Genomic DNA, 57671 nt, shown 5'->3' with positions numbered 1-57671 from the left:
CTGATGGGCGACGCCGGTTTTCGCCGTGCGTCGCCGCATCCGTGGCTGTGGCCCGAACACGTCGATGAAGCATGAAGGGAAGAGGATAGAAGCGTGAGTAATGTCACCGGCAACAACGACAGCGAATTGCGCGCGCTGATGGCACGAGTGCCATCGGTGGAGCGCGTGCTGGCATCGGCGGCATTCGCGCCGGTCTTGGCCGCGCACGGACGCACGCAGACGCTCGCCGTGCTGCGCGCGTCGCTCGACGCATGGCGCGCCGAAGCGCAGGCGGGCCGCGCATCCGTCGAGGCACTGGCCGATGCGAGCCTCGCGGCAAGCGTCGGCGCGACGCTCGACAAGCGCGCGGAAAGCAGCGTGAAAAGCGTCTTCAATCTCACGGGCACGGTGCTGCACACGAACCTCGGCCGCGCGCTGTTGCCGGATGAAGCGCTGCGCGCCGTCGCCGAAGTCCTGTCGCGGCCGGCCAATCTCGAATTCGATCTCGCGACCGGCGCGCGCGGCGACCGCGATGACCTCATCAACGAACTCATCTGTGAACTGACGGGCGCCGAAGCCGCGACGGTCGTCAACAACAACGCGGCCGCCGTGCTGCTGACGCTGTCCGCGCTGGCCGCGCGTCGCGAAGTGATCGTGTCGCGCGGCGAGCTGGTCGAGATTGGCGGCGCGTTTCGCATTCCCGACATCATGAGCCGCGCGGGCGCGAAGTTGCGCGAAGTCGGCACGACCAACCGCACGCATCTGAAGGATTACGACGAAGCGATCAACGCCAGGACCGCGCTCCTGATGAAAGTGCATTGCAGCAACTACGCGGTCACGGGCTTCACCAAGGAAGTCACGCTCGCGGAACTCGCGCCGCTCGCGAGGACGCGCGGCTTGCCGGTTGTCGTGGATCTCGGCAGCGGCACGCTCGTCGATTTGGCGCAATGGGGCTTGCCGCGCGAGGCCACGGTTCGCGAGACGGTCGAGGCTGGCGCGCAACTCGTCACCTTCAGCGGCGACAAGCTGCTCGGCGGCCCGCAGGCGGGCCTGATCGTCGGTACGAAGGAACTGATCGCGAAGATCAAGAAGCATCCGCTCAAGCGTGCGCTGCGGGTCGGCAAGCTCACGCTCGCGGCGCTCGAAGCGGTGTTGCGGCTTTATCGCACGCCGGAGACGCTCGCCGAACGTCTCACCACCTTGCGCCTGCTGACGCGTCCAGCGGACGCCATGCGCCTTGCCGCCGAACGCATCCGGCCCGTGCTGCAGGCAATGACCGGTGCGGATTTCGTCGTCGCCACCGAGCCGATGTTCAGCCAGATCGGCAGCGGCGCGTTGCCGGTCGATGTCCTGCCGAGCTACGGCCTCGTCGTGCGGCTCACGAGCGGCAAGAAGGCGGGCGGCCAGTTGAATCGCATCGAGCGCAGACTGCGCGATCTGCCGCGCCCGGTCATCGGGCGCATTGCGGATAACGCGCTGTGGCTCGATCTGCGCTGTCTCGAAGCACAGGACGAAGCCGCGTTCATCGCCCAGTTGGAGATGCGGGCAACGGGCCGCAACGCATGATCGTCGGCACGGCGGGCCATATCGATCACGGCAAGACCACACTCGTGCGCGTGTTGTCGGGGGTGGATACGGATCGTCTGAAGGAAGAGAAGGCGCGTGGCATTTCCATCGAACTGGGTTATGCATACGTGCCGCTTGGCGATGGCGGCGTGCTCGGCTTCATCGACGTGCCGGGGCACGAAAAGCTCGTGCATACGATGGCCGCGGGCGCATGCGGCATCGACTTCGCGCTCGTCGTGATCGCCGCCGACGATGGCGTTATGCCGCAAACGCGCGAACATCTTGCGATTCTTCAGTTGCTCGGCGTGAAAGATGGCGCAGTGGCGGTGACGAAGTCCGATCGTGTCGATGCCGCGCGCCTGAACGAAGTCCATGCCGAAATCGCCGCGCTGCTGGCCGGTACCGCTTTGCTAGACGCACCGCTCTTTAACACCAACGCCACGCGCGATGACGACTCCGGCGTGGCCGCGCTGAACGCGCATCTGCACGATGTCGCCAAGCACTGGCGCGCGCGCCGCGACGACGGCTTCTTTCGTTTGGCCGTGGACCGCGTGTTCACGCTCGCGGGCCAGGGCACGGTGGCGACCGGCACGGTGTTCACGGGGCAGACGAAGGTCGGCGACACGCTGGCGCTCGCGCCGCGCGAGGGCGAAGCGCCGGTTCGTGTGCGCAGCATTCACGCGCAGAATCGCGCTTCGGAGACGGGGCGCGCGGGCGAGCGCTGCGCGCTCAATCTCGCGGGCATCGAGAAGGACGCGCTGTCGCGCGGCGACTGGATTCTCGATGCGCGTCTCGCGCGCGCGTCCGAGCGAATCGACGTCGAACTCACGCTTCTCGCCGATACCTCGCCGGCGCTCACGCACTGGAGCCCGCTGCATGTACATCTGGGCACGATGCACCGCGTCGCGCACATCGCCTTGCTCGACGGCGAAACGCTCGCGGCCGGGCAGACGGCGCGCGTGCAACTCGTATTCGATAAGCCGGTTTGCGCGCTGCCGGGCGACCGCTTCATCGTTCGCAATGCGCAGGCGGATAAAACGGTAGGCGGCGGGCGTGTGCTCGACCCGTTTGCGCCCGCACGCAAGCGCCGCACGCCGCAGCGCCACGCGTGGCTCGATGCGCTCACCGCGATGCTCGACACCGGCGCCATCGGCGAACTCTTCGCGCAGTCGCCGTATGGCTTGCCGCGCTCGCTCGTCGAGCATCTTGCAGGTCGAACGCTTGGATCGATGACCCAGCCCGACGGTCTGCGCAGCATACCCATTCACGACGATGCGCTCTTGATCAGCGTCGCGCGATGGGACGCGCTGCACGCGTGTCTGACGGATGCACTCGCCGCCTTCCACGAACGCTTTGCGGACGAGCAAGGCCCGGATACCGCGCGCCTGCGCCGCATGGCCGCGCCGCTCGCGCCCGAAGCGCTGTGGCGCGCGCTCATCGACGACGCCGTGACGCAAGGCACGATTGCGCGAAGCGGTCCGTGGCTGCATTTGCCATCGCATACGGTTACGCTCGATGCCGCCGAGGACGCGCTGGCCCGCGTCGTGCTCCCATCGATCGAGAAAGGCCGCTTCGACCCGCCGTGGGTCAGGGATTTGGCCACCACGCATGGCGTGCCCGAAGACGCGGTGCGGCGTCTGTTGCGCAAGCTCTCGCGCCGTGGCGATGTCTTTCAGGTGGTGCGCGACTTGTTTTACGGACGCGCGTCCATTGCAGCACTTGCACGGCTGGCTGCCGAACATGCAAACGCGAACGGTGCGATAGGCGCGGCCGCATTTCGCGATGCCAGCGCGCTCGGCCGCAAACGCGCGATCCAGGTTTTGGAGTTCTTCGACAGGGTTGGGTACACTCGGTTTCACCGCGACCTTCATCTGTTGCGAACCGACAGCCGCTGGCACGAATCCGTCTGACTATCGAACGTCGAGTTACGACGTGGAGACCTTCGCGGCGCACGCTGTCGCGTGAAATCCGATGGAGCATTCCTACTACAAGCTCTTGCATCTTCTGTCGAGCCATCCCGAATGGACGCTCGTGGTAGTGCTGCTTGCGTCGTTTCTGGAGTCGCTCGCATTCATCGGCACCTTCATTCCGGGCAGCACGGCCATGTTCATCGCGGGCGCGCTCGTCGGAACCGGCGCGCTGAATCTCGGCTGGGTGATGGTCTGCGCGGTCGTTGGCGCCATTGCGGGCGACGCGGTCAGCTTCTGGTTCGGCAAGCGCTATGCAACGAGCATTGCGCAGATGTGGCCGTTTCGGGCGCATCCCGGCGCACTCGTCGCCGGCCGAAGATACTTCGACAAACACGGCGCGAAGAGCGTGGTGCTCGCGCGTTTCGTCGGACCGATGCGCGCGGTGGTGCCGGTCGTCGCTGGCGTCGCGGGCATGACGCCCGCGCGCTTTCTGGCGGTCAACATCATTTCCGCGCTGATCTGGGCGCCGCTGCACATCCTGCCGGGCGTGGTCTTCGGAGCTTCGATCGAACTGGCGGGCGCGGTATCGATCCGGCTCGTGGTGATCCTCGTTATCCTCGCGGCGCTTGCGTGGCTCGTGTTCAATCTCGCGCGCGTGGTGATTTCGCATGCGAAGGAATGGACGTTCGCCTCGCGCGACATGTTGCTTGCGACCTGCCAGCAACGCCGTGGTCTGGCCGCGCGGATGCTCGCACGCGCGCTCGATCCGGGCAATCCTGCGACCGGGCTCATCGTGATGATTTCCGCGCTGCTGCTCGTCTCGGCGGTCGCGTTCTTCTACGTGCTGTCGGGCGTGGCGCGCGGCAGTTCGCTCGTGCAGGTGGACACCTCCATCTTCCGGCTGTTGCAGTCGTTCCGTTCGACCTGGGCCGATTCCATCCTCGATGCCGCCGCCACGCTCGGCAGCACGCCGACGCTCGCCGCGCTCGCCGTGACGGTCGTCGTGTGGATGGTGTTCGAGCGGCGCTGGCGCACGGTCACGTACTGGCTCGTCGCCGTCGTGTTTTCGCAATTGCTGGTGCTCGCGATCCGCTTCACCGCGCGCGATCCGATGCTCGTCACGCTCGCGCCCGCCGACCATTCTTTTCTGAGCAGTCACGTCTCGGCCACGGTCGTGATCTACGGCTTTCTCGCGTTCTTGCTGCTGCGGCGCGTCGGCACCATTTCGGGTGTGTTGATCGCGACGGCGACATCGGCGATCGTCACGGCCGTCGCGCTCGCCGGGTTGTACTTCGGCCGCTTCACCATTTCCGCCGTGCTCGGCAGCGTCGCGCTCGCGGCCATCTGGGTGTTTCTGATCGCGCTCACGGCGGTGTGGCGCAATCCCGGCAAACCGAAGCCGCGTCCGTGGATGCCGTTCGCGGTGCTAGCCGTCATCTGCGCAAGCGTGGCGTTGCAGTTGAGCGATTCATCCGAGGCGCACAGCGCGCCGCCCGTCACGGTCGTCATCACGCCGATTCAATGGACCGATACCTTCTGGCGCACGTTCTCGTGCTACCGGTCGGCCATGGATGGCGACCGTCGTGAGCCGATCACCGTGCAATGGGCGGCCACGCCCGCGCAGATCCGCGCGCAACTGACGAGCCGCGGCTGGACCGAGGTGTCGGGTGTGTCGGTGAAGAGCGTGATGTCGGTGGTGTCGCCCAACGCACCGGCGGTCGCCTTGCCCGCGCTGCCGCGTCTGAACAACGGCGAGCCGTCGAAGCTCGTGTTCACGCGATCCCATCTCGGCCCGCAGGAGCGCGACGTCCTGCGTTTTTGGCCCACGAACTACGCGCTAGGCATGGGCGCCCGCGCGCGGCCCATGCCGATCTGGCTCGGGTCCGTGGTCCATGAGCGCATCAGGCGACCGACCTGGCCGTTCAACGTGCTGCGCCCGGACTTGCGTGGCGACCCGATGGCGTTCGACCGTGGCGCGAGTTCGCCGTGGGGCGGCATTGAAATTGCGAATAGCGCGGGGTGCGGCGGCATTCCCGTGATGCTCGTCGAATCGCGGGCCGATTGAGCGCGTCCGGCCGCGAGACCACAGACCACAACGAACCGAGGAAGACGCGTGATTCAGATACCGCCATCGGCGATTGCGCAGTGGGGCGGGGCGGCGGTGTTCGCCAATGTGCTGCTGACGCGGCTCGGTGTGCCGCTGCCTTCCGCGCCGTTGCTGCTGTTCGCGGGAACGGCCGTCGCGAACGGGCGGCTCTCGTTCGTCTCCGTGCTGGTGGCGGCGGTGGCGGGCGCGCTCATTGGCGACGGTGTGTGGTTTGCGGCGGGACGCATCCACGGGCGCAAGCTCATTGCCGCGCTTTCGCGTCGCTCCTACGCGATCGACAACGGCATGCGTACGACCGGCGCCCTTTTCGAGCGGCATGGCGCGCCTATCGTCGCGGTATCGAAGTTCATACCGGGACTCGGACTCGTCACGCCGCCCTTGATGGGTACGACGCAAATCGCCGTGCCCGCGTTCGTTCTTTGGGATACGGGTGGGATCGTCGCGTGGGCTGCGTTCTGGCTGCTGGGCGGCGCGCTCTTTCAGCGGCAACTGCAATGGACGCTGATGGAGTTGCATCTGCACGGCGCGACGGTGATCGACCTGCTGGTGGTGCTCGCGCTTATCTTCTTCGCGTACCGTCTGTTACGCCGCAAGCCGCCGCATCAGCCTAGCGACAAGAGCGGTTAATGGCCGGTGCGCCGGCACGTATGCGAATTACGCATCACCGCTATAATCGCGGCGCGCCTGGTCGAAGTGTTGTCAGCGTGCTGAGTTTCTCCGCAGGAAGGCATTCGTATCCGGTGGTACGGCCGGGCTTCAAACCCGGTTGGGGATGTCAGACATTCCCAGGTCGGTTCGACTCCGGCTGCCTTCCGCCAATGCCTTTCCTCGCGCCTCTTTGGGTGCCGTTAGCGACGCTCGTACGACAACGTCGCCGGATCGCTGTTTCTGAAAACCGCGAACCACGGATCGACGAGGCCTCCGCCAACCGGAACGACGACGTCGCATTTCTTCGTGCGCGTGTCGCATCGGCGCAATTCGCCTGTCGTCTCCGCTGCGCTCCCAGAGATCGGAATGTACAGCTTTCCTTCGGGACCGAAGATCAGTGCCTGCGCGGATGCTCGCGGTTTATCGAAGTCGGATAGCGGCAAGGAGTCGACGACTTTCCCGCTCCTCACGTCGAACTTCAGAATGCGGTCGACGTTGTTCTTATCCAGCGGATCGGCGCTGCTGGTGGTATCGCGAAAACTCGTGACCCAAAGGTAGCCCTTGTCGTCGAACACCAAGCCTTCTGGCCGATGGAATCCGAACTTCAAGCCCTGACTTTGCACCGATGCATTGGTCGCAATCACCTTGTCCAGTTTATGGGTGTAGGGATTGAAGCGAAGGATGTACGCGAGCAGCGATAAGGGGTCCGTCGGCGCTACCGCAGGACAGCCGCGCGCCGCGACATACAGCATGCCGTCCGGCCCGAATACGACGCCACGCGGATAAAAGCCCGCCGCGAATCCGACACGGTCCAGCGTGCGAACGAACGCGCCCGATTCGCTGTATTCCCGCACATCGCCTTCGTCCACCTTCGTGCAAGTTTGCCCGCTCTTGATGACGTTCGCGACGTAGTAATGGTCCGGCTGATAACCGTAATGCCAGTCGCGCGTGCCGCCGCCGAAAACGATGCCCTGCGGCGCATAAGGTACGTTTCGCGATTTTGGATTCACGAGGTACTGCTCGAACATGCCCGTGCGCCCATTCAGCTTGATGACGTCGCCACTCGCCGTAGGATCGATGCTGAAGTTTTGAATGCTGGCGATCAAGGAGGCGTCGTTGAAGATGATGCCCATGACGCCGTTCAACTCGCCACCGAAGGTAGAAGATGCGAAAACGCGCACGGCTCCGGTACGGAGGTCGACCTGCTTGATGGTGTCATCGTTCGTGTCATTCGGGTCGCCGATATCGCCGACGAAGATGCTCTCGCTTCTGTTGCCACCTCCTCGCGAGAACGAGTCATCGGCTTGCGCCCAATGCGTCGTGAATATGCCGCCCGCGACGGCCGCACCCAAAAATAATGAACGAAGAATCTTCGACGCGAATACCGCTCTTGCGTGCCGTGTCTCGCTTGAGACCGGGAAAGCTGGTTTCATTGCCGCCTCCATGGATGAGCTTGATGTGTTCCTCGTATGCGCCACGGTCCGATCGCGCATCCGTGTCGCGACATGTGTGTACGGCCGTGGCTTTCATCGACGTCGCGTGCGGCGTCTGGTCTTGCTGAATTGCGCGGACAAAAGGAGAGGCGTGCTCGTGTCCGTCGAGCAGCATGAATTCGTTTGGAGTCTGAAATATACCGAACGGTCGGATGCGCGGTGCTTTCTGGCGCGCGCTGGGACGCTGGCGATGACCTGACTTAGCATAGTCGGAACGAAGCGGAATGCAAGGCAATGACAAGACGCTCGTCGGATGCGTCCGGTGGGTTTCGGGCACAGCCGATTCAGCGTGAATCTTCGAGCCATGCGGAATTCACAATTCAGACTTGCTTTGACCTCTGTATAGATTTTGGCTAACATCCAATCACTTGGTGTGTTCGTTTCGGGTTTTTGCAGCTCTCGTCCGCGCTTAAAAGTGCATATGCACTTTAGCCGGCCAACCTGGAACGGACGTGCTTAACCACGAAACAGGAGAGGCATCATGGGACAGCAACGAATTTTGGTTACGGCAGCGGCGGGCAAGACGGGCGTGCATACCGTTCAAAACCTGCTCGACAGCGGACATGCAGTCCGCGCGCTCGTGCGAACAGTGGATGCGCGCAGCGAGGCGCTTCGGCAGGCCGGGGCGGAAGTCATCGTCGGAGACTTGCTCTCGCACGACGACGCCATTCGTGCGACGGATGGCGTCTCTGCCGCGTATCTCTGTTTTCCCGTGCGTCCGGGCTTCATCCAGGCGACCGCCTATTTCGCCGATGCAGCGCGTCGCAATGGACTCGATGTCGTCGTCAACATGTCGCAAATCTCCGCGCGAGAAGATTCGAAGAGCCACGCGGCGCGCGACCATTGGATTGCCGAGAGAGTGCTCGACTGGTCGGGCGTGCCGACGGTGCATATCCGTCCGACGTTTTTCTCCGAGTGGATGGTTTTTCCGTGGGTGCGCGATACGATCGTGCAGGACGGCAAGATTGCGCTGCCATTCGGCAACGGACGTCACGCGCCGATTGCCGCCGAAGATCAGGCGCGCTTCATCGCGACAGCGCTCGCGAAACCCGCAGGTCATATCGGCAAGACGTACGAGCTTTGCGGTCCCATCGAGCTGAGTCAGAAGGAAATTGCCGAGAAGATCGGCGCGGTGCTCGATCGCAAAGTCGTCTACGACCCGATGACGCTCGACGCTTATCGCGAGCATCTGAGCCAATACAAGTTGCCCGAATTCATGATCCAGCATTTCATCGAAGTGGCGGTGGACTATCAGAACGGCGTGTTCGAAGGGCGCGACGAGATCATCGGCCGGGTCACCGGGAAGGCGCCGCAGACCGTCGAGGAGTTTGTGGAAGCTAATCGTGCTGCGTTCGGGAAGCGCGACATTTAAGGTGCGTGCTTTATAGCGTTGCCGTGGCGCGTTTAGCGTAAGAACGCGTCACCGGCTCGATTCAGCATCACGGACGTGTGCCGTTTGCAGATGTTCTCTGCATTCACGCGTCGCATGCGTTCCGACCCGTAGCGGTCTTTGGGTACGCTGGCTTATTCGCTGCAGAGCGCGTACCGCGTCGTCCGCGCCATGTACGGCCGAATAGCTTGAGTTTTGCAACCGGTCTAAATCGTTACCGGCCGACTGGCAGCGCAACGTATATGCGTCTTGCCAAACGACAGACATATTTAGGACGTTTAATAAAGTATCTTTCGTGCAGCTTGGTTACGATTGGGGTTCCGCTTGCTTTCGAACGACCGAGCCTGGTGGCTCCGGTTGTCGACAGCTTAAGTATCTGGCGACAGCATGTTTGCTGAAAGCGGACTGTCGCCCCACATAACCAGAAAAGGTTTGAAATGATCAAGATCGATCGCATTGCACTGGCACAATCGAATATCGCTGGCGGCGCTGTGAAGCAGGGCACGGGCACCGGTCCGTACTCGCCGAACACGCCTGCCGCACCGACGCAAACGGGCACTGCCAGTTCCGTCATCATCGTCAACGGTCAGACGGTCATCAGTCAAAGCGTCACGTTCTAACGAACGCTGCGGCTGACAGTCGACAAAGGCGGATCGCACGATCCGCCTTTGATCGAGTGCGGTAACTGCCGTTTAACCCGCCTGCGCGGGTTGCACGCTGTCTTTCTGCCTGCGCTGCAGTTCCTGCGTCGTCTCGCCTTGACCGTTCGGCAACCAACCCGGCGGGCGAAGCACGAAGGAGACGGCATCCGAAACGCGCTTTGCACCGGCCATGTCTTTTGCAAGGCTCACCCAGTGCTCCGTCTCCACGACGACCGGGTTATGCGAAGTGGTCGGCGTTGTCAGGCCGTAGCGGCAGGGTTCATCGGCGCGTTCCTCCACGTAAGTGCCGAACAGCCGGTCGAAGATAATCAGCACACCGCCGAAGTTGGCATCCAGGTAAGTGGCATTCGAAGCATGATGAACTCGGTGTGAAGAGGGCGTGTTGAACACGTATTCGAGCCAGCCGAGCTTGGGTATCCACGTAGCGTGCAACCAGAACTGATCGAGCAGATTGATGGACACGACGGCTATCACCACTTCCGGTTTCACGCCGAGCCACGAGAGCGGCGTGAAGAAGATGGCCGAACCCGTGAGCTTGGTGGTCCAGCCGAGCCGATAAGCGGATGACAACGTCAACTGGTTCGGCGAGTGATGAACCGCGTGGCTCGCCCAGAAGAAGCGCACCGTATGCGCTATGCGGTGATACCAGTAGTAGCAGAACTCCTGGCCAATGAAGAGCAGGAAGATCGTCAGCATGTCGTTGGTCGCGACGGTATGGATACGGTGTTCCCACGCGAAATGAAACACAGGCGTTGCTAGCGAAAGCGGCAAGAACGCGAGCAGCTTTCGGCCGATCAGATCGGCGAGCGAAATCCAGAACTCGTGCCAGTCAAACGCGCGGTCGGTGCCTTTGTACTTGCCATGCAGCACGAACGCTTCGGTCATCGATGCAACAAGCACGATGGCCATCATGTACGTCGTGATTTTGCCGATCAATTCCATGATTTCACTCGGTTCCAGTAGGTTGCGAATGAAGTCACTTTAGCGATCGACTTCGTTGAAAACCATGCAGAAGTTATTTCGCGGGATGTCACGTCAACGACCTGCACCGGGCCTGCCGAAAAATCGAATTTAGATGCGCTTGCCTTTGGACAGCCGACTGAATGTTGCGTCGCTACAAATTTTCCATGCGGTTAATGATAACGAATCGCATTTACCCTATAATGCCGGCGACAACAGAACAGACCGAACGTGCGTGAGCCTTTCGGCGTTCGCCAAAAAATCCCGCCCGGATTCCCCTTGCCCTGGGACGGTAACCGACCATCACCGACGTTCTTCCGATTCATGCCCGTGTTCCGTTCGAATTCCGCGCAGGCCTTGCCTGCCAAGGCGCTTGTTCATCGCGCCGCTATCGTTGCCGCTATCGCCGTCGTGTTTTCCGTGTCGGCCCAAGCTCAAACTGCCGACGCTCCATCCAGCACCGATAACAGTGCTTCTCCCGCCAACACTTTGCCTGCGGTCAAGGTTCAGGCATCGAAAGAAGCGTTGCCCGGTTCGCTCGAACCGACTTATGCAGGCGGCCAAGTCGCGCGCGGCGCAAGTTTTGGCGTGCTCGGCCAGCAGAAGATGCTCGACGTGCCGTTCAGCATGACGACTTACACGTCCAAGCTGATCGAAGATCAACAAGCGCGCACTATCGGCGACGTGCTGATGAACGACCCGTCCGTGCGCACGTCTTACGGCTTCGGCAACTTCGCCGAGACCTACGTCATTCGCGGCTTCCAGTTGCAGGGCGACGATGTGTCGCTCAACGGTCTCTATGGCATCACGCCGCGCCAGCTCGTCGCGACCGACGCGCTCGAACGCGTCGATGTCTTCAAGGGCGCAAATGCGTTTCTGAATGGCGCATCGCCGGGCGGTTCGGCGGTGGGCGGCGGTTTAAATCTGCAATTGAAGCGCGCCGACGATAAGCCGCTTACGCGCGTGACGGTCGAAGAAACCGCTTCGGGCGATTTCGGCGCGCATGTCGACGTGGGTCGCCGTTTCGGCAGCGAAGGGCAGTTCGGTATTCGCGTGAACCAGGCGAATCACGACGGCGAGACGAGTATCGACGGCGAACATCGGCGCGACAATACGACGGCCGTGTCGCTCGACTGGCGCGGCGAAAAGCTGCGTCTCTACGGCGATTTTCTGTATCAGCGCCAGCGCGTGAACGGCGGCCGGCCGACGGTCAACGACTCGGCGAATTACATCCCCGAGCCGCCCTCGGCCACGTATAACTATGCGCAGACGTGGAGCTATTCATCGCTCGAAGATACCGTCGGCATCCTGCGCGCGGAATACGATTTTCTGCCTGGCTGGACGGCTTACGTGACGGGCGGCACGCGTCACACCAACGAGCACGGGGAGTATTCGTCGCCCACGGTGAGCGCGACGGGCGTGACGGCCACGCGTCTCGGCGTGCCGCACCAGGAGGACAACACGTCGGCGGAAGCGGGTGTGCACGGTCATTTCAACACGGGACCGGTGTCGCATTTCGTGGCGGCGGGCGCGTCGATCGTACGGACGGATTCGCAGTCGGCCTACACGCTTTCCGGTTCGTTCCCGACGAGTCTGTATGACACGCCGCAAGTCGGCTATCCGGCTAACGCGTTCACGGGCGGCAATCTGCAAGATCCGCAGACCACCGCGCTGAATCTGCTGCGCAGCATTTCCGTGTCGGATACGCTCGGCTTCCTGAACGATCGCGTGCTCTTCACCATCGGCGCGCGGCATCAGGAATTGCTGTCGAATTCTTACTCGTACACCGGAGCGCAGACGGCGAACTATAACCAGTCGATCACGACGCCGGTCTTCGGCCTGGTCGTGAAGCCATGGGAAAACGTGGCGCTGTTCGCGAATCGCAGCGAAGCACTGACCATCGGCGACACGGCGCCCAACACCGCGCTCAACTTCGGGCAGCAACTCGCGCCCGAGAAGTCGAAGCAATACGAAGTCGGCGCGAAGTACGACAACGGCAAGTACGGCGCATCGCTCGCGCTATTCCAGATCGAAAAGCCGATGACCTACACCAACACCGCGGGCTTCTTCGTCGCGGACGGTGACGAACGCCATCGCGGCGTGGAGGCATCGGTGTACGGCGAGCCGGTAAAGGGCGTGCGCCTGATCGCGGGCGCGACTTACATCAACGCGACGCAGCAGGACACGGGCACCGCCGTGACCAACGGCAACAAGCCGATCGGCGTGCCGACCATGATGTTCAACCTGAACGCGGAATACGATGTGCCGATGCTAAACGGCCTCACGCTAACGGCGCGCTGGATCCACACGGGCTCGCAGTATCTGAACGTGAACAACACGTTGTCGATCCCGGCGTGGGATACCTTCGACCTCGGCGCGCGCTACTCGACAGCGGTTTTCGGCCGTCCGACGACCTTCCGCGCAAGCGTGCTCAACGTGGCGAACAAATCTTACTGGTCGTCGACGAGCGGCGGGTATTTGCTGCAAGGCGCGCCGCGCACGGTGCTGTTGTCGGTGACGACGGACTTCTGATGCTCACGTAAAAACGCCGCCGGTTCGCAATGGAACTGGCGGCGTTTTCGTTTGCGCGATACACGTCAGGCGATCAGGCACTTATGCAGCGAAACCCAGCGTAGACGTACTGGTAACGCCCTTGAAACCAGTTGCGAAAACTTGGTCTCAACATGCATGCCGCGGTACGCGGTGAGCCGCCCTTCATGATGAAGTGCTTGCCGTCGAAGAAATTGGCCGAATAGCCGAGATAGAACGGGAAGGGCTCGAAGCCTTCGAGCGGCCCGAAGACCGTCGAGGTCCATTCCCAGCCATTGCCAAACTGGCCTTCGACGCCAAAGCCGCTGCGATTCTCTGGATAGGCCTGCACGGGTGAGGGGTCCCAGCGCCGGAAGTCGAAGTTGCCTTCCACTTCGTGCGGCGCGCCTTCCGCCGCGCGCTGCCATTGCGCCTCGCTCGGCAGCGCCTTGCCGGCCCAGCGCGCATAGGCGTTCGCCTCGGCATAACTCACGTACACCGGCCAGTCGAGCGGCAACTCGATTTCCTCGAACATCGTGCGCAGTCGCCAGCCATCGGAGCTGTCGCTTTCGGCGGGAATCCAGAAGGCCGGATGCGCCACGCGTTGCTCCTCCTTCCACGCCCAGTCGGCATCGGTCCAATAGGCACGATTCCAGTAGCCGCCGGCATCGATGAAGCGCAAATAGTCGCCGTTCGTCACCATGTGGCGGTCGATCACGAACGCAGGCACGTTCACACGAACCTGGCCGAACTCGTTGTCCCAACCGAACATGCCGCCTTCGCGCGTCAGCCCGAGTGTCGCCGTTCCGGCCGGCACGCTCACCGTCTCGTGGGAAAGTTCACTTTCGGAGTTTCGCTGCGAAATCGCATTCGCCGGCGCGATTTTTCTATCGACTGGCAATTGATGCAGCATGTAGGCAAGCGTTTCGGCGTGCATCAGCCGATGTTCGATTGCGACTTCCAGCAACTGCGCGGGCGATTCGTCGGCGGAAAGCGGCCGTGCGGCGATGGTCACCGGATCGAATTGCGCGTCGATATCCGCGCGCACGCGGTCGCGATACGCCCGCACTTCGGCGAGCGTGGGCCAGTCGGCGGGCTGATCGGTGGGCAAGCCGCCATCGACCGGATCGATGCCAAAAGCAAACAGTTGGTCGTAGGCAGGATTGAAGTCCGGCAGGTCGAAGAGCCGTTTGTCGAGCAGATTACGGTCGAAGGCTTCGAGATGCCCGATGTAGAAAACGATGCGATGCCGTTCGGCAATCGGCCGGTCGTAAAGATGCTCCGGCTTGACGATATCGAACAATTCGTCGGTCACGCGACGCGCCTCGGCGAGCCGGTCGAGCAACGGGTGACGCAGGGAAGGTTCGCGATTCATGTCGCCCAATCTCCGTGGCTTAGCCAATCAGAAAGATTAAAGCGTAGCGAACCGCGTGCCAACTGAAAAATCCACGCGGTTTATGCGCGTTTTGTCTAACAATCGCGGCGCAAGGCGCGCCGCGCAAGGCTTTGCGTCAGATGCTGCGCAGGCGTTCGAAATCGTTGATGCGAATGGATTTGCCCTTCGCTTCGATGAGGCCGAGCTTGTCGAAACGCGAGAGCGTGCGGCTCACGGTTTCAAGCGTCATGCCGAGATAGCTGCCGATATCGTCCCGCGTCATGCGCAACGTGAACTCCGCCGTGGCATACCCCCGCTTGGCGAGCCGCATGGATAGATCGAGCAGCAAGCGTGCAACGCGCTCTTCGGCGCGCAGCAGGCCGAGTTGCAAGACATGATCCGCCTCGCGATTGATAGCCTGTCCGAGCATGCGAAGCATCCGCTTTTGCAGGGTGTCGGTTTCGCGGCACATGCGCTCGAAAAGCGCATACGGAATGACACACACGGAACTGTCTTCGAGCGCGATCGCGTCGCAGGCATGCTCGCCTTCGCCGATACCGTCGAGCCCGAGCGCGTCGCCCGCCAGCAAGAGGCCCGTGACCTGTTCGCGTCCGCCTTCGCGGATCACCACGGTCTTGATCGACCCCGAGCGCAACGCGAACAGCGAATCGAACGGAGTGCCCGCACGGTAGAGCGCTTCGCCACGCCGCACCGAACGCGTAACCGAGATCACATGTTCGAGTTTGGCGATGTCACGAGCGTTCAGGCCTTCGGGCATGCAGAGATGGCGCATGGCGCAGGTCGAGCACTGAGCCAGATTGCGCCGTGAGGGAAAAATGTCGGACATGGCGGCCGCTTTTGTTGATGGATGACAAAAACCATTGTCCCATCGCGGGATTGTTAACCCTGGCGACAAAATGCCGCGCATCCGTTTGCGCTAGTCCGTGGTCAGGCGCTTTCGTCGCCTTCCGCGCTGGCTGCCGAGGGAATTAGCAAAACGGGCAGCGTGGCTTGCCGCAGGCATCGCTCCGCAACGCTGCCAAGAAGCAGGCGCTGAAAGCCTTTGCGTCCGTGCGTGCCCATGATCAGCACATCGGCGTTGAAGTCGACGGCGGCCTTGGTGATAAGCATCGCAATGTCGTCGCTCGCGGTGGCCTCGACGGTCACGACCTGCCCTTCGATGCCGCGTTGCCTGAGCGCGTCCGCCGCCTGTCGAGCAAGGTCGGAGCCTTCCTCCGCCAGCGTTTTCTGCAACTGGCTCGGATCGTAGCCGGGCACGTCGAAATACACGGCCCCGCTCTCGACGACGTAATACGGCTGCACGACGGCCTGATGCGTGACAGCGAGATCGAGCGCGATTTCGAAGGCGCGCTGTGAAGTCCGGCTTCCGTCGATGGCGACGACAATGCGTTTGAACATGACGTTTTCCTCTTTCCCGGTCGATGTTTCACCGTGGATTGCACGGCGAGAAGGCGCTTCCAGCATAGCGCGCGAGTAGTCCGAAGACCTGCGGTTAATTTTGCGCTGGGTCGATCTGCCGCAAGCTAACCCGTACAATTCGTCTTTCTGACATCAGCGCCCGCTTAAAAATTCCACGGGCGTTCGTCCGACTCGTTTTCCCCAGCCCGCCGCATGACCGAAACCCAGCCGCCAGCACTCGCCTTCAGAACCGCGCTTTACGCGATGCTCGGCATCGGACTCGTCAACATGCTCGTGGCGCTCGATCAGACCGTGGTGAGCACCGCGCTGCCGTCTATCGTCGCGGAACTGCACGGCTTCGAGTATTACGCGTGGATTGCGAGCGCGTATCTGCTGGCGTCGGTGGTGACGGTGCCCGTGTTCGGACGTCTCGGCGATTACTTCGGCCGCAAGCGTTTCGTGATCGCCGCGGTGATCACGTTCACCGTGGCGTCGGTGTTGTGCGGACTCGCGCCGGACATGCTGTTTCTCGCGCTTGCGCGCGGTTTGCAGGGCGTGGGCGGCGGCATGATGGTCGGCACCGCGTTCGCCGCGATCCCCGATCTCTTCCCCGATCCGCGTGCCCGCGTGCGCTGGCAGGTGGTGCTGGCGGCGGCATACGGCATAGGCACGGCGGCGGGGCCGTCGCTCGGCGGCTGGATGAGTCAGCACTGGGGCTGGCGCTCGACCTTCCTCGTGAACTTGCCGGTCGGCGCGCTGGCGCTGTACTTCATCTGGGCGCATTTGCCGAATCTGCATCGGCCGCGTGAAGGCGGCGTGAAGATCGACTGGCCCGGCGCCGTGCTCGTCGCGCTCGTGCTCGGCGGTTTTCAGGCGTTGATCGAGGCACTGCCGAAAGGCGGACTGTCGGCTGGCAATCTCGCGCTCGGCGGCGCGGTGATCGTGGGCGCGGCGGCGCTTCTGATTTGCGAGCGGCGCGCGACGCATCCGATCATCCCGCTCGATATTTTTCGTGAGCCACAACTCGTCACGTTGTTCACGCTGTCGTTCCTCGCCGGCTTCGTGATGTTCTCGCTGATCTTCTTCGCGCCGCTTTTGCTGCAGGGCGGCTTCGGCCTTTCGCCGCAGGAGGCGGGGTTGCTCGCCACGCCGATTGCCGCGTGCATTGCGCTTGGCAGCTTCATCAACACGCGTATCGTCATTCATTTGCGCAAGCCGACGATGATCCTCACCATCGGCTTCACGTTGCTGATGCTGGCGTCGGTGGCGCTTGCCTTCGCGCAGGAAACGACGTCCTATTTGTATATCGAGCTGCCGATGGGCGCGGTCGGCATTGGTTTGGGCTTCGTGCTCAACAACATGAATATCTTCGGGCAGGAGATCGCGGGGCGCGAGCGTTTCGGCATCACAACGGCGCTCTTGCAGTCCACACGCATGGTCGGCGGCATGCTCGGAACGAGTATCGTCGGGACGATCGTCGCGCATCATTACGCGAGCGTGGTTTCGCGCACGATCAGCGTTCTGGGTACGAGCGCGGCGTCGCAGTGGCGGCCGCGTTTTATCGACCCGCGCATTCTCGTCGATGAAGCGTTGCGCGACACACTGCTGTCCGAACTGCGCACGGCCGGGCTCGATGCTCCCGCGCTCTTCGATGCTGCCCGCGACGCGCTCGTGCAGTCCATTCACATCGGCGTGATGTTGACCGCAGTGGCCGCGTTGGTGGCGGCGTTGCTCGTGCGGCGGATTTCGCATATCACTTTTCGGCGGGCTGGGGCTTCGGCGAAAGACGCGGCGTAAGGCGCGGCGGTCAGGCTGAACGGCTGCCGCGCTTTAGTACGATCGGCTGCGCCTTCCACGGTTTGGTACCTTTCTGGCGCCAGTGTGCTAGCTTTTCGACGCGATCACCGCAGCTACGACACGCGTCGCTCATGCATTCGCGGAACGCTTCCCTCGCGTCGCCGGTCACTTAAATCAAGACGCGCAGCGCCGCACGCGGCACGCTTACTGCGCCCGTTCGTCGACACGTTCATTGCCGCGCGCCCTCGGATTTAGTGAACGAAGGCGCATCCGGCCTCATCGATACAAGGAGCTGACATGAAGATCACCGGCGAAATGTTGATCGGCGCATCGGCCGTACGAGGCACCGACGCCACGCTGCGCGCCTTCGATCCCGCACGCGACATCGAACTCGAACCCGTCTTCGGCGGTGGCGGCGACGCCGAAGTCGCGCGTGCCTGCGAACTCGCGGATGCCGCATTCGACGCGTATCGTCTCGCGCCACTGGAAACCCGCGCGCAGTTTCTCGAAGCGATCGCGGACAACATCATCGCGCTCGGCGATACGCTGATCGACCGTGCGCACGCGGAATCCGCGTTGCCGAAGGCGCGAATCGAAGGCGAACGCGCGCGCACGGTCGGACAACTGCGGCTCTTCGCGTCGCTCGTGCGTGAAGGCCGATGGCTTGCCGCGACGCTCGATTCCGCCCAACCCGACAGAAAGCCGTTGCCGCGCTCCGATCTGCGTTTGCAAAAGATTCCGGTCGGTCCGGTTGCCGTGTTCGGCGCTAGCAATTTTCCGCTGGCGTTCTCGGTCGCGGGCGGCGACACGGCGTCGGCGCTCGCGGCGGGCTGTCCTGTCGTCGTCAAGTCGCATCCGGCTCATCTCGGCACGTCGGAACTCGTGGGACGCGCGATCCAGAAAGCCGTTGCCGACAGTGGCCTGCCCGAAGGGGTGTTCTCGCTGGTGGTCGGCGCGGGCAATGCCATCGGCGAGGCGCTGGTGGCGCATCCCGCGATCAAATCGGTTGGTTTCACGGGCTCGCGCCGCGGCGGCCTCGCGCTCGTGAACATCGCGGCGAAGCGCCCCGAGCTGATTCCCGTTTTCGCCGAAATGAGCAGCGTGAATCCGGTCTTCGCTTTGCCGGGCGCGCTCGCCAAGCGCGGCGATACGCTCGCTTCGGGCTATATCGATTCGGTGACATTGGGCGTCGGCCAGTTTTGTACGAATCCCGGCCTTGTGATCGCGCTGGCGGATTCCGATCTCGACGATTTCATCGATCACGCGGCGGCCGCGCTCGAAAAGAAGGGCACGCAGACAATGCTGACTGCGGGCATCGCCGACGCCTACGCGAACGGCGTGAAGGAACGCGACGCGACGGGAGCGGAACGCATTGCAACGGGCAAGCAGGAAGGTGGCGCAGCTGGCAAGGGCGGCGCGTTGCCGGCGCTGTATCGCGTGACGGCGGAGCAGTTCTTGACCGTGCCGCAGCTCGCCGACGAAATTTTCGGGCCCACGTCGATCATCGTTGTGTGTCAGGGCGAGGACGAGATGATCGACGTCGCGCGTCGTTTGGAAGGCCAGTTGACCGCGACCTTGCTGATGGACAACGACGACATCGATCTCGCGCGCCGGCTCATGCCCGTGCTCGAACGCAAAGTGGGCCGCATTTTGGCGAACGGCTTTCCGACCGGCGTCGAGGTGTCGTATGCGATGGTGCACGGCGGCCCGTACCCGGCGACTTCCGACAGCCGTGCGACTTCGGTCGGCGCGATGGCAATCGAACGATTCCTGCGGCCGGTGTGCTATCAGGATTTGCCGGCAGCGCTCTTGCCCGAATCGCTTGCCGATGACAACCCGCTCAATCTCTGGCGCCTGCGCGATGGCGAGCTGGGACCGAATTGATCCACTTGAGCCAAACCGAGGAGACCCCAAGCATGACAAGCAACGAGCGCCGCTATCCCGACCCTGCCGTCCGCGTGCTGGACCCGCGCTTCAATGCGTTGAGGCTGGCATCGGCGTCGGTGGAATGTCTGTATCAGGGCGCGCGATGGTCGGAAGGCCCGGTCTGGTTCGGCGATGGCCGCTATCTGCTGTGGAGCGACATTCCGAACAACCGCATCCTGCGCTGGGACGAAGAAAGCGGGCAGGTCGGCGAATTCCGCAAGCCGTCGAATAATGCCAACGGCAACACGCGCGATCGCGAAGGGCGGCTCGTCACGTGCGAGCATCTCACCCGGCGCGTGACGCGCACCGAGTACGACGGTTCGATCACCGTGCTCGCGGATCAATACCAGGGCAAGCCGCTCAATTCGCCGAACGATGTGGTCGTGAAGTCGGACGGCTCGATCTGGTTCAGCGATCCGCCTTTCGGCATCGACGGCTATTACGAAGGCGAAAAGCAGACGGCGCAATTGAAGCCTGCGGTGTATCGCGTCGACGGCCAAAGCGGCGAGGTCACGCTTGTGTTCGATGGCTTCATCGGGCCGAACGGGCTGGCTTTTTCGCCCGATGAGTCGGTGCTGTATGTCGTCGAATCGCGTTCGTCGCCACGCACGATTTACGCGTTCGATGTGCTCGACGACGGCCGGAAGTTAGGCGAACCGCGCCTCGTCATCGACGCCGCACGCGGTACGCCGGATGGTTTTCGCGTGGATATCCACGGCAATCTGTGGTGTGGCTGGGGTATGGGCGACGCGGAACTCGACGGCGTGCGCGTCTTCACGCCGCAAGGCGAGGCGATCGGACATATCGATTTGCCAGAGCGTTGCGCGAACGTGTGTTTTGGGGGAAGGCATCGCAACCGGCTGTTCATGGCGGCAAGTCACGGCCTGTACGCGCTTTATGTGAATACGCAGGGCGCAAAAGGCGGTTAAGCCCATCAGAATGCGCCGTGTGGAAGCGCGGCGCGTTCAAGCCGATGCTTTCTTAAAATCTGAACGTGTCCCGGCACCGAGCGCAGGGCCTACGCGATTCAGGCTGTAGCGCGCGGCGGCATCCGCGAGACGAGATAGAGCGATGCCGCGAGCTTGCATACCAGTGCCGCACCGCAAATGACCGCGCCGGTCGGCAACGCATGCCATTGCAGGGCGATGGTCGGCGCCACGAACATGACGGACACGAAGCCGAGCGCGACAGTCATCCAGCGCGCCCACTGCAGCCGCGCGGCGACGCACAGATAAAGCAAGCCGACAAGCAAGCGCGAGACAATCGATGCAGCGAGCGGATGACTCGCCGCATCGCCGGGAAATCCAATCGCGATAGCTAGCGCAAGCTCGGCCCATGACAGCGCGTACGCCGCGCCAAGGCACACGAGCGCGGATCTGAAGCGCTGTCCGGCCGCCGTGCGCGGCTCAGGAGGACGCGTGTGGTCAGTTGGGACGGATGCGGCGGTGTCGCTCGCGTAGCTTTCGTAGGCTTCGATCGTGGCCATTTGTTCTTCCCCTTGGTCGCGCTTCAGTCGATTAACGCGTTATCCGCGCTGTCGTTCTCATGCCTGTTCTCAGGCGTTTTTTCGTTGCATGACATGAGCATACGGCGTGCCTGAGCGATTGACGTTCGTCGGAGGAACACGCGTTGCTCGCTGAACATCAGCTTTCACCACGACAGGAGCCGAACATGAGCAACCAGAAAGAGCAAAATCCTCACTCCGAGCGCGACGAGGAAGACGTCGACAAAGCCGTGGAAGATACTTTCCCGGCAAGCGACCCGCCAGCAACCGGCGGCGTCACGCGTATCGAGCCGGATGAAGAGAAAGATCAGAAGAAATGAAAAAAGCCACGCTTCGCGCGTGGCTTTTAGTGGCGTCACGCCAGCGTGGCGTCGCGCTACGTTACGACTTGTCGATTTCGAAAAGCCGCGAAGGCCGCATGTGATTCAGGGCGTAATGCTTACGGCCACGCAAGGTGTTGCCATGTGCATCGCGGCTCACGTAAACCTGATTTTCCTCGACGGCGCGAATGCTTGGCGGCACCATCCCGCGGTCGATCACGCGATAACCGTGATCTAGCGCCAGCAATATTCCGTTGCGACCTGGCCGGCTGTCGAATCCGCCAAAGCCGTCGCCTTGCTCGGCGACATGGTTGGCATGCGTCGCGTTCGAATTGATGACGGCATCCGGATCGGTGGCCTGCATCTGCTCATAGCGCTTCGCCTGAATGTTCTTGCCATCGGCATCGACGGTGTCGTCGAGGGTCTCGTCGTTGGCGACGTCGATGCCGCGAGGCCGCGACTCCGGCGTGCCGAGCGGTCCGATATTGCGGTCGGCGTGGCTCGCGCTTTCCTGCTTCGCGCCCGCACCCGCGCCCGCATGCGCCTCGCGGCCGGACTCGGCCTTCTTTGCATCGCTCATGTTCACGCGCGCAGTCTCTGCGCTCGGCGTCTTGATCGGGCTGTCGGCGGCGCGATCGGCTTGCTTGTCTTGCGACTCGTTGGATTCGGCGTTATTCATTTCCTGCTCCTTGGGAACTGGCTAAACCGTTTTCCCTCACGCAAGACTTGTTCCGGAAATTTGGCGACGGAACTCAAGCCCTTGCAGGCGGGACACTCAATCGTCATCGAATTTTTAAGGCTTTTTTTTCAATGCCAAGCGGATTTCCTGCAAGTATTATTTGGAACCTGCTGGCAGCAAAGCGCGAATGCGGGACGCGAGCAACAAGGAGGGCGTGTCCAGTACGGCTGCTGGTTGAGCAAGTCATACGAACGAGCAGGGCACTTCACACAGGTGACTCATGCAACAAGATGCAGCCTTTTCACATCGAGGCTATCTACTCAACTGTGCGCCAGCCAGGACGGGGGATGGCGATTATCAGCCGTACGTCGTGATCTCGCGATCCAGCGACGGCGAGCTCGTTGCGAACCGATTCTTCCCTGCGGACTTGCGATTTCGCAACGAGGGGGAAGCCATCGCGCACGGCCGCGATTGGGCCGTCCGATGGATTGACGCAAGTCACGTTACAGTCTAATCCGCGGGCCGGACACGCAGCACGCTTGCGCAAAACCGTTTACGCTTAGTGTTCATCCGCCGCCGCTGCGCGGCCTCCGAACGCCAGCCCAGAAGACATGCAGAACAAGTCCTTACCCGAGCAGGCAGCGCCATCCGATTCTTCCACTCACGCGCCCCACGAATGGGGTTTATCGCGCATCGTCGCTGACTTACGCCAATCGCGCGAGGAACTGCATCGCACGCGGCATCCGCTTGGCATACGTGAGTTGCCTTCGCGCGAGGCGATCGTGAGGATCGTCAACGGTCTGCGCTCCGCGCTCTTTCCCACGCACTACGGCGCGCCCGATCTGACCGATGAAAGCGTCGACTACTATGTCGGCCAGACGCTGGAAACCACCCTGCGTCTCTTGCATGAGCAGATTCGCCGCGCGCTGCGCTTCTTGCCCGAGCATCGTGAGACGGGCGAAGCGGAGGTCACGGCGCAAGCGTTCGCCATTGCGCGCGAGTTCGGTTCGCAGTTGCCGGAGATTCGCGCGCTGCTCGTCAGCGACATTCAGGCTGCCTTCACGGGCGACCCCGCCGCGCAGCACATCACCGAGATTCTGCTGTGCTATCCCGGCATCTGGGCGATGACGCATCACCGGCTCGCGCATGCGTTGCATCGGTTGGGCGTGCCGCTGCTCGCGCGCTTCATCAATGAGATCGCGCATTCGCTGACGGGTATCGACATTCATCCGGGCGCGACCATCGGGCCGAGCTTCTTCATCGATCACGGCACGGGCGTGGTGATCGGCGAAACGGCCGTGATCGGCCGGCATGTGCGCGTGTATCAGGCCGTGACGCTGGGCGCAAAGAGCTTTCCCTCCAGCAGCGACGGCGTGCTCGTGAAAGGCAACGCGCGGCATCCGGTTGTCGAGGACGATGTCGTGATCTACGCGGGCGCGACCATTCTCGGGCGCGTGGTCATCGGCAAGGGCTCGGTAATCGGCGGCAACGTTTGGCTCACGCACAGCGTGCCGCCGGGCAGCAGCGTTTCGCAGGGCAAGATCCGCGAAGGCAGCGGCGCCGATTCACCGGGCAACGGTTACGGCGCCTGATAACTCTAAGTGTTCGAGACGTTGAACACACTTTGAGTGCCGACGATAGACAAGAACTCACGCCGCGTCGATGGGTCGTCGCGGAACGAGCCGAGCATGCGCGATGTAACCATCGACACGCCCGCCTTGTGCACGCCGCGCGTCGACATGCATTGATGCGCGGCTTCCAGAATCACGCCGACACCGAGCGGTTGCAGCACTTCGTTGAGCGTATCGGCAATCTGCGCGGTCATCTTCTCTTGAATCTGAAGGCGCTTGGCGAAGGCGTCGACCAGACGCGCGAGCTTGGAAATGCCGACCACGCGTTCTCGGGGCAGATACGCGACGTGCGCCCGCCCGATGATCGGCACCATGTGATGCTCGCAATAGCTCTCGAAGCGGATGTCCTTCAGGACGATCATCTCGTCGTAGCCCTGCACTTCGGAGAAAGTGCGGGCCAGGATTTCATGCGGGTCTTGCTGATAGCCGGCGAAGAACTCTTCATACGACCGCACGACACGCGCCGGGGTGTCGAGCAGGCCTTCGCGACGCGGATCGTCGCCCGCCCAGCGCAAGAGAACGCGCACGGCGGCTTCGGCTTCCTCGCGGGACGGACGATCGGCCGGTTTAGCGTGGATGTCCGAATCGGAAAAATGGGTTTTGCGCGGGGCGCTCATTATTAGCTCCTTTCACATCGAAAGTGCGGATAGCACCCCTGTATTGTTCCATGTTTTCGGACCCTATCAGGGGTCAGGTCTTTCCTCCACCGTCGATGCCTGAGCCCGTCCGCCAGACTTGCTTGCCGTCTTCGGTGAGCGTGCCGCTACTGTTGTCTTTGTCAGGCTCGGTGCCCGGTTCGGCCAGATGGCCGCCCGGTTGCTCCTGCGCGGGCTGCTTCTCGCCCTTGCGCTGCTCGATGCGCTCCTCTTGCGAACGTCCCGCGTAATTGTTGCTGCCTGCATTAGTCATGGCGCTTCTCCTCGAATAAGTTACGACCAGAAGCGCGCAAGAGCTATACCTAGGCGGGTTTGTTTTCCGCGCCGCCAACCACCATCCACGACACGCCGAACTTGTCCTGCACCATGCCGAAGCGCTTGGCGAAGAACGTCTGCGTGAGCGGCATCTGCACCTGTCCGCCGTCCGATAGTGCGTGGAAGAACTTTTCGGCTTCCTGCTCGTCCTCCGTGGAAATGGACAGCGACACGCCCTGGAAATTCGGCTTGCCGCTGCACATGCCGTCGGACGCCATCAGCATGGACTGGCCCACTGTAAAGGCCACATGCATGACCTTGTCTTCCGACCCAGGCGGCATGCCGCAACCGCTCGCGGCCTCGCTGCCGCCACCGGATTTGCCGGCGTCAGGGTTGTCGCGAAAGCGCATCATCATCAGCACTTGTGCGCCGAGACTCTCGCGATAAAACGTGATCGCTTCTTCGCAGCGGCCTTCGAAGAACAAATAGGGTTGCACTTGCATGTCTGCTCCTTGAGTAATGCGTGAGTTGCCAGGTGAATTACTGGGACTCGTCGGGGTCCATATCCATTGTCAATGGCACCGACGCGTGTTCGTGCACGACGCGCCAGTCGCCGTCGATTCTTCTGAAGCACACGGTTGCACGCACGACGTCGTCGCGCCCGCCCGCGGCCACGCGATTCACCGCATGCGCGAAGGCGAGATCGCCGCTCACCGCCACGTGCAGATCGCGCACCTCGAACACGAGCGGGCCGCTGATGCTGTCGAACCAGCGCTGCCAATGCTCGCGATACAGCTCGACGCCTTTGAAGGATGCGGGCGGCACGACATCGAACACGACGACATCCGTCGCGTAATGAGTCACGAGCGCAGCCGCGTCTTTTGCAAGCACGGCCTGACGCCACGATTCCGTGAGTTCACGGATGCGTGCTTCATCTTGCGCACGTTCGTTCTTGACGACCATGACATTCTCCTCGATGACGTTGAACCTGAGTCGTGACAATGCAACGACACAGCCTTTGTTTCAGGCGATATTTTTGTTTGTGTACACCGTCCACAAAAAATAGCAGAGATAATGGACAGTGTCCACATAGGTAAAGCCTCGCTTATAAAAATGACAAAAGCCAAGCCGCGCAGCACGTATCGACATGGCGATTTGCGCCGCGCAATGATCGATGCCGGCATTGCGCTCGCACGCGACGGCGGGCCGGACGCCATCGTGCTGCGCGAAGTCACGCGGCGCGCGGGCGTGGTGCCGAACGCCGCGTATCGTCACTTCGGAAGCAGGCAGGAGTTGTTGACGGCCGTGCGTTCCGCGGCGTTATCGGCGGTCGCGCAAGCAATGGAGGAAGAACTCGCCGCGCGGCCGAAAAAGCGCAAGCGTGCCGATGCCGCGAAGGCGGGGCTACGCGCGGTCGGCGTCGGTTATCTGCGTTTCGCGCAGACCGAGACGGGTCTCTTTCGCACCGCGTTCACCGCGCCGCCAACCGAGTGGGGCGAGCATGAAGCCTTGTATGGCGTGGGGCCGGGCGGGCTCGATCCCTTTCAGTTGCTGAGCCGCGCACTCGATGAGATGGTGGATGCCGGCGCGCTCGATCCGTCAAGCCGGCCAGAAGCCGAGTATCTCGCGTGGAGCGCGGTGCATGGTTTCGCGCTCTTGCTGATCGAAGGGCCGTTGCAGGGATTGCCCGGCAAAGCCATCGAACCGCTTGCCGAGCGCTTGCTCACGATGGTGGAGAACGGTTTGTAATCGCCATGAAAAAAGGCCGCGAGACAATCGCGGCCCTTGGCAGAAGCGAACGCTGGTTACACTCGTTCTATCTTTCCGGACGCAGGCTCGACCACGCTGAACAACAGCAGCAAACAGAGCAGCGACGTCCCGAGCATGTAAAGGAACACACTGGTCCAGCTATAGCTGTCGAGCAGGAAGCCCACCGCGAGCGGTGCGCACGCGCCGCCTATCTGCCCGAGCGAATTGACGATACCGAATGCAGTCGGATACGTCGCCTTGCTTGCAAGTCCCATGGGATACGCCGAGTATCCCGCGAAGCCGATGCCGAGCATGAGGCCCGAGAGAATCAACGCCGCGCCGAGATAGACCACGCTGTCCGGCGCGTCGATGAGCGCGAACATCATGAGCATGGTGCCGAGCGCGCCGAGCATCATCATCGGCTTGCGGCGGCCGCCGAGCAGACGGTCGGAGATCAGGCCGCCGAGCATGTTGCCCGCCACCGCGCCGATGAACGGCGCCGAAGCGAGAAAGCCCATCTTCACCGAGGCAAAACCCTTCACGGTGACGAGATACGTGGGGATCCACGAGATGAAGATGTTGCTGATGCCGATCATGCAGCCATAGCCCAGCGCAATGCCGAAGATATTCCACGAGCGGAACACTTGCCCGACCGTTTCCAGCGGCGCCACGCGCTTCGTGCGATTGATGCCGTCGAGCCAGGGCATGGGCTCCATTTCGCCACGGCGCACAAGCTTGCCGGTCGAGCCATCGGTGGCGGATTCATCGAGAATATAGCGGCGTTCCGCGGGCGAGCAGAAGCGGTTTTCGCTCGGCGAATTCGTGACGAGAAACATCCATGCGACGGCAAAGAGAATGCCCGGAATGGCGAACACATAAAAGATTTCGCGCCAGCCCCAGAGCTGGATCACGATGATGCACACCGAAGGCACGATCAACGGTCCGAGCTTCGATGCGGCGATCCAGAGTCCTGCTGCCGTGCCTTTTTCGCGCGTCGGAAACCAGCGGTTGATGACGTTCGTGCAGCCAATGCCGAGCGGCCCTTCCGACAGCCCCAGACCCACGCGATACGTCATCAGAAGCAATACCGAGGACGTCGTTCCCATCAAGCCCGTGAAGACCGATGTCAGCAGCATGAAGACGGAAAACAGAATGCCCGTGGTGCGTTCACTGAGCCGTTTGTAGAGCAGGCCAACCGGAATCTGCACGAAACCGTAAGCGAAGGAAAAGAGACTGACGATCATCCCCGCTTCCGAATTGGAGATGTGATATTCCTTCTTGAGATACGGCAAAGCGAAGCCGAAGTTGGCGCGGTCCGCGCACGCGATGGCCCAGATGCAGAAGATCAGGCCCATCACTACCCAGCGATGGCTGGTTCGTTTCTCCGCGATCGGTTCTGCTTTCGCCGCGCCCGCGACGCTGTCGGCATTGTTCATTCGTCTTCCTCCGGTTCATACGGCTTCAGCGCTTCGACGCCTTTTCCGCGCGATGCTGCAACAGATGAATTTCAGCGCGCGTTGCCGCCGAGATGGACCGACTGGGTGGAATGCAATGCAGAAGGGGAAAAGAAGCGGCGTGTTTTCAAGCTGTGTCTCCGATCTGTATGCAAGGCTTTTTTATGGTGTTCCTGCCGGTGAACCCATTGTCGGGGTGGTGATTTTGGGCGTCCAATCTTTTATTGCTATTACCTGATTCCCGGATTGAATCGATCAAGCGATACCTCTGAGAGCACGCCAATAACGGTATCAGTTGATAGCGCTTTGGGATTGGACGCGCCATGCAAAAGACGACATGATCCGTCGACATCGCGGCCTGGCGCATGGCAGGCGAGACACGACCCAAAGGAGCCACCCAATTGAAGCCGACGAAGCCGAGCATTCTGCAACTGAACCCCATCCTCGTCCCCGCGATCAACGAGACGCTGGAGTCGCTCTACATCATGCATCGTCTCTTTCAGGTGGACGATAAGGACGCGTATATCCGCGAGCATGGCGCTGCGATCGAAGGCGTCATCACGGGCGGCCATACGGGCATCTCCAACGATCTCGTCGACAAACTGCCCGCGCTCAAGGTGATCGCGGTCAATGGCGTGGGCACCGATGCCGTCGATCTCGCGTACGCCCGTTCGCGCGGCATTCCGGTCACGGCCACCTTCGGCGCCTTGACCGAGGACGTCGCGGATCTCGCCATTGGCCTGATTCTCACGATGTTGCGTGAGATCTGTCCGGGCAACGACTTCGTGAAGACCGGCAAGTGGCCTGAAAACCCGAGCCCCGCTGCGATTCCGCTGTCACGCCGTTTCAGCGGCAAGCGCGTGGGCATCGTCGGCATGGGCAAGGTCGGGCGCGCCATCGCCGTGCGCGCCGCGGCGTTCGGCTGTCCTGTCGCCTATACCGATGTACGCGCCATGGACGACATTGCGCATCGCTTTGTGCCCGACCTGCTGCAACTCGCGCGCGACAGCGACATCCTCGTGCTTGCCGCAGCCGCCGATAAAGCGCAAGGCATCGTCGATGCAGCCGTGTTGGACGCCCTGGGCCGCGACGGCTATCTCATCAACATCGCGCGCGGCAAGCTCGTGGTGGAAAGCGATCTCGTGCAGGCGTTGCAGGGCGGCGTGATCGCGGGCGCGGGTCTCGACGTATTCGTCGATGAACCCAACGTGCCCGCCGAACTCTTCGGCATGGACCGCGTGGTGTTGCAGGCGCATCGCGCGAGCGCGACGGTGGAATCGCGCACGGCCATGGGCGAGATGGTTCTGTCGAGCATCGCGCAGGCGCTTGCCGGGCAGCGTCCCGAAGGCAGCCTGACGACCTGATGCATGCACGGCCGTAAAGCAACGCAGGAGCCACTCGCGAGCCTCGACCTATAATGATCGGCTATTTCGTCAAAGTCGATTCCGCATGCTCGATCTCGGACAAGTGCGTTGCTTCGTCGCCGCCGCGACGGAACTGAACTTCAGGCGTGCGGCTGCGCTGCTCAACATGACGCAGCCGCCGCTTTCCAGGCAGATTCATCTGCTTGAAGAGAATCTCGGCGTCATGTTGTTCGAACGCGTTGGCCGCACGGTCAAGCTGACGCCGGAAGGGCGCGTCTTTCTTGCCGATGCCGCGCGTCTGCTCAATCTCTCCGAGCAAGCGGAAAGCACGGTGCGGCGCGCGAGCAAGGGCAAGACGGGACGCGTGCGGCTCGGCTTCACGGGCGCGGCCGGCTACGAGTTGATTCCGCAACTGCTCGTCGCGGCCAAGCACGCGCTGCCCGATATCGATGTCGTCCTGCTCGAACTCGTTTCCGTCGCGCAGATCGAGGCCTTCGCGGCCAATACCATCGACCTCGGCTTTCTGCGGCCCTTGCCTTCGCGGCAACAGCTCGAATTTCTGCTCATCGACAGAGAGCCGCTGATCGTCGCGCTGCCCGCCGGTCACGAGCTATGCGCTTATGACGAGATCGCCCTGCCGCAACTCGATCAAGAGCCGTTCATCATGCACTCGCCGGTTCACGGCAAATACTTCTGCGACCGCATCATGGGCATGCTCGCGAGGGAAGAAGTGAACCCGCATTTCACGCAATATATCGACCAGACGCCCACCATTCTCTCGCTCGTGCGCGCGGGGCTTGGTCTTAGCATCCTGCCGGCGTCGGCGCAGCGCTTTCATTACGACAACGTCGAGTTCAGGCATATCGCCAACAATCACGTGCAGGCGGAAATGAGCATGGCATGGCGCGTGGATCAGGATAATCCCGCTGTGACGGCCTTCAGACTCATGGCCGCGGATCACTTCGCGAGCCGGGTGCAGGACTGATCGACGCTTGCGCCCCAAGCGCCCATGCGAGCTTCAAAAGCAGCGCTCGAACCGGTTTCCCGCGCGCTGCTTTTTGATGCAATAAGGCCGAAGCGTGCATTTCATCGATAATGACGGCTCGCTCGCCCAACGCACGACTCAGCCCGATTCAAGCCGACTCCCGACCGCGCCCGATGCTCGCCAATTTGCTCGTCCAACTCGTCAACGGTCTCGCCGATGCCTCCGCGCTCTTTCTCGTCGCCTCGGGTTTATCGCTGATATTCGGGGTGACGCGCATCGTCAACTTCGCCCACGGCTCGCTCTACATGCTCGGCGTGTACGTCGCGTACAGCCTGACGAGCCGCTTCGGACAGAGCGTCGCGGGCTTCTGGATGTCGGTGCTGGCGGCGGCGCTCGTCATCGGCGTGCTTGGCGCGCTGATCGAAGTCGGCGTGTTGAGGCGCATCTATCGCGCGCCCGAGTTGTTCCACCTCCTCGCAACCTTTGCGCTTGTTTTGATCTTTCGCGATGCCGCGCTCTATCTCTGGGGCCCCGAAGACCTGTTCGGTCCGCGCGCGCCGCATCTCGCGGGCGCCGTGCAATTGCTCGGTCACGCGTTGCCTTCGTATGACATCGCGCTGATGTGCATCGGCCCGCTCGTGCTCGCGGTGTTGTGGTGGGCGCTGACGCGCACGCGCTGGGGCACGCTCGTGCGCGCGGCAAGCGCCGACCGCGAGATGCTCGGCGCGCTCGGCGTGAATCAGGCGTGGCTTTTCACCGGTGTCTTTTTCGCGGGCGCGTTTCTCGCAGGGCTGGGCGGCGCGCTGCAAGTGCCGCGCATGTCGGCGAATCTCTCGCTCGATCTGGAGACTATCGGCAACGCGTTCGTCGTGGTGGTCGTGGGCGGCATGGGTTCGATACCCGGCGCGTTCGTCGCTGCCTTGCTGATTGCGGAGATCAAGGCGCTATGCATTGGCATCGGGCATGTGTCGCTCGGCGGTATCGACTTTTCCCTGTCGAAGTTCACGCTCGTCGCGGAGTTCGTCGTGATGGCCGTGGTGCTCGTGTTGCGTCCGTGGGGACTCTTCGGCCGTCCGCAAGCCATCGCGCGCACTGCCGCGCCCGCCGATACGCCGCTTCGTCCCGCCACGCGCCGCCTGAAAATCGCAGCAGCGGGCGTAATCGTCTTGCTGGCGCTTGCGCCGCTCGCCGCTGGCGCGTTTCCCTACATGCCCGTGTTGCTCGTCGAAATCTTTATCGCCGTGTTGTTCGCCGCGAGCCTGCATTTCATCATGGGACCGGGCGGCATGCATTCGTTCGGGCACGCGGCTTATTTCGGCTTAGGCGCTTATGGCGCGGCCCTTTTCCTGAAGCTCTTTTCGTGGCCGATGGAAGTGTCGCTCGTGCTCGGCCCGCTCATGGCAGGCGTCGGCGCGCTCGTGTTCGGCTGGTTCTGTGTGCGCTTGTCGGGCGTCTATCTCGCCATGCTCACGCTCGCGTTCGCGCAGATCGTATGGTCCGTCGTGTACCAATGGGATGAAGTCACCGGCGGCAGCAATGGTGTGCTCGGTATCTGGCCAGCGGCGTGGCTGGCGTCGCCGGTTGCGTTTTACTATTTGACGCTCGGGTTCGCGATCATCGGCGTATGGCTGTTGAGGCGCATGCTGTTCGCGCCGCTCGGCCTCGCCATGCGCGCCGGCCGCGATTCGCCGTTGCGTGCGGAAGCAATCGGCATCGACGTCATGCGCGTTCAATGGATGGCGTTCGTCGTCGCGGCGCTCGTGTGCGGTCTCGCCGGATCGCTCTATGCCTTTTCCAAAGGCAATATCTCGCCGGATGCGATCAGCGTCTCCCGATCCGTCGATGGTCTCGTCATGGTCCTGCTCGGCGGCATACAGACGCTATCCGGGCCTGTCGTCGGCGCCGCGCTCTTCACGTGGCTGCAGGACACCGTCGCGCGTCAGACCGACTACTGGCAGGCGCTGCTCGGCGGCGTGATCCTGCTGCTCGTGATCGCGTTTCCGCAGGGCATCGTAGGCTTTGCGCGCGAACGTTTCGGGAAGGCGCAATGACGCTCTTGCGCATCGAGCATCTTTCGAAATCGTTCGACGGCGTCAAGGCTGTCGATAGCGTGTCGTTCGATCTCGCGGCGGGCCAGTTGCTTGCGCTCATCGGGCCGAATGGCGCGGGCAAGTCGACGTGCTTCAACATGATCAACGGGCAGTTGAAGCCTTCGTCGGGATCGATCCGTTTCGACGGTCACGAGATCGCGGGCAAGCGTCCGCGCGATATCTGGCGGCTGGGCGTCGGGCGCACGTTTCAAATTGCCGCCACGTTCAATTCGATGACGGTGCTCGAAAACGTGCAAATGGCGTTGTTATCGCGCGAGCGTCGCGTGTTCAATCCGTTTGCGCGCGTGGCCGCGTGGCGCGAGGATGAAGCGCTCGCACTGCTCGAACTCGTCGGCATGACGTCGCACGCGAACCGTAGTTGCGCGGTGTTGGCGTATGGCGATGTGAAACGCGTCGAACTGGCGATCGCGCTTGCGAATCGACCGAATCTGCTGTTGATGGATGAGCCCACCGCAGGCATGGCGCCGCAAGAGCGTCACGCGCTAATGGCGTTAACGGCGCGGCTTGCAAGGGAGCGCGATATCGGCGTGCTGTTCACGGAGCACAGCATGGACGTGGTGTTCGAATATGCGGACCGGTTGATCGTGCTGGCGCGCGGCAAGCTGATCGCGGCAGGCGACGCGCGCACCGTACGCGACGATCCGCGCGTGCGCGAAGTCTATCTTGGGGAGGGCAGCGAATGAGTCGATCGAACGCGCTCCTCAAGGTCGAGGCCTTGAACGCATACTATGGCCGCGCGCAGATTCTGTTCGATGTCGGCTTCGAAGTGGGGCGCGGCGAAGTCGTCGCGTTGATGGGCCGTAACGGCGCGGGCAAATCCACGACGATGAAAGCGGTCATGGGCATGCTCGCGCGGACATCGGGCACCATTCGCTTCTTGGGCGAGGACATTGCGGGCATGGCGCCTTATCGTATCGCGCGCATGGGGCTTGGCTACGTGCCGGAAGACCGGCGCGTGTTCGGCGATCTCACGGTGATGGAAAATCTCGACACGGGACGCCAGCCGCCGCGCGAAGGTGCGCCGCAGTGGACGCCGGACAGGCTTTTTCGCGTATTTCCGAACCTTGGCGAGATGCGCGAGCGGCGCGGCAGCCGCATGAGCGGCGGCGAGCAGCAGATGCTCACGGTTTCGCGCACACTGATGGGCAATCCGCGCCTCGTGTTGCTCGACGAGCCATCGGAAGGCCTTGCGCCGGTCATCGTGCGGCAAATGGCCGACATGATCCTCGAACTGAAGCGCGAGGGCTTGTCGATCCTGCTGTCCGAGCAGAATCTGAACTTCGCGGAACGCGTCTGCGACCGCGCGTATGTGCTGGAGAAAGGGCAAGTGCGCTATGCGGGCGCGATGCGCGATTTCGTGCGCGACGGCACCGCGCGACGCGACTTGCTCGGCGTCTGACGGAACGAATCGACCAAAGGAGAACGCTTGATGATTACCCGAGCAGGCACGCTGATTCGCCTGACCCTGACTTCCGCCGCCATGAGCGTGACCCTCGGCGCGTACGCCGACACCATTCGCATCGGCGAGATCAATAGCTACAAGGCGCAGCCTGCGTTTCTCATGCCGTACAAGAACGGCTGGAATCTGGCGCTCGACGAGATCAACGCGGCGGGTGGCATCAACGGCAACAAGCTCGAAGTCGTCTCGCGCGACGACAACGGTAATCCGGGCGATACGGTGCGCGTCGCGCAGGAACTCATCGCGCGCGAACAGGTGCAACTGCTCTTCGGCGGCTACTTGTCCAACACTGGCCTCGCGCTCTCGGACTTCGCCAAGCAGCGGCGCATTTTCTTCCTCGCCGCCGAGCCCTTGACGGACAAGATCGTCTGGCAAGATGGCAACAAGTACACGTATCGGCTGCGGCCATCGACCTATATGCAAGTGGCGATGCTCGTGCCCGAAGCCGCGAAGCTCAAGAAAAAGCGCTGGGCGCTGGTGTATCCGAATTACGAGTACGGACAATCGGCCGTGGCGACCTTCAAGCGTCTGCTCAAGGCCGCGCAGCCGGATGTGGAGTTCGTCGCCGAACAAGCGACGCCGCTCGGCAAGGTGGATGCCGGCGCGGTGACGCAAGCGCTCGCCGACGCCAGGCCCGACGCCATCTTCAACGTGCTCTTTAGCGCCGACCTCGGCAAGTTCGTGCGCGAAGGCAATACGCGTGGCTTGTTCAAGGATCGCGCGGTGGTGTCGTTGCTGACGGGCGAGCCTGATTATCTCGATCCGTTGGGCGCTGAAGCGCCGGTCGGTTGGGTGGTGACGGGCTACCCGTGGTATTCAATCGATACCCCCGCCAACAAGAAGTTCGTCGCGGCCTACGAGGCGAAGTATCACGACTATCCGCGGCTCGGTTCCGTGGTCGGTTATACCGCGATGATGTCGCTTGCCAACGGCCTGAAGAAAGCCGGTTCCGCCGATCCCGACAAGCTCGCGGCCGCCTTCAAGGGCCTTGGCGTCGATTCGCCGTTCGGACCGATCACCTACCGCAAGCAGGACAATCAATCGACGATGGGCGCGTATGTCGGCGTCACCGCGCTCAAGGACGGTAAGGGCGTGATGACGTCGTATCGTTATATCGACGGCGCGAGCGTGCAGCCATCCGACGACGAAGTGAAGAAACTGCGGCCCGCCGACTGACGCATCGACATTAAAAATGGACTACCTGACAAGCCTGAAGATCTTTCGCACGGTAGTGGAGGCGCGCAGCTTCGCGCGCGCGGCGGATATTCTCGGCTTGTCGCCGCCGGTCGTTTCGCGCGCGATCGCGGGCCTGGAGCAGCGCCTGGGCAGCAGGCTTTTCAATCGCACGACGCGGCAGATATCGCTGACCGAAACCGCCGAGCGCTTCTTCACCGACTGCTCGCGGCTTCTCGACGAGCTTCAGGCAATGGAGGAACGCGCCTCCAATCGCGCGAGCGAGGCGACAGGCCTCTTGCGGCTCGTCGCGCACACCACGGTGATGATGAGCCGCTATGTCCCGTTGATCGCGAGCTTCAGACGCGAGCATCCGCAAGTGCGGCTCGATGTGACGCTGACCGAGCGTCCCGTCGATCTCGTCGGCGAAGGCTACGATCTGGGTATCGTCATGCCGTTCATGTTGTCGAGCGATACCGTGGTCACGCGTCTGCTCGAAACCATTCCGCTTGCGCTCGTCGCCAGTCCCACGTATCTTGCGGCTCATCCGGCGCCGCGTCATCCATCCGAACTCATCGATCACGACTTCGTGCCGATGTCCGCGTCCATCCGCAAACCGGCGCTGACGTTTAGAATCGGCGGCGAGGACGTGATCGTGCCGCTGCGTTACGACACCTCGTCGAACAGCGCCGTCTTCAATCGCGCGATGGTGCTGGAAGGCTTCGGCATCGGCATGTTGCCTGTCGCGCTCGTGAACGAGGAAGTGCAAGCCGGCCGGCTCGTGACGTTACTCGATGCCTACGAACTCGTCGATGGCGCCATCGAATTCAAGCTTGCCTTCAGCACGCGTACGCTCTTGCCCGCCAAGGTGCGCGCCTTCGTCGAACATGCGGTGCGTTTCTGCTCGGACCAAAGCGCAACAGCCCGCCCGCACGCCTGATCCCCGATTCTTTCTCTCCGCGTTATTCACTCATGTCGGCCGCGCAGGTTGACCGGGTGCATATGCACATATAGTCTTTCGAGTCATCATGCGCGGCTCGAAACGCGCGCTATTCCGTTCACTTTCGTGCATATGCACAACGACTCGCAAATGACGACTCCATCGACCAATCTTCCTTCGGCCACTTCGCCCGCAGCGGCCGCGAAGCCGCGCCGGATACCGTGGATGCTGCTCTCGCTAGGGCTTGTCGCGATCATCGTGATTGCGGCTTCGGCGTATTGGGCGCTCGTGCTGCGCTTCGTGCAGACCACCGACGACGCCTACGTCGGCGGCGATGTCACCGTGCTCGCCCCGAAGGTCAACGGCTTCGTGACGGATGTGCTCGTCACGGACAATCAGCCGGTGAAGGCAGGCCAGGTGCTGATTCGCCTCGATGCGCGCGACTACGACGCCCGCCTGGCGCAAGCGAACGCGGAAGTGTCGAGCGCGCGGGCCGCGGTCGATGAACTGCGCGCCAAGGACGCGTTGCAGGCGGCGGTCATCAACCAGCAGCAGGCGGAAGTGCGTGCTTCGTCGGCGGAATTGTCGCGCAGCACGTCCGACCGTTCGCGTTATCGGGAACTCGTCAAGGACGACGCGGTGTCGAACCAGATCGTCGAACGCGCCGATGCCGACTATCTCAAGGCGCAAGCGGCGATGGATCGGAGCGGCGCATCGCTCGTCGCGGCAAAACGCCAGTTGACGGTGATCGAAGCGCAGATTGCGGACGCGCAAGCGCGCGTGCAGACCGCCGAAGCCGCGCGGCGCGTGGCCGAACTCAACGTCGAATACACGACGATCCGTTCGCCTGTCGATGGCTACGTGGGAAATCGCACGGCGCGCGTCGGCGTGCTCGCGAACGTCGGGACATCGTTGTTGACCGTGGTGCCCGCCACGGGCCTCTGGGTCGACGCCAACTTCAAGGAAGACCAGCTCAAGAAAATGCGCGCCGGCGATGAAGCCGATGTGGACCTCGACGCATCGAGCGTGCCGCTGACGGGTCACATCGAAAGTCTCGCGCCGGCCACGGGCGCGACCTTCAGCGTGCTTCCCGCCGAAAACGCCACCGGCAACTTCACCAAGATCGTTCAGCGTGTGCCGGTGCGCATTCGTCTGGACGTACCGAAAGGCATGGAGCACGTGTTGCGGCCCGGCCTTTCCGCGACGGTGAAGGTTCATCTCGACAAATCGCGCGGATAAGACGATGACACAGACCGCTCCCTTGGACCCGGCAAGTCAGCCCACGCGTCAGCGCGTGCTCGCGTTCGCGCTGATGTGCCTCGGCTTTTTCATGGCGACGCTCGATATTCAGATCGTCGCGTCATCGCTCAAGGATATCGGCGGCGGTTTATCGGCGAGTCAGGACGAGCTTTCGTGGGTGCAGACGTCGTATCTGATCGCGGAGATTCTCGTCATTCCGATGTCGGGCTGGCTCTCGAAAGTGTTCTCCACGCGCTGGCTGTTCGTGGCATCCGCGGTGGGCTTCACCATCACGAGCATGTTGTGCGGCATGGCGTGGGACATCAATTCGATGATCCTCTTTCGCGGCATGCAGGGCGCGCTCGGCGCCGCGATGATCCCGACCGTGTTCACGACCGCCTTCGTGCTTTTCCCCGGCAAACAGCGACTGATTGCATCGACAACTATCGGCGCGCTGGCCTCGCTCGCGCCTGCAATCGGACCGGTGATCGGCGGGTGGATCACCGATCAATGGTCATGGCACTGGCTCTTCTATCTGAACGTCGTGCCGGGAATCGTGGTCGCGGTGCTGGTGCCGAAATACGTGCATATCGATTCGCCCGATCTTTCGCTGCTCAAGAAGGGCGATTACGTCGGCATCGCGCTGATGTCCGGCTTCCTCGGCTGTCTGGAATACGTGCTCGAAGAAGGGCCGCGCAAGAACTGGTTCGGCGACAACGTAATCGTGGCCTGCACCTGGATTTCGGCGATCTGCGGTTTCCTGTTCCTCGTGCATGCGTTCACCGCGAAAGAACCGATCGTCGATCTGCGCGCGCTCGCGGTTCGCAACTTCGCAATCGGCAGTCTGCTCTCGTTCGTGACGGGCATCGGCATCTTCGTATCAGTGTTTCTGACGCCCGTGTTCCTGAGCCGCGTGCGCGGCTTCGACTCGTTGCAGACGGGTCTCGCGCTGCTTTCCGTCGGCTGCTTTCAGTTGATCGCGCTCGGGGCTTACGCGTTCGCCACGCGCTTCTTCGACATGCGCATCTTGCTGGTTTTCGGGCTCATCTGCTTCGGCGCGGGATGCTTTCTCTATACGCCGCTCACGCATGACTGGGGCTGGCAGGAACTGCTTTTACCGCAGGCGTTGCGCGGCATCGGGCAACAGTTCGCGGTGCCGCCCATCGTGACGATGGCGCTCGGGTCGTTGCCACAGTCGCGGCTCAAATCGGCGAGCGGACTGTTCAATCTGATGCGTAATCTGGGCGGCGCGATCGGCATTGCAGTGAGTGCGACCATGCTCAACGACAGGCTGAACCTGCACTATCTGCGGCTGAGCGAGAGCGTGACCGTTGGCCGGCCTGTCATCGAGCAGATGCTCTCGCGCAGTTCCGCGCATCTCGCCGCCGCCGCCGGCGATGCGCTCGATGCATCGCAAGCCGGGCTCGCTTCGCTGCATGCGCTCGTGTTTCGCGAAGCACTCGTTCTGACTTTCGCCGACTGCTTCTATCTGCTCGCGCTGTGCTTTCTCGTCGGTATCGTCAGCGTGATTTTTTCGAAGCCGATTGCAAGCGCGCCGCCTTCGTCCGATGCGCATTGAGTGAATACGACCATGAAGAAGCTCCTCATCGAATTACTGGCCTTGAGCGCGTTCAGCGCGTTGAGTGCTTGCGCCGTGCAACCCGCGACGCACGCCGATCTTCCGGCGACGGTTCAGACGACGGCTCCTGTCGATTGGAACGTGGAGGTGCCCGCCAATACCGCCGATCCAGCCGCATGGTGGAATCAGTTCAACGACCCGGTGATGCATGAACTCGTCGCGTCGGTGTTGAACGGCAATCTCGACCTCCAGGCCGCAGTGGAGCGCGTGAAGCAGGCCGAGGCGCTCACCACGCAACGCCGCGCTGCCTTGCTGCCGCAACTCGACGCGAACGCCACGGCGTCCGATACGCGCCAGAACACGCCGCCGCCGCTTGGCTATGTGCGTCAGGCGGGCGTCGGTCTCGCACTGAGTTGGACGCCGGATGTGTTCGGCGGCGAGCGGCTCGAATTGCTGGCGGCGCAGGCGCAACTGGTCGGCCGCGAACACGCGTCGGATCAACTGCGTCTTGCACTCGCTGCCGATACGGCCGCCGCTTACGTCGATTTACGTTGGGCGCAGGCCGAACTCAAGATTCTGCAAGACAACGAGGCGATCCGCGAACGCGCGCTGAAGCTCACGCAACGCCGCCTGCAATTCGGCTTGTCGACGAAACTCGACGTGGCGCGCGCGCAGAATCAGCTCAGTGATCTGCAATCGCGCATGCCGCGCACGCAGTCGACCATTCAGCATCAGTTGAGCCTTATTGCCGTGTATTCAGGCCGCACGCCGGAGTCCATCGACCGACTGATGCTCGCCAATCCCGGCGCATCGCCCGTGATTCCCGTCCCTGCCGATGGCGCGCCGCAATTACTGCCTTCCGAAGCGCTGCTGCGTCGACCCGATGTGCTGGTGGCCTACGCGACGCTTCAGCAACGCGCGGCGGAAGTGGGCGTGGCGCGCGCGGAGCGCTATCCGAAGTTCTCTCTGCGCTTGTCGGATGGCTTGCTTGCATCGTCTTATCTCGGCTTGCCGACGCTCACCGACAACCTGTTTTCGGCCGCGCTCAACGCCACGAGTCCGATCTTCAACGCGGGGCGTATCACGGCCGAGATCGAACAGAACGAGAGCAGGATGCGCGAGTCGGAACTGCATTTGCGGCAGACCCTGCTCGAAGCGCTCAAGGACGTGGAAGATACGCGCAGCGACCTCATCAGCACGACCGAGCAGAGCGCGAGATTGACCGACGCGCTTGGTGCATCGGGACAGTCGCTCACGCTTTCGACGCAGCTCTACAAGGGAGGCGCGGCAAGCTTTCTGGATGTGCTCGATGCCCAACAGTCCTATCTGCGCGACGCCGATGCGCTGAACCAGGCGAAGCGCGAGCACGCGCTCGCGGCGGTGGCGCTGTATCGGTCGCTCGGCGGCGGCTGGAGCGTGACTAACGATGACGATCCCATCAAGACAGCGAGTCTCAAGGAGTACACGAAATGAGCTTGATCGACGAAACCGCACCTGGCCTCGACGGCCTCGCTCAATTGCGCCGGCTGATCGCTAGCGGCCGCAAGCCCGGCATATTCGAGTCGCTCAGGCTCGACTTCGTGGAAGTGGAAGCGGGCAGGGCCGTGTTCGAAGGCATACCGGGCGATCATGCGTATAACCCGATCGGCACGGTGCATGGCGGCTACGCGGCCACCTTGCTCGATTCGGCATGTGGATGCGCGGTGCATTCGTGTCTGACCGCGACACAGGCCTATACGACGCTCGAGTTGAAAGTGGCCTATCACAAGGCCGTGACGCGCGATTCCGGTTTGGTGCGCGCCGAAGGACGCGTGCTGACGATGGGGCGGCGCGCGGCATTTGCCGAAGCGACGCTCAAGGACGCGAGCGGGAGGTTGTTGGCTTCGGCGACATCGACGCTGCTGGTCATCGAACGGTGAGAAGGCCCGGCATCCTCGAATCGGGATGCCGGGCAGTGGCGCTTACTTCACGCTCTGCAATACCTTGCGCACCGTGCCGAAGATATGATCGATCTGATCGTCCTCGACGATCAGCGGCGGCGAGAACGCGAGGATATCGCCGGTGTAGCGCACGAGCACGCCTGCCTCGAAGCACTTCACGAACACTTCATACGCACGCGCACCCGGCGCGCCTTCACGCGATTCCAACTCCACGCCCGCGACGAGTCCGAGATTGCGGATGTCCTTCACATACGGCGCATCGCGCAACGCGTGCACGGCGCTTTCGAACTTCTCCGCCTTCGACGCCGCGCGCTCGAACAACTTGTCACGCGCGTACAGATCGAGTGTCGCGACAGCCGCCGCGGTTGCAACAGGGTGTGCCGAATACGTATAGCCGTGGAACAGTTCGATCGCGTTCGCCGCGCCTGCATCGACGATTGCGTCGTGCACCTTGCGATGCGCCGCGACCGCGCCCATGGGAATGGTGGCGTTGTTGATGGCTTTCGCCATGGTGATGAGGTCCGGCGTCACACCGAAATACTCGCTCGCCGTGGCCTTGCCCAGACGCCCGAAGCCGGTGATGACTTCGTCGAAGATCAGAAGAATGCCGTGCTTCGTGCAGATTTCGCGCAGCTTCTGCAAGTAGCCCTTCGGCGGCACCAGAACGCCAGTCGAACCCGCGAGCGGCTCGACGATGACCGCGGCGATCGTCGATGCATCGTGCAGCGCGACGATACGTTCCAGTTCTTCCGCGAGATGCTCACCCCACGCGGGCTGACCCTTGGAAAACGCGTTGTGCGCGAGGTCGTGCGTATGCGGCAAGTGATCGATTGACGGCAACAGCGCGCCCGAGAACGTTTTGCGATTCGGCGCGATGCCGCCCACCGAGATGCCGCCGAAGCCGACGCCGTGATAACCGCGCTCGCGGCCGATGAGACGCGTGCGCTGACCTTCGCCGCGCGCGCGATGGTAGGCAATCGCGATCTTCAACGCCGTATCGACGGATTCGGAACCGGAGTTCGTGAAAAAGATGCGATCCAGTCCTTCGGGCATCAGGCCCGCGACCTTGTTGGCCGCCTCGAAGGCAAGCGGATGGCCCATCTGGAAGGTCGGCGCGAAGTCGAGCGTCGAGAGCGCCTTCTGCACCGCTTCGACGATCTCGTCGCGGCAATGGCCTGCGTTCACGCACCAAAGGCCCGCGCATCCATCGAGAATTTCGCGGCCGTCCGTCGAGCGGTAGTACATGCCTTTCGCGCTTTCGAGCAGGCGCGGTGCGGCCTTGAACTGACGGTTGGCGGTAAAGGGCATCCAGAACGACGAAAGGTCTTCGATGACGGGGCGGGCATTCATATCAAGTCTCCTCAAGGAACGGTCACTCTATTCCTCGACAAAATGGCGAGGCATAGACAGTTGGTTCACTGCATTGCCAACTGTGCTGGCAAAATGATGCAAACTGTAGTGGCGAGCGCGGCGCATATTCATCCACTCCCGCGTGTTTCGACTATCCATATACATGATAGAACTCAGGCTCGAACGCGGCTCGCGTCATGCGCCGACGCTCGTCGAACAACTCGTGCAGGCTTTTTCGGGCGCTATCGAGGCCGAGACGCTGCGCGCGGGCGCGCTTTTGCCCTCGGTGCGCCGGCTCGCCGAGTCGCACGCGCTCAGCACGTTCACGGTGACCGAAGCGTATGGCAGGCTCGTGTCGATGGGTCTTGTCATCGCGCGGCGCGGTTCGGGGTATCGCGTGGCGGTGCGCCAAAAAAGCGAGCGCGTGCGGGCTGTCGAATGGCAGCCGCCTAGTCTCACGGCGACCTGGCTGCTCTCGGATGTCTTCGCGGATCATTCCGTGCCGATCAAATCCGGCTGTGGCTGGCTGCCGAACGAATGGGTCAACGAAAGCGGTTTGCAGCACGCGTTGCGCGCGGTGAGCCGCGTGCCGGCGGCGCGCATTGCCGATTACGGGCGGCCCTATGGATTTGCGCCTCTGCGCGAACGCATTGCGGAGCAGCTCGACCGGCACGGCCTGCCCGTCGATGCCGCGTCGAACGTACTGTTGACGGCCGGCGCCACGCAGGCGCTCGATCTGATCGTGCGCACGCTGCTGCGACCGGGCGATGCGGTCGTCGTCGAAGATCCCGGCTACTGCAATCTGCTGCAGATTCTGCAGCTCGCGGGTCTCGACGTGCATGGCGTGCCGCGCACCGTGGCGGGCATCGATACGGAAGCGTTCGAGCGGATTGCGATCGAGCATCGGCCGAAAGCGGTTTTTCTCAATACGACGCTGCAGAACCCGACGGGCGCGACGTTCAGCATGGCGTCGGCGTTTCGTTTGATGCAGATTGCGGAGCGCCACGGCATGTGGGTCGTCGAGGACGATGTCAATCGTGAACTTGCGCCGCCCGGCGCGCCCTTGCTCGCGGCGATGGAAGGGTTGCATCGCGTGCTGTATGTCGGCGGTTTCGCGAAGACCATCACGCCTTCGTTGCGATGCGGTTATGTCGTCGCCGAGCGCGAAGTGCTGCGCGAACTCGCGCGCACGAAGATGGCGGTGGGACTGACATCGTCGGAGACGACTGAACGAATCGTCGAGAAAGTGCTGACCGAAGGCCGCTACGCGCGGCATGTCGAATTCGTCGTGGAAAAACTGAAGGACGCGCACGCGCTCGTGGAGGAGCGCATGGATGCGCTCGGCATAGCGCTGTTCCGCCGGCCGCGCGCGGGGCTATTCGTATGGGGCGAATTGCCGATCGATCCCGCCGATGCAGGCGACATCGCAACGCGCGCGTTATCGCATGGAATCTGGCTCGCGCCTGGCTCGTACTTTCGCCCGGGCGACGCCGAGAGCGCGTCGTTCCGCTTCAACGTCCCGTATTCGATGGACGATTCGCTGTGGTCGTTCCTAGAAGGCGCGATTACGTAGGCACCCGCGATGCAGCCTCAAGCACTTCCGCTGGACTCATGCGTGCGCTGCCTCGCGATGTTCGCGTTGCGTGGCGGCGTCACCGCTGCGCTTACGTCGGAAGGATTGCGCAGACCATGCCGTGTCTCGCGCGACGCGGCCAAATGCGCCTGTAGCCGCTCACACACGTCTTTTCTGCGTACGGGATTGAGCGGATCGCACAGACGAATGGTGAGCGTGCAAGCGTCGATATGCTTGAGACGATTGGTGGCGGGCTCGGGCGCCTCCCACAGCACGACGGTGTGCGTGCCATCGGAAACCTGCACGACCTGAAAACGTGCAAGATCGATCTTGGTCAATTCATGCGGTTCGATCGCCTGATGCATGGTGTCCTCGACATTAGCCGGCTGGGTGAGCGAGAGCAATGCAAGCACCATGCCGAGATGCGCAAAGCACGTCGGATGGTCGAGCGCGTTTCCAGGCGCATTCGCCCGCGTGCAAAAAGGACAATGCGCGCTTCAAACTACGCGCCCCGTCTTCGTGCACGCGTCATTTCCTGACCGCAACGAAGGCCGCAGTCGTGTAGGGCACGGTGACGGCATCCTTGCCGCGCAATTCCGGTTCGGCTTCGATCAACGCGCGTACTTCATCGTCGATGAGCACGCGTTCCGCTTCCGGCAACGCCGCGATAAAACTGGTCGAGCGCATGCGATGCACGATCACATCGTCGGGGGAACCGGTGTGTCCGATCGAAAAATGGGTTTCGGCGAGCGCGTCGAAACCTTTATGCGGAAACGCGTGGCGCCATTCGCCTGTATAAAAGCGCGGCGCATCGCCCTCGTAGCGGTTCACGATGGCGTCGAGCTTCGCCACCCACGGCACACGAAAGTCGCGCAGATTCCAGACGAGGCCGAGCTTTCCGCCCGGCTTCAACACGCGATGAATCTCGCTTAACGCTTCGCCGTTCGCAAACCAGTGGAACGACTGTGCGCACACGACGGCATCCACCGATGCATCGTCAAGCGGAATGGCTTGCGCGGCGCCTTCCAGCACTTCCACACCCGGCTGCGCAGCGGCGAGCTTCGCGCGCATCGAAGCGACGGGTTCGACGGCAATCACGCGCGCGCCGGTTGCAACGAGGCGCGGCGTGAACTTGCCCGTGCCCGCGCCCAGGTCGACAACGCTCGCGCCCGGCCGCAAGCCGAGCGTCTCGGCGAGCCAGCCCGCGAGTTCGGGCGGATAGTCGGGCCGTCCGCGCACGTAGCTATCCGCGTTCGCCGTATAGCCGACGCTTGCGGCCTGATGAACGTTGGTCATGGCAGCTCCTTCATTCGCCATAGATATCGAAATCGAAATACTTTTGCTCGATGCGCTTGTACGTGCCGTCCTTGATCATCGCGGCGATGGCGCCATCGAGCTTCTCCTTCAAGTCGGTGTCTTCGCGACGCAAGCCGATAGCCGTGCCCGGTCCGAAGATCGCGGGGTCTTCGAGCGCGCCGCCTGCGAATGCGTAGGTCTTGCCGCGCGGGGTATCGAGAAAGCCGCCTTCCGCTTGCACCGCGTTTTGCAGCGACGCGTCGAGCCGGCCCGTGAGCAGATCCGCATAGACCTGATCCTGATCCGCATACGACACGATGGTCACGCCCTTCGCGCCCCAATGCGCCTTTGCGTATGTCTCTTGCATCGACCCTTGTTCGACGCCCACGGACTTGCCCGCGAGCGATTCGGCCGTAGGCTGGATCTTCGCATCGCGCTTCGAGACGAGACGCGTGGGAACGTGGAAGAGCTTGCTGGAGAAGGCGATCTGCTTGACGCGCGCGGGCGTCATCGACATGGTGGAGAGCACGCCGTCGAACTTGCGCGACTTGAGGCCGGGAATCATGCCGTCGAAGGCGTTTTCGACCCACACGCATTTTGCTTCGAGCCGCCGGCAGAGTTCGTTGCCGACATCGATATCGAAGCCGACGAGCGTTCCATCGGGCGCTTTCGATTCGAACGGCGGATAGCTCGCGTCCGTGCCGAAGCGAATGGTCGACCAGTCTTTCGCATGCGCGCTGACGGCTACAGTCAGCATGGAGCCCAGCAACACCGTCAACAGCCTCTTCACGATTAAGTCCCTTGTTTGAGTTTGATTGCTTGTGACCGCCCTGGGATTATAGAGGCTCGTGCAGACGAAAAAACGGCCGCGTGATAGCGGCCGTTCGTTATTGCTGAGACATCGAAGCGCTCAACTCGCGCGCACTTCCACGCGACGCGGACGCGCTTCTTCACGACGCGGAATGGTCAGCTTCAGCACGCCGTTCTGCAGGTTCGCATCGATCTTCGCGGTGTCGAAGTCGTCGCTTATCGTGAATGCGCGTGCAAAGCGCGGCACGCGCAATTCGGCGTGATGCACACGCAGCGACGCCGTGACAGGGACGATTGCCTCGGCTTCGATGGTGAGACGCGAGTCATGCACTTTCACATCGAGTTTCTCGCGGGGCACGCCGGGCAGGTCGGCCCACAGCGTGATGCCCTGACTATCCTCGACGATATCGACCGCAGGCGTGACCGTCGTGCGGCGCACGGTGTCTTCCTTCTTGCGTGCAACTTCGTTTGCCTGACGCTCGGTGATTTGCGTGGTGTCGTTCATCATGTTCTCCCTGTGCCTTACTGAATGGTGATGGCGCGCGGCTTGGATGCTTCGCGCTTGCCGATGACGATAAACAAGGTGCCGTTTTCATAACGCGCTTCGACCTTGTCGGCATCCGCGTTTTGCGGCAGTTCGATCACGCGGCGAAACGCGCCCGTGAAGCGTTCCCTCGCGTAGGTGCGCGAGCCTTCGGTCAATGCTTCGGCGCGCCGTTCGCCGCTGATGGTGAGCAGGCCTTTGTCGACCGTCACGTCGAGCGATGCCGGCTCGACGCCCGGCACGAATGCCACGACTTCGATGGCTTCGTCGGTGCTGCCGACGTTCAGCGAGGGAAACGCATCCGCGCGGCTGGCGCGAATGCTGGAAGGCAGATTGCCGAGAAGCGAAGACATCTGCCGTTGCACGCGGTTCAGATCGCTCAGGAAGTCGCCGCCAAAATAAAAGTCACTCATGATTCGGTCTCCGATGTTACGGCCGTCAAGCCGGCAGCAGGAAGTTGAGATATGTCACCATGACAGCGCGCTGATTCGCTGCCTCTGCATGCAAGGTAGGTGCAACGGCTATCGTTTCAATATCGAAAAGCGTATTTTGGACGGGAATATTTATTCGTTTTCGTGCTCTTGAAATGCGCGTCGGCGCGCCTAGATTGAACCGTTTCGGCATGCGCCAAGCTCTTACAATGAAGTCCGACAGTTCAGACGAGGAGACGAGACATGAAGGTGTGCATTTATGGCGCAGGCGCGATCGGCGGCTGGATCGGCGTGAAGCTCGCGCAGGCGGGTTGCGATGTCAGCGTGGTCGCACGCGGCGCGACACTAAACGCCATTCGCGCGCACGGTCTGCAACTCGTCGAGAAAGATGCGACGCATGCCGTGAAGGTCGCGGCGAGCGCATCGCCCGAAGAACTCGGTGCGCAGGATCTCGTCGTGGTGGCGGTGAAAGCGCCCGCGATGGAAGCCGTGGCCGCGCAGATCGCGCCGCTTTTGAGCGAAAAGACCACGGTTCTGAGCGCGATGAACGGCGTGCCGTGGTGGTTCTGCGAAGGCCTGGGCGCCGATTTCGCGGGCAAGCGGCTGAGTTCGATCGATCCGCACGGCGCCATCGCCGCCGCCATTCCGGCCGCGCAAACGGTGGGCTGCGTGGTCCACGCGAGTTGCTTGGTTGAAGCGCCGGGCGTGATCCGGCATCATCAAGGCAAGGGTCTCATTCTCGGCGAGGCGGCGGGGCAGTCGGGCACGCGTGCCGAAGCGCTCGTTTCGCTCTTCACGAAGGCCGGTTTCGACGCGACGCTCTCGCCGCAGATTCAGCGTGACGTGTGGTTCAAGCTCTGGGGCAACATGACGATGAACCCGATCAGCGCGATCACCGGCGCGACCACCGACCGCATCCTGAGCGACGATCTCGTGCGCGGCTTCGTCACGAACATCATGCTGGAAGCGAAGGAAATCGGCGCGCGCTTCGGCATTCCGATTGAGCAGAATCCGGCGGATCGCCATGCCGTGACACTCAAGCTCGGTGCAATGAAAACCTCCATGCTGCAAGACGTGGAAGCGCGCAAGGCCGTCGAACTGGACGCGCTCGTGGCGTCGGTACGCGAACTGGGCGCCATGACCGGCGTCGCCACGCCTTTCACCGACGCCTTGCTCGGCCTCGCGCGTCTGCATGCCCGCACGCTGGGCCTTTATCCCGCATAACGACACAACGGCATAACGGCATGACGACACGTCAAAGGATGGCGATGGATCAGCACAACGCGCCGGAAGGCCGAAGCGAACTCACGGAACTGCGCGACATGCTGCGCGAGTTCGTGCGCGAGCGGGACTGGAGCCGCTTTCACTCACCGAAGAATCTGGCGAGCGCGCTTTCAGTCGAAGCGAGCGAATTGCTCGAACCGTTCACATGGCTGGCCAGCGGCGACAAGAGCGAGCTGGACGAGACGAAGCTCGTGGCGATTCGCCACGAAATGGCCGACGTGCTCGCGTATCTCGTGATGCTCGCCGATTCGCTCGACGTGGATCTGCATCGCGCGCTCATCGAGAAGATGGCGTTGAATCGCGCGAAGTATCCGGCGGACATGGTTCGCGGCGATGCCCGCAAATACTCCGAGTACAAAGCCGCAGATAACAAAGCGTATAAAAACAACGCGTATGAAAACAAAGGGGATGAAAACAAAGCGGCCGGGTACAAAGCCTGATGACGCGCCGTTTCGCGCGCGGTTAAGCTTGTGGATCACCGCCTTCAGAGGATTTGCCGATGGACTTCTCCCTCACGCCAGAGTTGACTGAATTGCAGGCGCGCGTGCGTGCCTTCATCGCCGAAGAGATCGTGCCGCTGGAGAGCGATGCGCGCTGCACGCCGCATGGCCCGGACGAGTCGCTGCGCGCGGAACTGATCGCCAAGGGCCGTCGTGCGGGACTTCTGTCGAGTCACGTATCGCCGGAATTCGGCGGCCTTGGGCTCAATCATGTCGCCAAGGCGATCCTTTTCGAGGAAGCGGGTTATTCGCCGCTCGGCCCGGTCGCGCTCAATATCGCCGCACCGGACGAAGGCAACATGCATTTGCTCGAAGCCGTCGCGACGCCCGAGCAGAAGGAGCGCTGGCTGCGTCCGCTCGCTGCGGGCGAGATTCGTTCGTGCTTTTGCATGACCGAACCGCCGCCGGGCGCGGGCGCCGATCCTTCCATGCTGCAAACGCTTGCCGTGCGCGATGGCGACGGCTACGTGATCGACGGCGGCAAGTGGTTCATCACGGGCGCACATGGCGCGTCGGTCGCGATCATCATGGCGCGTTTCGAGGATGGCCCCGCGACCATGTTCCTCGCCGATATGACGAGCCCCGGCATCGTGATCGAGCGCGCAATGGATTCGCTCGATACATGCTTTCCCGGCGGCCACGGCGTGGTGCGTTTCGAAGGCTTGCGCGTGCCCGCGCAAAACGTCCTTGGCGAAGCGGGCGAGGGGTTCCGATATGCGCAAGTGCGCCTGTCGCCCGCGCGTCTCACGCATTGCATGCGCTGGCTCGGCGCGGCCCGGCGTGCGCACGATGTCGCCACGGCGTATGCGCGTCAGCGTCAGGCGTTCGGCAAGTCGCTCGGCGAACACGAGGGCGTCGGCTTCATGCTCGCCAATAACGAAATGGATCTGCACATCACGCGCCTTGCCATCTGGCATTGCGCGTGGGTGCTCGACCAGGGCGTGCTCGGCAAACACGAATCGAGCGTCGCGAAAGTGGTGTCGTCCGAGGCGTTATGGCGTGTCGTGGATCGTTCGGTGCAAGTGCTCGGCGGACAAGGCGTCACGCACGAAACGGTCGTCGCGCGCATTTTCAGCGACATGCGCGCATTTCGCATTTACGACGGTCCGTCCGAAGTGCATCGCTGGAGCATCGCGCGGCGTATCTTGCGCGGTCAGCGGCCGCGCGCGGAGTAACGCGCGAGTACCGTGCTCAGGCAGCAGAAACGCTACCTAGTTCGCACCGGTCGCGCGTTGCGCTTGCCGTTGCTGGGAGACGATCTGTCCCGCGCGCATGGCATTGTCGGGATAGTTCAGCCAGTCGTTCGGATCGTAGCCGGCCGCGCGCCAGGCGAGAAACTCCTGCTTGACCTGAGCGCGTGTCTTCGGCGCGGAAGGGTCGCCGATCGGCGCGACCGGCTGGGCGAGCGCGCTCGCGGCACATGAGGCGACAGTCGCAAAAAGTATCAGATGGGAAAGACGAAATTTAGATGCCATGGCGATCACCTCGCATCGCGTCGAGCGGTTATTCCATTCTAGGCGACGGACACACGGCGGACACGTTAGAAGCGCCACTTATCCGCATCGAATAGAGGTGTTTTTGGTGAGATAGCCTTGAGTCAATACGGATGCTTCATTGTCGATCTTCCGTCTATCTCGTGTAAAAGGTTCCGCAATGATCGGCCTCGTCGGATCGGTACCACGCCTCGGGAAACCCCGTGTTGCAATGCAGCATCCCATTGCGTATGCTGTTCTGAGCGGGGCGGCTCACAGCCGCTCAAGAATATCAACAGACATCGACGCAATAACAAAGCGCCCGTTTTCGAGGGCGTTCGTCGAGGAGGCAGGTTAGCCTTACGAACGTCAGCTTGAAGGAGCCGCAAACATGGACTTGACCTTATCGTCTCTGCCGACGCTGCATGTTTTTTATCAGGAAGGCGGCTGGCATTGGGCCATCACCGTCGAACGTGCCGCGGGTGTCGGCATGAAAATCGCCGCTTATAGCGACGAAGGTTTTGATACGGAAGAGGAAGCGCGCGAAGACGGCGAGCAAGTGCTTCGCTCCGACGACTGGCGTTCGCGTCAAATCTTCAGCCGCGGCGAGCGGCAGCAGGGTTGCACATAACGGACGATCGTCGGGTCTCGTTGCTTCTCTGTCTTCTAGCTTTTCTGCGTTTTATCTTCGGCCGCGTTATGCGTGACACGCTGCGCGTCGTTATCGACACGAATCGCATGGGTCGATGTCTCTGTGCTTCTCTCTCTCGATGCACTCCGCTTCGCGATGCCTTGCATGAATTCGCTTCGCCGTGCAGTAGTCTGCGTTTCATCAATCCGCTAAGTCGAGCGCGGTAATGTTCGAGATGCAACGTGCGTCTTCAGCGCATGCTTTCTCAGCCGCCGATTCGCGGATTACCTACATGAACCACGACGAGCACCAACGGTTTCAGCCCAGCCCGAGCCTTTTGGACGCGACGCGAGATAGTTACCGCGAGGCGATTTATCGCATCGATATCGAGCCGGTCGTGGAGATGAAAATCGGCGAGCATAATGCCGATGTTGCTTCACTTCTTTCAAGGCATCACGTCTTTAGCGCGGTCTTCGTGACGGCCTTCAATCCATTCGGACACGTGCTTGAACCGGCGCATAACGCAAAGCGGCAGTGCTTGCTGATCGACCATATCGAACGAGCGGGCTTGCATGCGCTGCCCGGAGCCGGCATCGATCCGAAGGGAAAGTGGATCGCCGAAGCAAGTCTTTTCGTCCTCGGCACGACGCGCCAATTCGCCGATGCGCTTATGCAAAAGTTCGAGCAGAACGCCGTGGTTTATGTCGATGCTGCGGGTCTGCCTTGTTTGCTGTGGCATCCGGTTTATCGTTGAATTGGTATTCGCCGTTGATTCTTCATCACTGGGTTTCTAACTGACCGCGTCGCATGATTCGGACAGGTGGTGCTATGTGCACGCGCCAGTTGCTAACGTGATCGTCCATAAGCCACGCAACGCCATTGCAAGTAATGCGTGGCACGCGCGACAAACGTAGACAGTTTTCGACACCTTCGTCGACGATGTCTGCATGCCTTCTGCCCGATCGATTTGCCAACACTACCGAACGCTTCGGACCCGATACCGCGTTTGCAATCCGCGTCTTGCAAGCGTGTGACTTTGTTCTGCTTTTCGTTCGCGACAAGTCCTTTTGTCGAATGTCCGGCGTCCCATCAAAGTAGGAACATTCTGATTGTTACGAACGGTTAATCCGCGAGTAAATAGCGGCCTTCCGCTTCGGGCGTGACCTGCGTTTTGAAATCTTTATAAAACTATAAGAAATGAATAAGCATTCCTACCGGCTGGTTTTCAGTCGCGTGCGACGTATGTTGGTGGTAGTGGCTGAGTTTGCATCGGCCCACGGTAATGGTGCTGCACGGGGAGAAGGTCTTGCACGGCGCGCGCCCGTCGCCTCGATGTTTCAATCGGCTTTTAGCGCAATGGCCTGGGCGGCCATGCTGCTGCTCGGTTCGGCTTCCGGGCTGACGTTTGCACAGATCGTCGCCGCACCCGGTTCCGGCGCGCAGGTCATTCAAACTCAGAATGGTTTGAATCAGGTCAACATCGCGCGACCGTCCGGCAGCGGTGTTTCCGTCAATAATTTTTCACAATTCGACGTGCCTGCGAAGGGCGCGATTCTCAATAATTCGCCGGTCAACATCCAAAGCCAGCTAGCGGGATATATCTCGGGTAATGGGAATCTGACACCCGGCAATTCAGCGAAGATCATCGTCAATCAGGTGATGAGCAATGCGCCTTCCCAACTGCACGGGTATTTGGAAGTTGCGGGGCCTAAAGCAGAGGTGGTCGTCGCCAATCCGAATGGCTTGGTAGTCGACGGCGCGGGCTTCATCAACACTTCGCGCGTCATTCTCACCACCGGCACGCCGAATTATGGCCCGAACGGCAGTCTCGCGGGCTTCAATGTCACGGGCGGCAATATCACCGTGCAAGGCACGGGGCTGAATGCCACCAACGTCGATCAAGTTGATCTTCTGGCTCGCGCGATTCAAATCAATGCGGCGGTGTACGCCAACAAATTGAACGCCATCGCAGGTTCGAATCGGGTTGATCATGACACGCTTGCCGTGACGCCCATCGCTGGCAATGGTACAGCACCGGCAGTTGCGATCGACGTGAGCGCCCTGGGTGGTATGTACGCCAACCGGATCTTTCTCACGAGCAACGAGTACGGCGTCGGGGTGTCGACCAAGGGTGTGCTGGCCGCGCAAGCCGGCGATCTGACGCTGCAGTCGAATGGTCAGCTCGTGCTTGCCGGAACGACGAATGCCAGCGGCTCGATCAACGCATCGGCGCGCGATGGCATTTCGAACAGTGGCACGACTTACGCGCAAGGCAATGTCATCGCCACGACGAGTGGTGCGCTGAACAATAGCGGCACACTGGCCGCGCAGCAGAACACGTCAGTCAGCGCAGGCAGCGTCGCATCGACGGGGACGCTCGGCGCGGGCGTGAGTACCAATGGCGCGGTCGCTCAGAGCGGCGATCTGACCGTCATGGCCTCGGGCGCGGTAAGCGCGACCGGTCAGAACGTGGCGGGCGCAAGTGCGACGCTCTCCGGCAGCAGTATCAATCTTGCGGGCAGCCAGACCGCGGCAAACGGCGACGTTTCATTGTCCGCGACCGCAGGGGATCTAAACCTGTCGGGCGCGACGACGAGCGCGGGTTCATCGGTGGTGGCCCGTGCAGCAGGCGCGCTTGTAAATGATCACGGGGCCTTGACGGCTGGCGGCAGTGTGACGCTCGACGCGGGCAGGCTCTCGAATCAAGGGGGCCAGGTCTCGGCGCAAGGACCGCTCATCGTGCAGAGCGCGAGTCAGATTGCCAACCAGAGCGGCTCGCTCGTATCGCAAGGCGCGATGCAGGTGCGCGGCGGCATCATCGCGAACAATCAGGGGACGATGCAAAGTGCGGCGGCGCTGTCGGTGTCGGGGACATCGCTTGACAATATCGCTGGGCGCATCACGTCGCTCAACGGCGATGGCCTGACGCTGTCGACCACCGGCCAGCTCACAAACGTGGCTGGCGCGACCGCGACGGGCGCACAGGGTGGCGTGATCGGTGGTAATGGCGCGGTTACGCTCCAAGGCGGGAGCATCGCGAACCACGGCGCGGTGAGCGCGCAGACGGATTTGCAGCTCACGAGCGCCTCGCTCGATAACAGCAACGGCACGCTCGCGGCGGCCGGCAATGCGACGGTGAACGCCGGCACGCATCTGACCAACAACGGCGGGTCGATCACGGCGGGCCAGCGCGCCACACTGAGCGCGACCACGCTCGACAACAGCGCAGGGGTCGTGCAGGCGGCGCAGTTGTCGCTGAACGCGACGAGCCTCGTCAATCACGCGGGCATCGTTACGCAGACGGGCTCCGGGCCGATGACTGTCGCCGTATCGGGCACGCTGGATAATTCGAACGGCGGCACGCTGCAGACCAATAGCACAAATCTGACGTTGACACCCGCCACGCTCAATAATGACGGCGGCACGATTACGCATGCCGGGAACGGCACGTTGTCGATCAATGCTGCCAACGGCGCGGGCGCACTGTCGAACTCGGGCGGGACCATCCAGAGCAACGGGCAGGTCACCGCGCAGGCTGGAACTTTCAACAACGCAGCAGGCACGCTGATCGGCCAGAAAGGCCTTGCGGCCACAGTCGGCGGCACGCTCAACAACGCCAACGGCAAGCTGCTGTCCAATGCCGATCTGACTGTGACGAGCGGCACGCTGACCAATGACGGCGGGCAGATCGGCGCGGGCGCGAACGAAACGATTCGTACCGGATGGCTGACGAACAACGGCGGCTCCATTGTCGCCCCGAACCTCACGCTTGCGACCAGCGGCACGCTCGATAACAGCGGCGGCGACATCGAAGCGAACCAGCTCGCCTTGACCGCGACCGACTTGCTGAACCACAGCGGCACGATCACGCAGTACGGCACGGCGACGATGGGGTTCAACGTCGTCGGCACGTTCGGTAATTCGAACGGCGGCACGCTTCAGAGCAACAGCACCGACCTGACGCTCACGCCCGCCACGCTGATCAATGACGGCGGCGCCATCCTCGCGGCCGGCAGCGGCACATTGACGATTGCGCCCGGCAACGGCGCGGGCGCCTTCTCGAACGCGGGTGGCAAGATCATCGCGGCTGGCCAGATTGCGGCGCAAGCGGCCAGCCTGAACAACGCGAACGGGGTGCTAGCCGCGCAGGGCAATCTCGCGGCCAACATTGCGGGCGATGTGAACAACGCGCAGGGCGCGATGCGTTCGCTTGGATCGCTGTCGCTTGCGAGCGGCGGCGCGCTGAGCAACACGAATGGCCAGATTCAGTCTGGCACGGACACCGGCGATGCAAGCACGCTCGACGTTCAGGCGGCGTCCATCGATAACACGAGCGGGCTTATCGGCGATCTCGGTGCAGGCGACATGCACGTGCAAGGCGGCGGCCGGATCGTCAACAGCGGTGGCGTGGTCACGGGCAACGGTAACGTCGCCGTCGACACATCAACGCTCGTAAATACGAACGGCGCGCAACTCAGTGGCGCGAATGTCGCCGTGCAGGCGGACACCGTGGACAACAGCGCAGGCCAGATTGGCAGCCTTGCGGACACGATGGGCGATGTCGCCATCACGACCACCGGCGCGATCACGAACACGAACGGACAAATTGGCGCGAGTCACGATCTCCTGGTGACCGCGGCCACCCTCGCGGGCGGCGGTGCATACAGCGCGGCCGACGACGTTGCGGTGAACGTTCAGGGCAACTTCACGCTCGCTTCAGATTTGCAACTCAACGCCGGTCACGACCTGACCTTCACCCTGCCTGGCACGTTCAACAACGGCGCCGCGCTGGAGTCGGTCAACAACCTGAACGTCAACGCAGGCGACATCGCAAACAGCGGCGTCATGATGGCCGGCGGCACGCTCACCACGTACTCGAATACGCTGACGAACACCGGCGCGATCATCGGTGGCAGCGTCTCGCTGAATGCGAACAGCACGCTCTCCAACGTCGGACCGACCGCACTGATCGGCGCCACCGACAGCAATGGTTTGCTGGAGCTGCTCGCATCCGACATCGAGAACCGCGACGACACGACGATAACCGATACGCAGGCCACCACTGCGATCTTCGGTCTCGGCAACGTCGTGCTGGCAGGCGGCAAGGATGCGAACGGTAACTATACGAACGCAAACTTGATCCGCAACCAGTCTGCGCTGATCGAATCGGCGGGCGATATGGCGCTGCACGCCGATCAGGTCACGAACACCCGTACGACGATGACCACCACCGGGCTGAATCAGCCGGTCGATCCGAATCTGCTGACGCAACTCGGCATCAGTCTGTCTGGATGCACAGCGGTGGTTGCCGCCGCGTGCGCGGGTCAAGATGTGGGCTGGACCACCTCGACCCCGGACATGATTGGCGGCGTCGATATCGAGCCGCCGCACGGTGGCCAGTGGAACAGCGGCTACCAGTACACGACCTATACGGGCGTGGCGGTGGCGAACCTGATCGCCTCCATCAGCCCGCAAGCGCAGATCGTGGCGGGCGGCAATCTGGACGCGTCGAAGGTGGGGCTGTTCCAGAACTACTGGAGCGCGGTGACGGCGGTGAGCAACATCGCCGCGCCCGTTTCGCTCGACCAGAACAGCTGGCAGGGGCAATCCGCGCCTCAGGTGCAGATCACCTATTCGGGCTACTACCACTACAACAACTACGACAACTCGGAACACAACTGGACGCTGCCGTTTGGTGACGCGCCTTTCGTGGGCGGCCGGCCCGGTGGCTACAGTCAGGCCGCGCCTGCCGACGTCCGCTTGTACGCGTTGCCAAGCGACGAATCGAGCTTCGTTGCGGGCGGCACGCTTTCGGGCACGGGCATCAGCATCGACAACACGGCAGGCAACGCGGGCATTCCGTCGATGGGACTCGCGCCCGGTCAGGCGATGTCAGGCGTGACTATTGGCGGAGTGAACGGTAGTGCGGGCGCCGCCAGGGCAGGCACGGCGAGCGTCAATGGCGGCTCGGGCCTCGTGAATCCCGTCATCGCCAGCGCGACGGCGCTCAATGTCCTGGAGAATCTTTCGATTCCCGCAGGCGGATTGTTCAGTCGGACCACCGCGCCGGGCGTCACGTATCTGATCGCGACGAACCCGGCCTTCACGAACCAGAAGAGTTTCATCTCCAGCGATTACTACCTGCAGCAGCTCGACATCGACCCGCAGAAGGTTGAGAAGCGTCTGGGCGATGGCTTCTACGAGCAGCAGCTCGTACGCAATCAGATCACGTCGCTGACGGGCAAGGCGGTGCTGGGACCGTACACCGATCTCCAGTCGATGTACGAGGCGATGCTCGGCGCGGGTGCATCGCTCGCGCAATCGTTGAATCTGCCGCTGGGCATGAGTCTGTCGCCGGAACAGGTGGCGTCGTTGACGTCCAACGTCATCATCATGCAGACCGAGGTGGTCGACGGGCAGTCGGTGCTGGTGCCGGTGGTGTATCTGGCAAAGTCGAGTCAGCAGAACATGAACGGACCGCTGATCGCGGCGACCGACATCGATCTGAAGAACGCGCAGACCTTCACCAACAGCGGCACGGTGCAGGCGGGCAATACGTTGTCGATTCAGGGCAATCAGATCAACAACGCCTTCGGCACGCTGCAAAGCGGCGGCCTCATGTCGCTCACGACGAAGGGTAATGTCGATTTGACATCGGCGAGCGTGAACGCCGGCAGTCTCGCGCTGAATGCCGGTGGCGATTTGATCCTCAACACGGCGGTGAAGACGGTCGATCAGATCAGCCCGACGGGCGCCATGCGCACCACGGCAACGCTCGGACCCATCGCGAGCCTGAACGTCGCGGGCAACGCGGTCATCGTGACGGGCGGTAACGTCAAGCAGAACGCGGGCAACCTGAACGTGGGTGGCAACCTCGGCATGATCGTCGGTGGCGACTGGGATCTCGGCTCGGTGCAGACCGGTGAGCACAAGGTGGTCGAGCGCGCGAACGGTGTATCGAACACCGATATCAATCGGACG

Annotated in this window: 52 protein-coding genes and 1 tRNA gene (1 of these 53 running past the window's edge); 34 read left to right on the top strand and 19 right to left on the bottom strand. The window is 62.3% G+C overall.

Annotated features, from left to right (window positions below):
- From fdhE to NCR98_RS18915, 6 genes are all read left to right on the top strand, one after another.
- A protein-coding gene (gene fdhE, locus NCR98_RS18940; protein WP_250466599.1) for a formate dehydrogenase accessory protein FdhE crosses the window boundary here: on the top strand, positions 1-75 show its final stretch. It extends 903 nt beyond the left edge of the window; 75 of the gene's 978 nt are visible here — the last part of the coding sequence; its start codon lies off the left edge, out of view; its stop codon occupies positions 73-75.
- An 18-nt stretch (positions 76-93) separates the two neighbouring features.
- On the top strand, positions 94-1545 hold the full coding sequence (selA, locus tag NCR98_RS18935; protein WP_250466601.1) for an L-seryl-tRNA(Sec) selenium transferase: 1452 nt from the start codon (positions 94-96) through the stop codon (positions 1543-1545).
- Positions 1542-3455, top strand: a complete 1914-nt coding sequence (selB, locus tag NCR98_RS18930) for a selenocysteine-specific translation elongation factor (RefSeq protein WP_250526957.1) — start codon at positions 1542-1544, stop codon at positions 3453-3455. The genes selA and selB overlap by 4 nt, the downstream gene beginning before the upstream one ends.
- A 61-nt stretch (positions 3456-3516) precedes the next feature.
- A complete protein-coding gene (locus NCR98_RS18925; protein WP_250466603.1) occupies positions 3517-5520 on the top strand; it encodes a bifunctional DedA family/phosphatase PAP2 family protein in 2004 nt (667 codons plus the stop codon).
- Between the two features lie 48 nt (positions 5521-5568).
- Complete coding sequence (locus tag NCR98_RS18920; RefSeq protein WP_250526956.1) at positions 5569-6189, top strand: DedA family protein; 621 nt, start codon at positions 5569-5571, stop codon at positions 6187-6189.
- 95 nt (positions 6190-6284) lie between these two features.
- Positions 6285-6380 (top strand) — tRNA-Sec (locus NCR98_RS18915).
- A gap of 30 nt (positions 6381-6410) precedes the next feature.
- Here NCR98_RS18915 and NCR98_RS18910 read toward each other — a convergent pair.
- Positions 6411-7643, bottom strand: coding sequence for an NHL repeat-containing protein (locus tag NCR98_RS18910; RefSeq protein ID WP_250466607.1), 1233 nt, complete (start codon positions 7641-7643; stop codon positions 6411-6413).
- A 541-nt stretch (positions 7644-8184) separates the two neighbouring features.
- On the opposite strand from NCR98_RS18910, the gene NCR98_RS18905 reads away from it, so the two are divergent.
- Both NCR98_RS18905 and NCR98_RS18900 read left to right on the top strand, forming a co-directional pair.
- On the top strand, positions 8185-9075 hold the full coding sequence (locus NCR98_RS18905) for an NmrA family NAD(P)-binding protein (RefSeq protein ID WP_250526955.1): 891 nt from the start codon (positions 8185-8187) through the stop codon (positions 9073-9075).
- 455 nt (positions 9076-9530) lie between these two features.
- Positions 9531-9713 carry a hypothetical protein gene (locus NCR98_RS18900; RefSeq protein ID WP_250526954.1) on the top strand — a complete coding sequence of 61 codons (183 nt, stop codon included), beginning with the start codon at positions 9531-9533 and terminating at the stop codon, positions 9711-9713.
- Positions 9714-9785: 72 nt separating this feature from the next.
- Here NCR98_RS18900 and NCR98_RS18895 read toward each other — a convergent pair whose 3' ends face one another.
- Complete coding sequence (locus NCR98_RS18895; RefSeq protein ID WP_250526953.1) at positions 9786-10697, bottom strand: sterol desaturase family protein; 912 nt, start codon at positions 10695-10697, stop codon at positions 9786-9788.
- A gap of 342 nt (positions 10698-11039) precedes the next feature.
- Between NCR98_RS18895 and NCR98_RS18890 the strand changes: the two genes are divergently transcribed.
- Positions 11040-13247, top strand: a complete 2208-nt coding sequence (locus NCR98_RS18890; RefSeq protein ID WP_250526952.1) for a TonB-dependent receptor — start codon at positions 11040-11042, stop codon at positions 13245-13247.
- A 73-nt stretch (positions 13248-13320) separates the two neighbouring features.
- On the opposite strand, the gene NCR98_RS18885 is transcribed toward NCR98_RS18890, so the two are convergent.
- From NCR98_RS18885 to NCR98_RS18875, 3 genes are all read right to left on the bottom strand, one after another.
- Complete coding sequence (locus NCR98_RS18885; RefSeq protein ID WP_250526951.1) at positions 13321-14619, bottom strand: SUMF1/EgtB/PvdO family nonheme iron enzyme; 1299 nt, start codon at positions 14617-14619, stop codon at positions 13321-13323.
- A gap of 136 nt (positions 14620-14755) precedes the next feature.
- The gene (locus NCR98_RS18880) at positions 14756-15466 is read right to left on the bottom strand and encodes a helix-turn-helix domain-containing protein (RefSeq protein ID WP_244828680.1); all 711 of its coding nucleotides are present in this window, start codon (positions 15464-15466) and stop codon (positions 14756-14758) included.
- 101 nt (positions 15467-15567) lie between these two features.
- Entirely contained in the window at positions 15568-16038 is a 471-nt protein-coding gene (locus tag NCR98_RS18875; RefSeq protein ID WP_244828679.1) for a universal stress protein, read from the bottom strand.
- Between the two features lie 213 nt (positions 16039-16251).
- Between NCR98_RS18875 and NCR98_RS18870 the strand changes: the two genes are divergently transcribed.
- The 3 genes from NCR98_RS18870 (at position 16252) to NCR98_RS18860 (ending at position 20690) form a co-directional block, all read left to right on the top strand.
- Positions 16252-17835: an MFS transporter gene (locus NCR98_RS18870; protein ID WP_502799770.1), complete on the top strand. Its 1584-nt coding sequence runs from the start codon at positions 16252-16254 to the stop codon at positions 17833-17835.
- Positions 17836-18132: 297 nt separating this feature from the next.
- The gene (locus tag NCR98_RS18865; protein ID WP_250526950.1) at positions 18133-19719 is read left to right on the top strand and encodes an aldehyde dehydrogenase (NADP(+)); all 1587 of its coding nucleotides are present in this window, start codon (positions 18133-18135) and stop codon (positions 19717-19719) included.
- Between the two features lie 32 nt (positions 19720-19751).
- Positions 19752-20690 (top strand): SMP-30/gluconolactonase/LRE family protein, encoded by a 939-nt coding sequence (locus NCR98_RS18860; protein WP_250526949.1) that lies wholly within the window; start codon positions 19752-19754, stop codon positions 20688-20690.
- 98 nt (positions 20691-20788) lie between these two features.
- Here the strand turns inward: NCR98_RS18860 and NCR98_RS18855 are convergent, their stop codons facing one another.
- The gene (locus tag NCR98_RS18855; protein WP_250526948.1) at positions 20789-21247 is read right to left on the bottom strand and encodes a hypothetical protein; all 459 of its coding nucleotides are present in this window, start codon (positions 21245-21247) and stop codon (positions 20789-20791) included.
- Positions 21248-21432: 185 nt separating this feature from the next.
- Between NCR98_RS18855 and NCR98_RS18850 the strand changes: the two genes are divergently transcribed.
- Positions 21433-21585, top strand: coding sequence for a hypothetical protein (locus NCR98_RS18850; RefSeq protein WP_244828674.1), 153 nt, complete (start codon positions 21433-21435; stop codon positions 21583-21585).
- A 61-nt stretch (positions 21586-21646) separates the two neighbouring features.
- Here the strand turns inward: NCR98_RS18850 and NCR98_RS18845 are convergent, their stop codons facing one another.
- Positions 21647-22264, bottom strand: coding sequence for a DUF3005 domain-containing protein (locus tag NCR98_RS18845; protein ID WP_250526947.1), 618 nt, complete (start codon positions 22262-22264; stop codon positions 21647-21649).
- 280 nt (positions 22265-22544) lie between these two features.
- Here NCR98_RS18845 and NCR98_RS18840 point away from each other — a divergent pair, with 280 nt between their 5' ends.
- Complete coding sequence (locus NCR98_RS18840; RefSeq protein WP_250509879.1) at positions 22545-22778, top strand: DUF6566 family protein; 234 nt, start codon at positions 22545-22547, stop codon at positions 22776-22778.
- Between the two features lie 97 nt (positions 22779-22875).
- Entirely contained in the window at positions 22876-23856 is a 981-nt protein-coding gene (epsC, locus tag NCR98_RS18835) for a serine O-acetyltransferase EpsC (protein ID WP_250466620.1), read from the top strand.
- Positions 23857-23861: 5 nt separating this feature from the next.
- Here the strand turns inward: epsC and folE are convergent, their stop codons facing one another.
- From folE to NCR98_RS18815, 4 genes are all read right to left on the bottom strand, one after another.
- Positions 23862-24512, bottom strand: coding sequence for a GTP cyclohydrolase I FolE (gene folE, locus NCR98_RS18830; protein WP_244828667.1), 651 nt, complete (start codon positions 24510-24512; stop codon positions 23862-23864).
- A 73-nt stretch (positions 24513-24585) separates the two neighbouring features.
- Positions 24586-24804 carry a hypothetical protein gene (locus NCR98_RS18825; RefSeq protein WP_244828666.1) on the bottom strand — a complete coding sequence of 73 codons (219 nt, stop codon included), beginning with the start codon at positions 24802-24804 and terminating at the stop codon, positions 24586-24588.
- Between the two features lie 49 nt (positions 24805-24853).
- Positions 24854-25309 (bottom strand): VOC family protein, encoded by a 456-nt coding sequence (locus NCR98_RS18820; RefSeq protein WP_250509881.1) that lies wholly within the window; start codon positions 25307-25309, stop codon positions 24854-24856.
- A 37-nt stretch (positions 25310-25346) separates the two neighbouring features.
- On the bottom strand, positions 25347-25769 hold the full coding sequence (locus tag NCR98_RS18815) for a YybH family protein (RefSeq protein WP_250510274.1): 423 nt from the start codon (positions 25767-25769) through the stop codon (positions 25347-25349).
- Between the two features lie 150 nt (positions 25770-25919).
- On the opposite strand from NCR98_RS18815, the gene NCR98_RS18810 reads away from it, so the two are divergent.
- Positions 25920-26555, top strand: coding sequence for a TetR/AcrR family transcriptional regulator (locus NCR98_RS18810; RefSeq protein WP_250526946.1), 636 nt, complete (start codon positions 25920-25922; stop codon positions 26553-26555).
- Between the two features lie 56 nt (positions 26556-26611).
- On the opposite strand, the gene NCR98_RS18805 is transcribed toward NCR98_RS18810, so the two are convergent.
- Entirely contained in the window at positions 26612-27991 is a 1380-nt protein-coding gene (locus tag NCR98_RS18805) for an MFS transporter (RefSeq protein WP_244828654.1), read from the bottom strand.
- 419 nt (positions 27992-28410) lie between these two features.
- Between NCR98_RS18805 and NCR98_RS18800 the strand changes: the two genes are divergently transcribed.
- From NCR98_RS18800 to NCR98_RS18750, 11 genes are all read left to right on the top strand, one after another.
- Entirely contained in the window at positions 28411-29373 is a 963-nt protein-coding gene (locus tag NCR98_RS18800) for a 2-hydroxyacid dehydrogenase (RefSeq protein WP_250526945.1), read from the top strand.
- Positions 29374-29458: 85 nt separating this feature from the next.
- Positions 29459-30358, top strand: coding sequence for a LysR family transcriptional regulator (locus NCR98_RS18795; protein WP_250466630.1), 900 nt, complete (start codon positions 29459-29461; stop codon positions 30356-30358).
- 173 nt (positions 30359-30531) lie between these two features.
- Positions 30532-32409: an ABC transporter permease gene (locus NCR98_RS18790; RefSeq protein WP_250466631.1), complete on the top strand. Its 1878-nt coding sequence runs from the start codon at positions 30532-30534 to the stop codon at positions 32407-32409.
- On the top strand, positions 32406-33152 hold the full coding sequence (locus NCR98_RS18785; protein ID WP_250526944.1) for an ABC transporter ATP-binding protein: 747 nt from the start codon (positions 32406-32408) through the stop codon (positions 33150-33152). The genes NCR98_RS18790 and NCR98_RS18785 overlap by 4 nt, the downstream gene beginning before the upstream one ends.
- Complete coding sequence (locus tag NCR98_RS18780; protein ID WP_250526943.1) at positions 33149-33868, top strand: ABC transporter ATP-binding protein; 720 nt, start codon at positions 33149-33151, stop codon at positions 33866-33868. Before NCR98_RS18785 ends, NCR98_RS18780 begins: the two co-directional genes overlap by 4 nt.
- A 30-nt stretch (positions 33869-33898) precedes the next feature.
- A complete protein-coding gene (locus tag NCR98_RS18775; protein ID WP_250526942.1) occupies positions 33899-35104 on the top strand; it encodes an ABC transporter substrate-binding protein in 1206 nt (401 codons plus the stop codon).
- A gap of 16 nt (positions 35105-35120) precedes the next feature.
- On the top strand, positions 35121-36041 hold the full coding sequence (locus tag NCR98_RS18770; RefSeq protein ID WP_250526941.1) for a LysR family transcriptional regulator: 921 nt from the start codon (positions 35121-35123) through the stop codon (positions 36039-36041).
- 150 nt (positions 36042-36191) lie between these two features.
- Positions 36192-37280, top strand: coding sequence for an HlyD family secretion protein (locus NCR98_RS18765; protein WP_250526940.1), 1089 nt, complete (start codon positions 36192-36194; stop codon positions 37278-37280).
- Positions 37281-37284: 4 nt separating this feature from the next.
- Entirely contained in the window at positions 37285-38859 is a 1575-nt protein-coding gene (locus NCR98_RS18760) for a DHA2 family efflux MFS transporter permease subunit (RefSeq protein ID WP_244828642.1), read from the top strand.
- 12 nt (positions 38860-38871) lie between these two features.
- Complete coding sequence (locus tag NCR98_RS18755; protein ID WP_250526939.1) at positions 38872-40332, top strand: efflux transporter outer membrane subunit; 1461 nt, start codon at positions 38872-38874, stop codon at positions 40330-40332.
- The gene (locus NCR98_RS18750) at positions 40329-40778 is read left to right on the top strand and encodes a PaaI family thioesterase (RefSeq protein ID WP_250466639.1); all 450 of its coding nucleotides are present in this window, start codon (positions 40329-40331) and stop codon (positions 40776-40778) included. Before NCR98_RS18755 ends, NCR98_RS18750 begins: the two co-directional genes overlap by 4 nt.
- Positions 40779-40820: 42 nt before the next feature.
- Here NCR98_RS18750 and aptA read toward each other — a convergent pair whose 3' ends face one another.
- Positions 40821-42149 carry an omega-aminotransferase AptA gene (aptA, locus tag NCR98_RS18745; RefSeq protein WP_250526938.1) on the bottom strand — a complete coding sequence of 443 codons (1329 nt, stop codon included), beginning with the start codon at positions 42147-42149 and terminating at the stop codon, positions 40821-40823.
- 163 nt (positions 42150-42312) lie between these two features.
- On the opposite strand from aptA, the gene NCR98_RS18740 reads away from it, so the two are divergent.
- Positions 42313-43722 carry an aminotransferase-like domain-containing protein gene (locus tag NCR98_RS18740; protein ID WP_250526937.1) on the top strand — a complete coding sequence of 470 codons (1410 nt, stop codon included), beginning with the start codon at positions 42313-42315 and terminating at the stop codon, positions 43720-43722.
- Between the two features lie 17 nt (positions 43723-43739).
- Here NCR98_RS18740 and NCR98_RS18735 read toward each other — a convergent pair whose 3' ends face one another.
- From NCR98_RS18735 to NCR98_RS18715, 5 genes are all read right to left on the bottom strand, one after another.
- Complete coding sequence (locus NCR98_RS18735) at positions 43740-44138, bottom strand: hypothetical protein (protein WP_244828624.1); 399 nt, start codon at positions 44136-44138, stop codon at positions 43740-43742.
- 112 nt (positions 44139-44250) lie between these two features.
- Entirely contained in the window at positions 44251-45018 is a 768-nt protein-coding gene (locus NCR98_RS18730; protein WP_250526936.1) for a class I SAM-dependent methyltransferase, read from the bottom strand.
- Between the two features lie 10 nt (positions 45019-45028).
- Positions 45029-45808, bottom strand: a complete 780-nt coding sequence (locus NCR98_RS18725; RefSeq protein WP_250526935.1) for an ABC transporter substrate-binding protein — start codon at positions 45806-45808, stop codon at positions 45029-45031.
- Between the two features lie 120 nt (positions 45809-45928).
- Entirely contained in the window at positions 45929-46333 is a 405-nt protein-coding gene (locus tag NCR98_RS18720; protein WP_244829720.1) for an Hsp20/alpha crystallin family protein, read from the bottom strand.
- 17 nt (positions 46334-46350) lie between these two features.
- The gene (locus NCR98_RS18715; RefSeq protein WP_250466646.1) at positions 46351-46785 is read right to left on the bottom strand and encodes an Hsp20/alpha crystallin family protein; all 435 of its coding nucleotides are present in this window, start codon (positions 46783-46785) and stop codon (positions 46351-46353) included.
- Positions 46786-47046: 261 nt separating this feature from the next.
- Here NCR98_RS18715 and NCR98_RS18710 point away from each other — a divergent pair, with 261 nt between their 5' ends.
- The 3 genes from NCR98_RS18710 to NCR98_RS18700 are packed head-to-tail and all read left to right on the top strand — an operon-like array spanning position 47047 to position 49762.
- Positions 47047-48027 (top strand): 2-dehydropantoate 2-reductase, encoded by a 981-nt coding sequence (locus NCR98_RS18710; RefSeq protein WP_250526934.1) that lies wholly within the window; start codon positions 47047-47049, stop codon positions 48025-48027.
- 44 nt (positions 48028-48071) lie between these two features.
- Positions 48072-48527 carry a nucleotide pyrophosphohydrolase gene (locus NCR98_RS18705; RefSeq protein WP_250526975.1) on the top strand — a complete coding sequence of 152 codons (456 nt, stop codon included), beginning with the start codon at positions 48072-48074 and terminating at the stop codon, positions 48525-48527.
- Between the two features lie 59 nt (positions 48528-48586).
- On the top strand, positions 48587-49762 hold the full coding sequence (locus NCR98_RS18700) for an acyl-CoA dehydrogenase family protein (protein WP_250526933.1): 1176 nt from the start codon (positions 48587-48589) through the stop codon (positions 49760-49762).
- A gap of 36 nt (positions 49763-49798) precedes the next feature.
- Here the strand turns inward: NCR98_RS18700 and NCR98_RS18695 are convergent, their stop codons facing one another.
- Positions 49799-50062 carry a DUF4148 domain-containing protein gene (locus NCR98_RS18695; RefSeq protein WP_250493207.1) on the bottom strand — a complete coding sequence of 88 codons (264 nt, stop codon included), beginning with the start codon at positions 50060-50062 and terminating at the stop codon, positions 49799-49801.
- Between the two features lie 388 nt (positions 50063-50450).
- On the opposite strand from NCR98_RS18695, the gene NCR98_RS18690 reads away from it, so the two are divergent.
- From NCR98_RS18690 to NCR98_RS18680, 3 genes are all read left to right on the top strand, one after another.
- Positions 50451-50690 carry a hypothetical protein gene (locus NCR98_RS18690; protein ID WP_244828611.1) on the top strand — a complete coding sequence of 80 codons (240 nt, stop codon included), beginning with the start codon at positions 50451-50453 and terminating at the stop codon, positions 50688-50690.
- A gap of 226 nt (positions 50691-50916) precedes the next feature.
- Complete coding sequence (locus NCR98_RS18685; RefSeq protein WP_250526932.1) at positions 50917-51444, top strand: DUF3293 domain-containing protein; 528 nt, start codon at positions 50917-50919, stop codon at positions 51442-51444.
- A gap of 443 nt (positions 51445-51887) precedes the next feature.
- Positions 51888-57671 (top strand): two-partner secretion domain-containing protein (locus tag NCR98_RS18680; protein WP_250526931.1); only part of this gene is annotated, 5784 nt, incomplete at its 3' end.

This window comes from Caballeronia sp. GAWG2-1 (assembly GCF_023631405.1).
In the GTDB taxonomy this organism is placed as follows: domain Bacteria; phylum Pseudomonadota; class Gammaproteobacteria; order Burkholderiales; family Burkholderiaceae; genus Caballeronia.
This window is presented reverse-complemented; position numbering and strand designations above follow the sequence as displayed.

Bases quoted from the DNA above. Each gene is read 5' to 3' on its own strand.
- NCR98_RS18895 (WP_250526953.1), bottom strand. From the start codon at position 10,697: ATGGAATTGATCGGCAAAATCACGACGTACATGATGGCCATCGTGCTT.
- folE (WP_244828667.1), bottom strand. From the start codon at position 24,512: ATGAGCGCCCCGCGCAAAACCCATTTTTCCGATTCGGACATCCACGCT.
- NCR98_RS18780 (WP_250526943.1), top strand. From the start codon at position 33,149: ATGAGTCGATCGAACGCGCTCCTCAAGGTCGAGGCCTTGAACGCATAC.
- epsC (WP_250466620.1), top strand. From the start codon at position 22,876: ATGCAGAACAAGTCCTTACCCGAGCAGGCAGCGCCATCCGATTCTTCC.
- NCR98_RS18875 (WP_244828679.1), bottom strand. From the start codon at position 16,038: ATGTTCAAACGCATTGTCGTCGCCATCGACGGAAGCCGGACTTCACAG.
- NCR98_RS18720 (WP_244829720.1), bottom strand. From the start codon at position 46,333: ATGAACGACACCACGCAAATCACCGAGCGTCAGGCAAACGAAGTTGCA.
- NCR98_RS18700 (WP_250526933.1), top strand. From the start codon at position 48,587: ATGGACTTCTCCCTCACGCCAGAGTTGACTGAATTGCAGGCGCGCGTG.
- NCR98_RS18715 (WP_250466646.1), bottom strand. From the start codon at position 46,785: ATGAGTGACTTTTATTTTGGCGGCGACTTCCTGAGCGATCTGAACCGC.
- NCR98_RS18900 (WP_250526954.1), top strand. From the start codon at position 9,531: ATGATCAAGATCGATCGCATTGCACTGGCACAATCGAATATCGCTGGC.
- NCR98_RS18905 (WP_250526955.1), top strand. From the start codon at position 8,185: ATGGGACAGCAACGAATTTTGGTTACGGCAGCGGCGGGCAAGACGGGC.
- NCR98_RS18870 (WP_502799770.1), top strand. From the start codon at position 16,252: ATGACCGAAACCCAGCCGCCAGCACTCGCCTTCAGAACCGCGCTTTAC.
- NCR98_RS18815 (WP_250510274.1), bottom strand. From the start codon at position 25,769: ATGGTCGTCAAGAACGAACGTGCGCAAGATGAAGCACGCATCCGTGAA.
- NCR98_RS18735 (WP_244828624.1), bottom strand. From the start codon at position 44,138: ATGGTGCTTGCATTGCTCTCGCTCACCCAGCCGGCTAATGTCGAGGAC.
- NCR98_RS18890 (WP_250526952.1), top strand. From the start codon at position 11,040: ATGCCCGTGTTCCGTTCGAATTCCGCGCAGGCCTTGCCTGCCAAGGCG.
- NCR98_RS18710 (WP_250526934.1), top strand. From the start codon at position 47,047: ATGAAGGTGTGCATTTATGGCGCAGGCGCGATCGGCGGCTGGATCGGC.
- NCR98_RS18860 (WP_250526949.1), top strand. From the start codon at position 19,752: ATGACAAGCAACGAGCGCCGCTATCCCGACCCTGCCGTCCGCGTGCTG.
- NCR98_RS18730 (WP_250526936.1), bottom strand. From the start codon at position 45,018: ATGACCAACGTTCATCAGGCCGCAAGCGTCGGCTATACGGCGAACGCG.
- NCR98_RS18750 (WP_250466639.1), top strand. From the start codon at position 40,329: ATGAGCTTGATCGACGAAACCGCACCTGGCCTCGACGGCCTCGCTCAA.
- NCR98_RS18685 (WP_250526932.1), top strand. From the start codon at position 50,917: ATGTTCGAGATGCAACGTGCGTCTTCAGCGCATGCTTTCTCAGCCGCC.
- NCR98_RS18790 (WP_250466631.1), top strand. From the start codon at position 30,532: ATGCTCGCCAATTTGCTCGTCCAACTCGTCAACGGTCTCGCCGATGCC.
- NCR98_RS18845 (WP_250526947.1), bottom strand. From the start codon at position 22,264: ATGAATAACGCCGAATCCAACGAGTCGCAAGACAAGCAAGCCGATCGC.
- NCR98_RS18825 (WP_244828666.1), bottom strand. From the start codon at position 24,804: ATGACTAATGCAGGCAGCAACAATTACGCGGGACGTTCGCAAGAGGAG.
- NCR98_RS18810 (WP_250526946.1), top strand. From the start codon at position 25,920: ATGACAAAAGCCAAGCCGCGCAGCACGTATCGACATGGCGATTTGCGC.
- NCR98_RS18805 (WP_244828654.1), bottom strand. From the start codon at position 27,991: ATGAACAATGCCGACAGCGTCGCGGGCGCGGCGAAAGCAGAACCGATC.
- NCR98_RS18775 (WP_250526942.1), top strand. From the start codon at position 33,899: ATGATTACCCGAGCAGGCACGCTGATTCGCCTGACCCTGACTTCCGCC.
- NCR98_RS18760 (WP_244828642.1), top strand. From the start codon at position 37,285: ATGACACAGACCGCTCCCTTGGACCCGGCAAGTCAGCCCACGCGTCAG.
- NCR98_RS18885 (WP_250526951.1), bottom strand. From the start codon at position 14,619: ATGAATCGCGAACCTTCCCTGCGTCACCCGTTGCTCGACCGGCTCGCC.
- selB (WP_250526957.1), top strand. From the start codon at position 1,542: ATGATCGTCGGCACGGCGGGCCATATCGATCACGGCAAGACCACACTC.
- NCR98_RS18765 (WP_250526940.1), top strand. From the start codon at position 36,192: ATGACGACTCCATCGACCAATCTTCCTTCGGCCACTTCGCCCGCAGCG.
- NCR98_RS18785 (WP_250526944.1), top strand. From the start codon at position 32,406: ATGACGCTCTTGCGCATCGAGCATCTTTCGAAATCGTTCGACGGCGTC.
- NCR98_RS18840 (WP_250509879.1), top strand. From the start codon at position 22,545: ATGCAACAAGATGCAGCCTTTTCACATCGAGGCTATCTACTCAACTGT.
- NCR98_RS18820 (WP_250509881.1), bottom strand. From the start codon at position 25,309: ATGCAAGTGCAACCCTATTTGTTCTTCGAAGGCCGCTGCGAAGAAGCG.
- NCR98_RS18880 (WP_244828680.1), bottom strand. From the start codon at position 15,466: ATGTCCGACATTTTTCCCTCACGGCGCAATCTGGCTCAGTGCTCGACC.
- NCR98_RS18740 (WP_250526937.1), top strand. From the start codon at position 42,313: ATGATAGAACTCAGGCTCGAACGCGGCTCGCGTCATGCGCCGACGCTC.
- NCR98_RS18865 (WP_250526950.1), top strand. From the start codon at position 18,133: ATGAAGATCACCGGCGAAATGTTGATCGGCGCATCGGCCGTACGAGGC.
- NCR98_RS18855 (WP_250526948.1), bottom strand. From the start codon at position 21,247: ATGGCCACGATCGAAGCCTACGAAAGCTACGCGAGCGACACCGCCGCA.
- NCR98_RS18910 (WP_250466607.1), bottom strand. From the start codon at position 7,643: ATGAAACCAGCTTTCCCGGTCTCAAGCGAGACACGGCACGCAAGAGCG.
- NCR98_RS18795 (WP_250466630.1), top strand. From the start codon at position 29,459: ATGCTCGATCTCGGACAAGTGCGTTGCTTCGTCGCCGCCGCGACGGAA.
- NCR98_RS18695 (WP_250493207.1), bottom strand. From the start codon at position 50,062: ATGGCATCTAAATTTCGTCTTTCCCATCTGATACTTTTTGCGACTGTC.
- NCR98_RS18850 (WP_244828674.1), top strand. From the start codon at position 21,433: ATGAGCAACCAGAAAGAGCAAAATCCTCACTCCGAGCGCGACGAGGAA.
- aptA (WP_250526938.1), bottom strand. From the start codon at position 42,149: ATGAATGCCCGCCCCGTCATCGAAGACCTTTCGTCGTTCTGGATGCCC.
- NCR98_RS18925 (WP_250466603.1), top strand. From the start codon at position 3,517: ATGGAGCATTCCTACTACAAGCTCTTGCATCTTCTGTCGAGCCATCCC.
- NCR98_RS18770 (WP_250526941.1), top strand. From the start codon at position 35,121: ATGGACTACCTGACAAGCCTGAAGATCTTTCGCACGGTAGTGGAGGCG.
- NCR98_RS18705 (WP_250526975.1), top strand. From the start codon at position 48,072: ATGGATCAGCACAACGCGCCGGAAGGCCGAAGCGAACTCACGGAACTG.
- NCR98_RS18755 (WP_250526939.1), top strand. From the start codon at position 38,872: ATGAAGAAGCTCCTCATCGAATTACTGGCCTTGAGCGCGTTCAGCGCG.
- NCR98_RS18690 (WP_244828611.1), top strand. From the start codon at position 50,451: ATGGACTTGACCTTATCGTCTCTGCCGACGCTGCATGTTTTTTATCAG.